Source organism: Novipirellula artificiosorum (genome assembly GCF_007860135.1).
GTDB classification, from domain to species: domain Bacteria; phylum Planctomycetota; class Planctomycetia; order Pirellulales; family Pirellulaceae; genus Novipirellula_A; species Novipirellula_A artificiosorum.
Genome location: NZ_SJPV01000004.1, coordinates 57,672 through 115,342, shown reverse-complemented (window position 1 = coordinate 115,342; position 57,671 = coordinate 57,672). Strand labels below are relative to the sequence as shown.

Below are 57,671 nucleotides of genomic sequence, written 5' to 3'. Positions count from 1 at the left end.
CACACTTCGGGCACACGACCCAATAGTCCCACTCCGGCGGCCTGTGTGGCTGACAACGATCTTGCATTGGGGCGTGTTGTGGAAGCGGTGAGCAACAGCAAATTCTGGCCAGAGACCTGCATCTTTGTGGTGCAGGATGATCCCCAAAATGGCTTTGACCATATCGACGGACATCGAACCGTGGCGATGGTCATCAGCCCCTATACGAAGCGAAAGGCAGTCGACAGCACCAACTACAATCAGACCAGCATGATCCGCACGATGGAGCTCATCCTTGGCCTGCCACCGATGAACCAATTCGACGCCTCCGCCACGTCGATGGCGAGTTGCTTCACCGACTCTGCCGATTTCACACCCTACCAATCTGTCCCCAATCTCATCCCACTCGACCAAATGAACCCTCAGCTTTCAGCTATCAACAACTCACAGCAACGGTACTGGGCCAATGTCTCGCTCAAACTGCCGCTCGATGACGTCGACGAAGCGGACGAGGACACACTCAACCGCATTCTATGGCACGCAGCTCGCGGTCGAGACGACACGTTCCCAGCTTGGGCCGTATTGGAAGATGATGACTAAGAAACGAGTGGTCACTCAGTGTCGGATTCGTAGCACAGGCTGCTAGCCTGTGTTGCAGCCTGTACTACGACATCGATTTTCCGTTCGTCTCTAAAGAACCGAGAAAGGCGGGTGGGAAGTCATCGGACATTCGGACCAAGTCAGTCGCCCTTGTTGCCAAAATCAATCACGGCGACTTCTTCCGCAGCGAGAGTTACCGTCGTTCTACGGTTCGTCCACTGGACATTCTCTCCACTGGACATTCTCTCCACTGACAAGCTCGGGCACGGGACCGGAAGGGGGACTCGGAAAGGAGGGGTCTAACTCGATCGCAACCCGTTGTTCCGTCGGACTGTCATTGAATACCGTCAAGAACCGATTTCCAAATCGCTCGACATAGACACTCGGGTCACTTGACCGTGCCAACGTGATGGGTTCCCATCCAGCCTCGGAAACCCCTTTGCACAACGGAATGTATTTCTTAAACAACTCCCGGTCTCGGTTGTACAGTTCAGGACGAGAGAAATAAGGCTCATCCGACGGAAGCACGCGGAACCCAGACTCGAGGTTTTTTGGAGGTATGGCTCCGGTGTCCAATGATCTCTTAGAAAAGAGTCCCCGGCATACCGTTCATGCTCCATACCGCGCCGTCGGACCAAGGTGTGTCAAGCAGTTTCGCGGCGGGTCTACCGGAAGCATCGAAGAAACCACTCGTTTGAAACGCTAATGCTCGCGGTGATTTTTCGACGCTCGCCAATCGATTTGCTTCCGCCACCGCCGTCTGGAAAGATCTTGTAAAACACATCGAGTGCGGATCGGAATTCCCAATTCGGATCGAACTCAAAACGGACGAATCTAAGACTCGCTTTTTGTTTTTCAGGGGTCAGGGCGACATCACCGCCGCAAACGGATACCGCGAGATGCGTGCATTGGCTCCTAGGTGAAATCTCTCGGCGCTGATGGATTCGCGTCCCGGTTGCACGCGTTCCTTGCTTCGGGGATTTTCAAGCCAGGATGCTGCGTCCCATTTGATTGGAATGGAATAGATCAGCGTGATCGCCTGGTCCGTCTTCACCACTCCCAAACGAGAAGACAAACTGCGAAGCTGTGCCGTTGCATGATGACCCTCAAACGTTGTGAACCACGAGAAATCCTATGGCGACGCAGGGTAGTTTATCAGATCCCTTCCAATCCATTGGCTTTGCAGAGCCACTCTATCAGGGTATATCCGTGAAAAAAAACAGGGTTGTCGCGTTTGCATCGCCTTGACAAGGCCTCAATAGCACAAATGCAACAGAGATTAGGTGCCTGAGATCACGACGGAAGATAGAGTTAACCACATATTTTCTTACGACTGCATCAAGTAGATTTACTCATGCCACGCCCAAAGCTCTTAGCAAGCTTGCTCCTTGCTTCCCTGGCTCTCTGCCCCTCGGCCAACGCGGAGCGGCTGTTTGTCTTGATCGCCGGAGACACGTCGAATGAGGTCGTCAGCGATGGTATCCAACGCAACATGGAGTGGATACGCGACACGTTTTACTCAGGGGTTCCAAACAGTCAGCTTGTCGTGCGATTCCTTGAAGGCCAAAAGATCAACCAAGCAGCGATCCTCGGATCGATCGCCGCTTGTCCCGTTGAGGAAGAAGATACGGTTGTTTTCTGGTGGCTTGGACGGTGCGACTTCGAGCAGGAAGAGCGTGTCCTCTTACTGCCCGATGAAACAAAGCTAAGAAGCACCGAGGTGCGAGATCAATTGTCCGCCAAGCCCGCACGTTTGGCCGTCATGGTCATCGACGGCTACCAGCGGACGCTGCCGGCAGCGGAACTTCCGGAACCAACCCTGTGTGCAGCCCCTGCTACCGAAATCAAACCCCTTTTTCGTTCATTGTTTTTTGAACCGACAGGAATGATAGAAATCGATTCAGCCCAGGTTGGACAAAGGCCTCTGCTGATCACGATGACCGGTGGACTGTTGACCTGTGGCTTGACGCTTCCACCCGGTGTTCTGGGTGACACCAATGACGAACCTGGATTTCTCGAACTGAGCACTCCGACTGACCAACGGGAGATCGTTTTGGAACGTGGTCTTCTTTGGCGTGACTTAGGTGACGAGGTTCGCTGGGACACCGTCTTGTCTCAATTGCGAGCAACGACCTCTGCCAACTATCGACGCGCATTGGGACGAAGCCACAGCGGATCAGGACAAACGCCTTCCTTCGGCGAAACGCGACTGAAATACGACGACGTCTTTATCGAATGGAACAAGTGGTCGAACCAGTTCCGTGCGCGGCCGCGACAGACCCGCGTGGTGCGAGAGGGTGATCGCGAAACGACCTACCAGGGCGAGCGAGAAATTCACAGCGAAATCAAAATGACCAACCCCATTGGCGACCTTGATCCAGATCCGACTTTCGAACCGGAACCCTTCGAGATGATGCCTGGCGATCATTTGATCGAAGTCAACGGCAAACCCATCCATACCGAACGCGAATTCCAAAACGCCATGCAAGACCTTCATCGAGGGCCAAGCGAGGTGCGATTTGCGGTAATCGATAATCTTTCAGGCCGCCGAGTTGAATACCAAACACAAATGAACCCACAAACGGATTCAAATTTCGGAATCAAACCTTGGTACTGGAAGGATTCCCTTGTGATCGTCCATGAAGTACGCCCTGGTTCACCTGCTGGGCGGGCAAAGACCCTTCGGATCACTCCCTCGGATCATCCAAAAGAAATTGGTCTTGGGATTCATGGCGAGCTTATTGAGATTGATGACCCATTTCGTGATGGCAAACGAATGCACGGAATCCTCGTGAAGTCCGTCGTCGATTCGCTGCGTAATGACTTGCAACCGGGCGACATCGTGCTGATGATCGACGGCTGTACTGTCAAGAGCAAAGAAGGCTATCGCTATGCCTTGACGAACGCCCGACAGTTAGCAGGAATATGGATTGTCAATGGCCGCACAAAAGAAGTCGAGCACCGTCACGTCTTCCTTCCGCATACACCACCCGACGTGATTGCTGAATCACCAGAGGGTGTGGAATCCATCAGTATCACTCCCGCCAATATGGAATCTTGTCCTATTTGGTAATCCTCTCTAACTCGAATGGTCAAACCATGTCTTTGTCAACCATGTCCATTCCCACCAACGCGATGAGTCGCACCCGATGAATAGAACACGAAACGAAAGGATTGCCTTGGTTGCGATTGCTATTTCTATCGTTGTAGCAATGGATGCTGCGGCGAAGGAGGAAAGCCGCAGTGTGACGGCGCGTGTCGTGAACGCATCGGGAAGTGGTGTTGGTATTCATGCAGAGCGTCAACCGGGGCATTTCACGATACCAGAAGGGCATGTGGCGACATCGTTCCAGTATCACTTCCACGATCCCAAATCCAATGCGACTTCTACGAGACTTGGACCATCCAGCATCTACTCCGAAGTGCATGGGCGGGCGATATCCGAGGCCGAGGGAAATCCAAGTCTACGACTGCCACCTGGCAAGTACCGGTTCGTCGTAGGCGGACAACCGGGGGCGTATGGATCTCTTGGTTTCAAAATCATCCCAACAACAAATGAACCAACTCTGAGCAGAACGACGTCTCGAAACCAGAACCAACCTCGGAATTTCGACGTGACTTACAACCCACTTCGAGATATCTATGTGATTGACCAAAACGGTCGAAAGGCCATTGGAGAATTTGAAGGCGTTGAAACGCAAAGATGGCCAAGTGAGATTGTCGTCCGATTTCGTGACGGGCAGGTTACCTCGGATTGGGAAAGCGAGATTTTCGGCGACGAGCATCTATCCTATCGGTTAAACAACACACTCCGTGGCACCTTGATCAACGGTCGATTCACTGGAACGGAAATCAGCAAAGCAAATATCAGGGCAATTTATCCGGATGACCCGCCCATGAGTTGGGAGCAAGCAACCGTTTGGAGCCTCGACGGACAAGTCGATCCTCAAGGTTTGCTTATTCTGCGAGGGAAGTGGAAAAGCCAAAGCGGACAAGAATTGGCAGTCCGCCCCAACGGCCAAGGTGGCTACACTCGCTACCTAAAACCTCACGAATCGCATTCCGAAACCAAAGCAATTGATACCGAATTGCATCTGCGGCTATCCATTGGTTTAGGTCAAAGAACGACTCCCAATGCTCAGGATGAGACCACACCATCCGACGATATCTGGTCGACAACAAGCAACGAAACGCCTTCTCAGGCCAAAGAGCCGCGGATCAAATTAATCGATCGTCCGAGAACGGATGATCTTTGGGAGCCGGACACAGAATCCGAAATCGAGCAAATTGCCACCGACGACTCGATGGAGGAAGATCGAGCAGATGAGTCGGACGACGATCAGTCCGACGACGATGATTCCGGTGAAGTGAGAGTTGGTGACCGACTCAAAGATGGCAAAATCTGGTACAAGCCACCTTGGGACGAAGGTGGGGCCTACGCAATGGATAAAAAGGACGTTCAATTCATTCAGCAAAGGGAAGCACAAGGTTTTCGCTGGCACAAACGCCACGGCTGGGTGAACCAAAGCGACCAAGAGCGGATTGAAGACATTGCGGACATCCAACGTCGCAACGACGAGAAGGAAGATCGTCGTTCACGCGAAACGCTCGAGAAACTCTCCGACGCAAAACAACAAGCCGAACAGCACGAAGAGACTGCCAAGCGACAAGGCGATCTTGCGATCATGTACAAAGTGAAAGCACTTGGGCTGGAGTCTTTGACAGCGAAGGAACGTAAGCAACTCGGAAATGCAAGCGAAGACATCAAGAACCATCTGCGTGGCGATCCGACGAATATCCGTGGCTATCAACGAGGTGTTATTGACGAGAATTTTTCGCAACAGACGATTGACACGACTTATGAGGTTCTCAAAAAGACCAAGTTTGTCGTTGATGAGTCGGTGAACCTGTTAGAATCGAAAACGGGGCTTCCAGGCAAGGCCGTTGGCAAGATCTACACGATTACCTCGAGCGTAGCCGAAACGGTCTCTCGGGCGAATGCCGACTACAACTCCGGAATGACGAACACCGTCGACTACGACACGGCAGTCACCGACGGATTCAAAGAAGGAGTGACGAACGTGATTGTGGATGAACTTTCGGGAGCCGCAACAGGATCGTTGACCGATCGCGGACTTAACACGAAGGCTGGCAAGCAGGCCAGCGAATATGTTGAGAACAAGGCAAATCAAGCACGTAAGAAAGCGACACAAGATTTCCTGCGTGGAAAGACGAATTCGCTAAACGCTAAGATTCTGGACGACGTCGCCGATGCGGCGACCGATAAAGCCAAAGATACAATCAACTACGCTGTTGGCCGCACGACCAAACCCGTTTACGACCATACCATCAAACGACCTGTGGAAAACGCGGTCAACTGGTCCGTCGATACGGAAGTCAAGCCGACGCAGAAACCAAATCAAGATGACGAGGAGTCAGCAGAAGAGTAGCTTCAATGGAACAGGAGAATCGCCTCCACGGTCGCGCGGCGCGAATTGGCCGAGCAAACGCTGAGCTTGAGAAGATCGAGGTGAATTCGCTGATGTTCGCGAGCACCGCCGACGCGGTTCGTTTCATTTTGGGGCGTGGGACCGTTTCCGTCGACTCGCTCCTCCGTACTGACGCGACGGACCTCGCTATGGTTAAATTTCATCGGTGGATCATGACGAACTTGTTATCCCGTTGAGAGAAGATTAGTGAAAAACCATTGGAACGAGCGCTATTCCACGCCCGGCTTTGCTTATGGGACGGAGCCGAATGATTTCCTTACTTCGGTCGCCCACCGTTTGCCGCTGGGTCCGGTTTTGTCACTTGCCGAAGGCGAAGGTCGCAATGCGGTCTATCTCGCTAAACTTGGCTTCGATGTGACAGCGGTGGACCAAAGTGAGGTTGGTCTGGAAAAGGCACTTGAGTTTGCGTGCGATCAAGATGTCTCGATCAAAACGGTTCAAGCAGACCTTCGTGACTATGTGATTCAGCCTAACTCATGGTCCGCAATTATCTCGATCTTCTGCCACTTACCGGAGAGCATCCGGGTTTCGTTGCACTCCAGCGTGGCAACGGGACTTCGCTCTGGCGGTATGTTTGTTCTTGAGGCATACACCCCTGAACAATGCGGTCGCGGAACCGGCGGGCCACCCACGCCAGACCTGATGATGTCGCTATCCGGCCTGCACAAAGAACTGGCGGGACTTGAGTTTCTGCATGGCTGCGAGCTAAAGCGTGAGGTCGTCGAAGGACGGTATCACACCGGCGTTGGTTCAGTTGTTCAGATTCTAGCGAGTCGTACTCGGTAGTTCGTTAAGGAGAACCTGCGGTTGTTCAAACTGGCACCATCCCGTTAGACTTCGCCCCAGTAGAAATCGGTACATCCTTTTTGAATAGCGAAAATCAACATTGACTTCCGTTCAAGCTGATCCAATATCATCCGTGCCCAATCGGTTCCTTCCGTTGCTGTTCTTAGTACTCATTGGAAATCGGTGTCCCGCCGAGGATTGGCGTCAATTTCGTGGTCCGCAAGGAAGCGGGGTGGCATCAAGCAATCATGTCGCTTTCGATTTTGATCCGACTGAAAATGGGGTTTGGCGAACCGAGACGCCCGAAACAGGGTGGTCCTCGCCAATCACCGATGGCAACCTGACGATCAATCCAGCTTTCGGCAATAGACGTAGTAGGCGCCCGCGAGAAGGTCCTCGTCGCGGTCCAGTAGCTCTGCTGTCACTTCGTACTGCTTCTGTTTCAGTGGTACATCGAATGTCACATGGGTGTCCTGGTCACTGACGGATTTCACCCACTCGTTGTCAGCGACTTGAAGTCTCGCCGCAGCCACCTGGATGGCCTTGAACGGTGCCGCCTGCTGTTGGCTATAAAGGAGCGTTGGCTTCCCGCCTGCGGAGTCCCAGGCGTCGACTGTTTTCGAGACCTGCGGAATGCCGATGATGGGCGCGTCGACCTCCTTCGGCCAGCGACGGATCTCGAAACGGTAAGTTCCCTCCACGGCGGCTTCGATCTGCCAGGATCCCGTGATCTTCGCGCCGCGCGAAGTGGAGGCATGGTTCCAGGGTACGGCGGGTGCATACCAGTCTGAGGAATGGAGGTAGGTCTCACGATCGTCCTCCGTCCCAACGATCGAGACGGCACGGTCCCGGTCGCCTGGAGAAACACGCTGCCAATAGGCATCAAAATCCTGCTTGAGTTTGGCAACGACTTCAGGATGCTCGGAGCCGATGTTTTGCGTCTGGCCAGGGTCGACGTTCATGTCATAAAGTTCTTTGGCGTTGACCAGTCGCCAGCGCCGGGTCATCGCGGTCGCCTGCTGCCACTTCTGCGGCTCAAACGTCCGTTGAACCTCGACGCACAGGGTTCGTTCAGGCAAGAGAAGCTCGGGCCGATAAAGCTGCTGTCGAAAGCTTCGCCCATCAAAGTTTGCTTGTTTGGGTTGTTCCAGGCCCAGCAAATCGATCAACGTCGGCAGGACATCGAAATGTGCGGTCAAGTCCGTCACATCATGACCGTGGCTGAGCTTTCCTGCCGGCCAATGAACAAAAAAAGGCACGCGGTGTCCGCCGTCATAAGCCGACCCCTTGTTGCCACGCATCCCCGCATTGTAGAAACGAACCCCGGCGGTGCCACCGTTATCCGTCATGAAAATCAGGACCGTATTCTTGGCAAGGCCTTCCTCCTCTAATGCCTTTCGCAACCGCCCAAGATTTTGGTCGACACGTTCGATGGCTGCGAAGAAGTAAGCCACTTTCGAATCGACCGCTGGCGTGTACTTACTGGCCCATTCCCGATCCGCAAGCGTATGCGGGGAATGAGGAATATAGGTACTCAGGTAGATAAAGAACGGTTGTTTGTCGTGATCCTTGTTCCTGATGTAATCAATCGCTGCATCATAGAAAACGTCGGGAGCATAACCTGGGCGAAATTCCATCTCTCCGTTGTGCAGGTAGTGATCGTTGACTCGGTCGTTCGTAAAGTAGTCGTCGGTCGTGCCTGTGCCCCCGTCTCCGTGTCCCAACCACTCATCGAATCCGCGGTCCATCGGTCGATAGGGATAATTCGCTCCCAAGTGCCACTTGCCAAACATGCCTGTCCGATATCCCGATGCGCTAAACACATCCGCCATCGTGATTTCGCTTGCCCGCAAGTGGTTCCCACCAGCAATGGTGTGCCACACTTTGGCGTGATGAGCATACTTCCCGGACATCAAGGCGCCACGGGTTGGTGAGCAAGTGGGATCCACGTGAAAGTTGGTGAAACGAACCGACTCCGCATGCAATTGGTCCATGTTTGGCGTCTGGATCAACTCGTTCCCGTGAGCGCCGATGTCGCCATAGCCTTGATCATCGGTGATCACCAAGATGACGTTGGGGTGGTCATTTGCAGCAGCACGAAGCGTTCCACACAGCAACACGGTGGCGAAACCCATCGCCAGGACGGCAGCCCTCGATGGAAGGTAAGGTGAAACCTTCACGTTACCCTGCGGAGGGTGGTGACAATGGGTGCGTGACATCTTGGCCTTAACCTGCGTCTGGTGATTCGGCGTCCTTGTCGGCGACCATCGATATGGATCGACGACGATCTGTTTTAGAACGCCGCGACTTCGTTGATTCGGTCCGCGACCCATTCGTTGATGGTCTCAGGTACCAAACGCTCTTGAATGTAGGCGAGCGTTTCTTCAAATTGTCCCCAACCGGACAGACAAATGTGCAATACAGACCGGGAAGGGTGCTGCCCCAGCCAACGGAGGAATCCCAATGTTGCTAAGTTACAATGAGTGAATGGCCTCGTCAAAGGACCAACCATCCGAGCGAGCTCGACGGCTGCGGCCAGGTACGTTGACGAATGTTCGTTGAATCAAACGATTCACGCGAAATTCAAGTTTTTTAGTCTTTCAAGAGATTCTTGTTAACGAATCGAGGCGTGTAGCGGCATACAACCGAAATCGCGACTTTTCAGTGCTGGACGAAGAATGGAAGAAAACCTTAAGCGAGAAGAATTTGCGCGGGCGTGGCTGAAGGCCGAACCCTCGGTCTCTGCATACATCTTCGCGTCAATTACAGGTTTCCACGACGCGGAGGATGTGGTCCAGCAAGTGGCCCAAACCCTGGCCCGGCGATTCGATGAATACGACCCCGAGCGACCCTTTGTGGGTTGGGCACTGTGGATTGCCAAGTCGAGGGTGATTGATTACTACCGAAAACAGGGACGGAATCGGATGGTGTTTTCAGACCGGTTGCTGAAGCGACTTGCCGAGACCATCGCTGAGCAGGCGGAGGGTCGCAGCCGTCGTCGAGAAGCACTGGAAGCCTGCTTGGAAGATCTCCCCAATAAGTCTCGACGACTGTTAGACCTACGTTATGTCGAGGGGCTATCCTCAGCAGACGTCGCTCACACAGTGGATTCGACAAGCGGGTCGGTTCGAGTCCTCCTGATGCGCATTCGAACTGCGCTCGCAGATTGCGTGGAGCGACGAATTTCATCGGAAACCGCATCATGACCGTTGACGACAAACGAATCGATCGACTTCTGGATGGAGAGCTCTCCGACGACGAGGTTGGCATTGTTTCGCAATGGTTAGAAGTGCCCGCCAACCTCGAACGATTCGCGAGGCGTGCTGAGTTGCATGCCGATCTACGGAGCACACTTCGTCGCAAGCGTATTCAATCAACCGCATTACAAAGGAACAGAGACTCTCGTTTCGACCGTGCGCTCACGATGTCCGCGGAGCCTGGTACCTCGAACTGGCGAGTGTCGCGGACGACGCTTGGGCTTGGAACGCTTGCCCTTGTCACGGCCGCATGTCTGTTGATCGCTTTCATGATGCCAAGCGGAAATACGCGACCCAGGTCATCACGGCAGTACCATGCGAGTGTCATCAGTAGAATTGATGCGGTCTTAACCCGGGGTGGCTCGAACTGGGATGCGACGGGACTGGTGGCGGGACCATATCACCTCAAGAAAGGGCTGTTGCATGTAAGCTTCGACGGCGGAGTGATGGTTTACGTTGAAGCTCCTGCTCGTTTTGATGCAATAAGTGGTCAACGTATCGTCCTGCACTGCGGTCGACTGTCTGCGAACGTGCCCGCCGAAGGCATCGGTTTTACGGTGGAAACGCCAGAGGCGAAAGTCATTGACTTCGGCACTGAATTCTCCGTCGATGTCGAATCCGGGGCCAGTGAGGTGCATGTGTTCGAGGGGCTTGTTCGCGTCCAGCCGAGATCGCGACAAGGCGGTGAGGCGGGGGACGCTGTTGACCTGCGAACCTCCCAAGCGATCAAGATCGAAGACACAACCGTCGCTCCCGTGGGGATTGAAATTGCCCGCGACAGATTCATTCGCAATTTTGACGAGCCAAAACGAAACTACGCTCGTTCGGTAAAGCAACTGTCCCCCACTGCCTTCTACCGAATGGCGATCCGTGACAAAGGGCTCGTCTCCGAGCCGCCTTCCTACTCAGGCGTCGTCCTGATGGGAGACGGAATTCGTCCACCGCATGCCAGTGGCGTATTTGCTGGCGGTTCAATGAGGGTGAGGGCTGATTCATCGGGACGAGGCGGGCGAGTTCCTACTCCGCCGATGCTGATTGCCGGACAGTTCACGCTAGCGGTGTTCGTCTACCTCGAAACGCCAACGCATGGTGGAACGGTTGCGACGAACATTCGCGGTGATGATGGCAATTTTTCATTGGCTCTCGACAAGAACCGCCGGATGCAAGCAACGATCCGCACAACCAACGATGACTTGCAATCCGTAGCCAGCGATGTTTTGGTACCTCTTCAAACGTGGAGCCACGTGGTCGTCACAGCGAATGGCAAAAGCCTTCAAATTTACGAGAACGGCCAACTCGTCGCATCGACGCGATGTTCGCAGATGGCCAACAGCGTTTCGACACCTCTCTGGTTCGGAACCAACGGCGACGGACTTGCTTTGTGGGATGGTCGCATCGATGAACTGGCATTGTTCGACACAGCACTCAGCGCGAACGACATCGCATACCTTTATCAATCGGCACTCGAAGAAATGGCAAGAATAGAATGAAATCACATTCCGATGTAGCGAAAGTCGACAAAGCTTCCGGCGTAGCCAAGACACCCAAGTTTCTGGTGAGTCTGGCTATGCTGCTCGTGATTTTGAGTTTTGTTTCAACATCCGTGGCCGCAGAGTGCCCAAACATCGTGATCATTCTTGCCGATGACCTCGGATATGGGAGTTTGAACAGTTACGGTGCGAACGAGTCACATCTTCGCACGCCGAACATCGATCGCTTGGCGAAGGAGGGAAGACGCTTCACCGATGCCAACACGCCTTCGTCCGTCTGCTCACCAACACGTTATGGCTTGCTGACCGGACGATATGATTGGCGCACGGATCAAAAGCACGGGGTCATCAACACAACCGATCCGCTGCATATCGACACCTCACGTGCGACCCTTGCTTCATTATTGAAATCGGTTGGCTATCGGACAGCGGCGATTGGCAAATGGCATCTCGGTTACGGAACGACGACACATGACTTCACGAAACCACTTAGCCCCGGGCCTTTGGACCTTGGTTTCGACTATCACTTCGCTGTACCTCAGAATCATGGCGATGCATCGGGCGTCTACGTTCGCAATCGAGAGGTTGTCGGGTTGCGCAGCGATCGAACGGTACCAGCGGGTCAATCCCCGTACGGACGCGACTACATGGGAATCGACGCTCCACAACGCGTTGATGAAAACGTCATGGACGAACTGACGACCGACGCAATTGGCTGGCTCCAGCAGCAGCAAGAGGACACGCCCTTCTTCTTGTACTTTGCTCCGGTAGCCATCCATTTTCCGTACACCCCCTCCGAAAAGACGAAAGGCCAAAGTGGCAGCGGGCTGTACGGTGATTGGATTCACGAGTTGGACCTATCGGTGGGTCGAATTCTAGACACGCTTGATCGCATGAAGGTGTCAGACGATACGCTCGTTATTTTCACCAGCGATAATGGCGGCGTGCTAATCAATGAGGGTGAGCGTCCTGAAGCGGTCGCGTATCGAGCTGGGTTGCGTTGCAACGGAGCATTACGCGGCCGCAAGCACAGCATTTATCAGGGTGGCTTTCGTGTACCCTTCCTTGCCCGCTGGCCTGAACACGTTCCAGCGGCAACGACTTGTGACGAGACGATCAGTCTCGTCGACATGTACGCGACGATTGTCGCATTGACCGAACCGCCGATCCCGACGGATGCAAAAAACGCTGAGGACAGTTTTAATGTGCTGCCAGCCATGCTTGGAACATCGATGCCGAAACCCCTTCGATCCTCGATGATTGTTCACAGCCCCAATGGCAACTTTGCGATCCGCCGTGGTCCGTGGAAGTTCATCGAGGGCAAACCAAGCCCCAGCTTGAAAAAGACGCCACAGCGAGACGAACTCGTGGCCCAACTCTATAACCTTGAAGATGACCCCGGTGAAACAAACAACGTTCTCAACGAACACCCCGAGATCGCACAGCAGTTGGCCGCTTTGCTCGACAAGCAGCGAGATAGTGGTCGGTCGCGATAACCGGTTCAAACACGTAGAAAAGACCTAACCGTAGAAAACAAAATGAATGCAAGATGGTTTCCGAATCCTCGCCGACTCGCCTGCGCGGCGTTTTGCCTCATGGCGATTTTTTCAGTTTGCGAAGCTGCCGACAAGCAGCCTCCCAATATCGTCCTGCTGTTCATCGACGACTGGGCGTGGAACGGTTCGCCGGTGCCAATGGACGACGCGATGGAAAACTCGCGAATGCCCGTGCTGCAGATGCCGAATGTGGAACGTCTGGCAAGGGAAGGGATGAAGTTCCGCAACGCTTATGCATCACCACAATGTTCGCCATCCCGCGTTTGCATCCAAACGGGAATGTCCTCGCCGCGCAGCGGCTACACCGTCTTCATGAACGATCATGGACAGGAGTACTACGACGAAAAGGGATACAAGGGCTTTCCCGTTGTCCCTTGTATCTCGGACATGACGATCGACGAGAACGCCGTGACCATCCCCGAAGCTTTGAAGCCGCTTGGCTACGTCAGTGCTCATATTGGCAAGTGGCATATGCGTGGTGACCCAGGCGATGAGGGCTACGTGCTGCACGACGGTGACACGAGTAACACTCCGGGCAACACGTTGCCGGACAATGCCAAACAACGACTACCCGATGATCTGACCGATCCCAAGCTAATGTTCAGCGTCACGGAGAAGGCCATTGGCTTCATGGAGGATCAGGTGAAGGCCCGCCAACCCTTTTACCTGCAAATCTCACACTATGCGATGCACGAAGGCCGTGAGTGCCTACCCGCGACTCGTGAAAAGTACGTTCGCCATCCGGCGGTCCAGGCCTATTACGAGAAGCTCGGCACGACGGCGGAAGAAGTCACTCGCAAGTCCGACCCAGCAATCTGGCTGGGCATGGGAGAAGATCTCGATGGACGAATTGGCGTGGTGCTCGACCGAATCGAAGCGTTGGGCATCGAAGGCAATACCTATGTGATCATGGTTTCCGACAACGGCTATCGGCATTCGTTCCTACCGGGCCTCACGCAGCCACATCACGGGGCGAAATGGTGGGTTTGGCAGGGCGGCATTCGTGTACCAATGATCGTGAAAGGCCCTGGCATCGAAGCGGGATCTGCATTTGATGGCAACGTCATCAATTACGACTTGCTGCCGACGTTCGTCGACTGGGCGGGTGGCGATCCGGAATCCCTGAAGCAAATCGACGGTGTCAGCCTCGCAAGCTACATGGCGGGTACAGTACCAAACAAGGACTTTCTCCATCGCAATCTCTACTTCCACTATCCTCACTATCGGTCGGGCATGCCGCATTCTGCCGTGGTCTCTGGCGATCGAAAATTGTTGCATTTTTATGATCGCCCCGACGTCCCGATGCTGTTCGACTTGTCAATTGACATGGGTGAAGTCCATAACATTGCAGAGACGCACGCTGACCAGCACCAGCAGGTTTACGACCAGATGATGAGCTACTTTGAACAGGTCGGTGCACGCATTCCCAAGCCAAATCCCGACTACGATGCTGAAGTCTACAAGCAAGCCAAAGAGTACGACGAACGCGTCCAGTGGGGAGCCTTCGAAGGTAGCAGACATCTGGAAGAGGACGAGAAATAGTGCGTCAACTCATCACGCTGATGAAACAACTGCATCATCGATCTTTAGAACAAGAGAAGCGTCAGATGACAAGTGATCGGTACGACTTCCCGTGTCGATCCCTCGTGGTGTTGGCCGCCCTGCTTCTGCAGTGCGTTTGCAGCCTAGAAGGAATCGCTCAGCCACCTGAAATCGCTCCACAGTCCCTGGACTTTCGTCGTCAGGCCACGCGGAGAATGATTTTTGATCGGTCGCAGCATATTCCGCTGGCCTCTTTGCAGCCAAGCCAGATCGTAGGTCTAGATTTGATGCATCCGGAGGTCGGGGATCAAACCAGCGAGTCCCAACACTCGATCGATGGGGGTAAACTCCGAATCTCGACCAGCGACGTCAGCGCATCTTCGCAGCGCTGGGTCGGAGGCTTCAATCCCTTTGCAACTTATGAACTCGTCCTCAACCAATTCGAAGGAACAGGTCGAATCGGGCTGCGTTTTCACGACACCAAGCACACGACTTTTCTTTCCGCGTCCATTGTGGCCAAAGACAGCAGCTACCAAACAATTGAGTGGGTGGTGACAAATGAAGGCAAAGTAGTCAACCGCCAAGAATTTGCTTGGCCGGCCGAAGTTCCGACAGAGGGGCCCTTGCGGTTGCGTGTGCAGATGTTGGCCGTTGGCGCAAATCTCTACCTCGAGTCACGAGGCAGGTCGCATCTCATCGGGTACCCAGATTTCAATGAGTATCTCGAATTGCGCAGCAAGGATCGGATCGCTCGCTATGAGTTCCGGTTGTTCAGTGACCTTGAATCGAACTCCTTTGCTCAAATTGACGAGGTCCTATCGGCCCTTACACCCGGCTGCGGCCAAGCCGACATTCGTGCCATCACGAATCAGAGCGGAGAACCACTTTTAGATCAGGGCCGTGTGTGGCTGACAATGACGGTCCGAGGTCGCGCTTTGCCACATCCGCTGCAAGGCGTGTTCTCGATGAACCCCTCAGTTTTCGATCTTCGATTTGAGGGAATCATCGTCTTCGACATGGGCGATGGGCTTTGGCGCAATGAACTCGCGTCGCATCTGTTCTACGACGAAACCGCGAAACAATGGCGAGGCTGGACAACCGGCTTCAGCGCTTTGGGCACGAAATCAAAGCAAGAAGAAAAGGCAATCCTTGCGGTATGGAGCGATCGCGATCCGCGGCGAGGATTTTCAATCATGCGGGCCCGCCCCGTCGGGCTGACCGGTCAACACGAAGACCCGCATGGCGTCTTCGATTCACAAACCGGGAAATGGAGGTTGCTGCTGTCGGAGAAAGCGGGCAAGTATCGAGCGGGAATGTGGGAATCAGACACCTGGGATCGTGACTATCAACGTCTGGCGGGTCCAGTGGAGATGGATAGCACGGGGACCTTGATCCAGAGAATTGGCACATCACGCTACGTCTTCTTCGGTAGTGCCGATCGCAAGGTCTACATCCGCACCTATCCGGACCTGAAACCGGTTGGCGAGTTGCAGATGCACCTTCCCCCGTGGAACGAGAACACCGGGACGCGGATTTGGCCAAACATCATTCCGCTTCCCGATGGCTATCCAGCGCCGTACATCGCGCTGATGATGGATCGCCAAAACTATCCTGGGATGCCATCACGCAACTGGACGTACGGTGCGATGTATCTGTTTCATGCCAACCCAAGTCCTTCACCTTAACCTCTTTTACGATCGTTGGCACACGTTTCGCGAAGCATCCTTGAGTCAACCCCACCGAAAGCATCGAATGCATCAAGAATTGTTCGCCCAAGCCATCAAAGCCGAATCGCAAATCGTTTCATGCAAGCCACCGGTTAAGTTCGGATTGGCTTGCTTGCCTTTTGTGCATCTATTCGCAGCCGTTCTCCTCACGTTTTGTTCCGCATCAACCACAGCGGCCGCTGCCCAACCACCCAACATCGTTTTCATTTTTGTCGATGATCAAGGATACTACGATCTTGGCTGCTATGGTGCAAGCGAAGTCAAGACACCGCGCATCGACGCGCTGGCGCAGGCGGGAACTCGGTTCACGGACTATTACGCCGCGGCTCCGATTTGCAGCCCGTCGCGAGCGGGGCTGTTGACTGGATGTTATCCACGCCGGGTGGGCAACGAAACTTGGGTCCATCGCGCCGATTCGCGAGCAGGGATCAAAGTCCCCGAAGGCCGTGTTATCGACGGTCGAGACATCAGTCCGCTGTTGAAGGGTGAAACGACGATCGTCCCTCCGCCTGGAATGAAGAAGTCGTTGAACGCGGCGGTTCCGCTGCGGCGACGTTGGGATCCACCCGGCGAATGGGGGCCGATCATCAATCGGAACGAATACAACGACGCGTTCTTCTATCACGGCAGCCAAGGTGCACTTGCCGCGGTGCGTTGGCAGAATTGGAAACTCGTCTTGAATCCGAGTCTGCAACTCTACAACCTGGCAAACGATCCAGGCGAATCGAATGGGGCGCGTAACCCGGAGATCACTCGCAAGTTGCGAGGCATGGCAATTTTGTTCCAGGAAGAGATGCGGCTCGATGCGCGTCCCGCTGGCTTGGTTCCGCCGCAACCCCACGCGGACGGTCGAACGGAGATTCCGATGTCGACGCTGGCCAGTCTGGATTCGAAGCTCGACGTGACCTACGCCCGTTACGGCGACCGCACTCTCAGCCGGAGGGCACTTAACGGCCCTGCTGGCGACGTCCGCCGGCGTGAACGATCTGGAAGGCGAAGGAGGCAAAGCGGAATTCAGCAGTGCCATTCAAGCAGCCGTGCCGATGGGAGCTCAAACCGACTTCCTTTCTGCCCGCACACGCGAGATTTCTGCGATCGAGGCTCGCGGAACGATCTGGAGGCAGTTTCTCGGCGGTTCCTTCGACGACCAGCCCGAGACGTATCGCCTCGCCTCGCCGCTTGCTCATCTCGATAATGCAGACCCACCGTGTTGGTTCATCAGCGGCGAAACCGACGACCCCAGCACGCGCGCTGATGCCTTCCGACGACGTCTGAACGAGCTGGGCATCGAGTCAGGACTCACCATTATCGAGGACGCCCCGCATCCATTCCTCGGCAAGCAAATTTGGTTTGACGAGATGCTCAACGCCGCCGACGCCTTCTTTCAATCGACACTAAAATCCCCCATTCATCTCAAATCAGAGAACGAATAATATGACGCTACGTCTCTTTGCTTTACTACTGTTGGTCGCACTATGCCCCTTGCGGATCGATGCCGCTGATCGCCCCAACGTTCTGTTCCTTGTTTGCGATGACTTGAACACGCACGTTTCGACATCCGGTTATCCACACATCATCACACCCGCCTTCGATGGACTGGCCGCAGATGGCATGACCTTTCGCCGAGCGTATTGCCAATACCCGGTATGCGGTCCCTCCAGAGCTTCGTTCCTGCACGGACTGTATCCGCAATCGACTGGCATTCTTGACAATTCATCCGATATTCTGCAGGTGCGTCCGGGCACCGTCTCGATGCCACAGCGGTTCAAGGAATCAGGCTATTGGACAGGAGCCGTTGGCAAAGTCTTTCACAACGAAAAGATTGATCCCGGCGAAGTGGCATGGGATCAGATGCTGCGTTTCGAGAATGACGAGATGCCGATGGTGACTCCGATTCGCGAAAAGTTTGAAGCGGAACACGGATCGATTGAAGCGGGCAAGTCGCGGAAATTGTGGCGAGAGTTCTACCCAACCATCGCGCCGCAAACGCGTGGACAACAACCTGGCTATGGACCGACTGGCCTCAAAGACGAACAACACAAGGATGGAAAGAACGCTCGGCAGATCAGCGAATGGCTTGCAAACAAAGCGAACGGCGATAAACCGTTCTTCATGGCCTGCGGAATCCAAAAACCGCATGTTCCCTTCCTCGCACCGGACAAGTATTTCGCCCTCTACCCGAAGGCGGACTTGCAGTTCACCCCCGCGTCGCTGGAGTTTTGGAAAACGGTGCCGAAGATTGCACAGACGAATCGATACCAAGGCTTTGGATTTGAGTTCGGCATCGAAAACGATGCCCTCCGTCGCGAATACATGCAAGCTTACCACGCCTGCATCTCATTCATCGACGCGCAGATCGGTGTCGTCCTTCACGCACTCAAGCAGAGTGGTCATTGGGACGATACGATCGTCGTACTGACCTCGGACCATGGCTATTTGCTGGGCGAAAAGTTCATGTGGGGCAAAGTCATGTTGTTTGAACAATGTGACCGAGTGCCATTAGTGATTCGTGTTCCAAAGTCGGTCGAGCATTTTGCTACAACACCCGGTTCCACAAGCGAAGGTTTGGTCGAACTCGTCGACCTGTTTCCCACCCTCGCGGAACTCTGCGACGTGACTCCGCCATCGGAACTACAAGGTCGAAGCCTAACCGCGATGCTCCGTGATCCGTCAGCGAGCGGAAAGGAAGTGGTCTATACCGTCGTCACTCGAGGAAAATCTCTGGGGAAAGCGATTCGCACACAACGCTATCGGTACACGCTGTGGCCGACCGGAGAAGAGCTCTATGACTTAAGTGAAGACCCACACGAACAAACCAATCTCGCGGTCCTACCGGAGCATGCAACGACGCTCGGGGCGATGCGAATCAACCTCGCCAACGCAGAAGCGAGAGCTGTCGCGAGAAAACGATCGTAGTGTTCATGTCCGATCACTCACCGAGACAAATCAGCCTTCCATCCTGAGTAGTCAAGTAGACGCACTTCCCAGCGATCGCTAAACCGTCCCATGCAGGTGGCGGAACGAGTGTCTCTTTCTCCACATAACCGGTTTCCGTGGAGACGACCTTCAAACGACCATCGCGATGGACCACGTACAACCTTCCATCACCGGCAAGCGCCATGGCGTGTATATCGTTATGAAGTTGGGTTCCGATCGCAGGCTCTTTCCGAACTTCATCGGGCGCGGTGAACGGATCTTTGATCCACAGCGAATCAACGGCAATGCGATGGTTGCGATAAGGCTTCCCACCTGCCCTGGCCGTCTTGCCCGCTTCCCAACCGGTGATCCATTTGCTGTCAAACTGATCGCCTTTTTCGAGATTAAAGTCGCGCCGAAAAATCTCGGTGCTGCCGTCAAGCGAACTGTAAACATTGTCGTCTCGAAACACGACCAGCGGCCGGCGCGGCGCTTCACCAGGAAAACGATCTTGATGTCTCGCCCCATAAGTCCAACTTCCACGCGGCACCCACGCGTCGCCGTCGCCTGTGTTCATTTTCGCAAATGCGTTCCATTTATCGACGTCGATGTTCTTGCCGTCTAGAGACAAGATCCAACGCGACATCGCCAACTGATCTCCCTCGGCATGCAGAATATCAAACGGATCGAATTCCAATCCTGAGTTCTCGTAGAAGCCTTTTTGCGGAACGCTATCGACACGTTTGACCCAATGCCGTTTGCCTGTCATCGGATCGACCGCAAAGACAAAAATGCCGCCATCGGCAAGCGGTTGTCGGCCAGCGGCAAAGTAGGCGATCTCGTCCATCACAAGGACCGCGCCAGGCACCGGCCAAGGTGATTCCACTTGCCCACAAACGACGATTCGCTCGTCCGTGGGGGCCGCCCGCATTCGCCAAACCAATTCACCATTGTCAGCGCGAAGAGCGTAAACCCAACCGGCAGCCGAACCGAACAAACAGAGCCCGCGATGAATCGCTGGCGGTGTATCGAGACGCCCGTTGGCCGTGAATCGCCACCGAACCGATCCCGACGCCGTGTCAATCGCGATCAACTCGTGAGCATTCGGCCGAGTCACAAACGCAGTCCCATCGGCGATCGTGGGAGCACTCAGAGGGCCTTTGACGACGGGGTTGTCTTTCCAATCGTGCAAAATCGGCCCGGAAACCTTTGCCTCGGGCTGCAGTTCGTCCATCAAACGAGCTGTCCATTTCTGATCCAAAACGTTCGGGCCGGCCGACACGGTACTTGCACTCCGCCAACGGTCATGCCGATACAGCGGCCAATCGTCTGGCTCCGTTTCGGCGGCATACGGATCGGGTTCGGCAGGGCCCTTCTCCAACAGAAAATCAATTTGGTCCAACGGTCGGTTAGCCACCGTTTCTCCGGTCGTTTCGGATGCCATCGCGACAAAACCTCGCAGCATGGGCCAGCAGGTGCAATGCTTGGGTGTCGTATAAACCAAGCCGTTCGCCGGTATCCATCCGCTTTCTCGCGAACAGTTGGCTTTCGTGATCCGATTCGCAATCACTTCACCGGATTGAAGATCGGTCATGTCCAGTTCACCCGCAAACATATAGCGCGCGGTGGCGACCGGTGGAAAGCAGTGGGTCAACCCTGCGTTCAATGTTCGACGCACTTCACCGGTCAGCGGATCGAGTGCGGAAATCTGCGGTTGGATTCGAGCGAGCTTTTCTTTCTCATCGGTGTTGACCTTTCCGCCATGCAGAATCCATAAATCGTCCTTCAGAAACATGGCTCTCGCTTGCCGGGCATGATTCATCGCAGGCGCATATTCCTTAGACCATTCATGCTCGCCGTCGGCCGCCGAGACGACATGCAATGCGTTGCCGTCGTCATGATCGCTAAGCGTCGACACCTCGAACACCAATTGGCCACTGCCTAGCACGGTGCGTGTCGTCCGAATCAACCAAGGATAGTCATCGCGAGTCCATTTTCGTTCGCCCGTCTTGGCATCGAGGACAACGACGGTCGCCTTTTCACCTCGTTTCACTCGCCCATAAAGCAAGGCGATGACCTCGCCGTCAGCGATCACGTTTCGTGGTTCTGAAATTGGCACGCTCCAAAGCTGTTCGCCTGATTTTGCATCAAAAGCACGCACGGAATCGTCGTCGGCGGCAATAATACGAAACCCATCGAACAGAAACGCTCGCGGGATTTTTACCTTCGCAAACTTGTTCGACACATCGCCCGTCGCCGCATCGAGTGCAACCAGTTGGTTCTTCAACGACGCGAACAACCATTTGTCGGAAGCAATCGGCCGCGAGACGTTAGCGGATAATCGAGGCAACTCGAACTCGATAGGGTTGATTTCGTCTGCCTTGGTCAGATCGCGGTGCCAAAGACGTAATCCGTTGAAGCTGTCGCGAGCCATGACGCCGCCATAGAAGTTTCGACCACCTGCCGTCACCATTCCTTCGACTTCGGATGTCGCGGCGGCGATCCAACGGATGCGCTCGGGCGGACCCACCATTGTATCAAGCGATACCGCGTTACCATCCGCCGCGTGACGTGGATGGGACCAGTGATCCATCTCGGCGGGTCGGAGCTTGCGAACGATGATCCGATCACCGACGTGTTCCGGTGGCGAAAAACCCTTGATGCCAAATTCAGACCGATCAAGCAATGCCTGATTAGCGATCAGTACACAACCCCCTGGGGTCAAAACTCGTAGCAATTCCGTCGCTGGCACCGAGTAGTCGCAAAGGACAATCAGATTGACAAGGTTCTCGGAATAGGGCAGCCGTTGCAGATCGCGTGCCTGTTCTGCCCACGCCAATCCGTAACGTCCGTTCGCCCGTATACTTTGCTGCGCCGTTCCCGTCGTCGCCTCATCCGGATCCAGCAGATGAATCAAGTAACGCCCCGTTAAACTTAGCTCCGCCGCAGAGGTGGTGTCTTGACCGCCAAGCTGAACAATCAATCCACCCTGCAGCCCTACATCAGACATTGGGCGATACCTTGCTATCGGGTGCCCACTCGTTTCCGACCGGTAGCTCGATTCGCTGTGGCTTTGCCGCCCTGAGGTGTCCGCAGCGTTGGCAGTAGCGACAGTGTGTTTGACATTCGCGTCTTGGGCATGACAAAATGGCGACAAGACGAAGCCGATCAACAGGGTCATTGTCAACAAATCCCAATAGACTGCGAGTCGAGCTTTCATAGGTGATCCACTTGTGTGACAATGAGGTACTCTTGCCCGTTTGTTCCCTCACGACGGTTGCGAGGGTATGGTTTAACGCACGAACCAGTCTACCATCCGCAGTGTTGCGTGACGGTTACCGACCGGGCATTTCCGAAATACTTTTGTTTGCTTAACAATGCTGGCAGCCAAAATGAAGCGACTCTTTCAAGCCACTTTGGCGACGATACTCCTTGTAACGGCGACTTACGCGTGCCAAGTTCCAGTATTTCGATACGCTTTAGAGCAGTGGAGTTCAGACAACTACGAGATTCTGGTTTTGCATGATGAACCGCTCAGCCAGCAAGACCAAGCTCGAATCGATGCGATTTGGGCAAAGACAACCGATCCCAAGCGTATCGCGAATGTCAAACCCCGAACGCTGTCTGTTTCGGAATTGCGAGCCCCATCGTCGCTAACCCAAAATCAATCGTCAGGTGAAAACGTGTTCTCCAACGACGATCCTGTCGCCCATCGGCAGATCGCAAATTTGCGTCTCGCCGCCCTGTGGAAGCAACACGGCAAGTCGGGTGGTCCCATCGTCCTGTTATTGTATCCACCGCAAGCGGAAGAAGTCCCCGACCGTGTCGTGCAAGTTATCCCGCTGAACGCCTTCGTTGCAGAGTCGGTTGTCAACTCGCCCGCCCGAAAACAGGTCACCGAGCGTTTGCTTGCTGGCGATTCCGCTGTCTGGATTTTTGTTCCTTGTGGCGACGAGCAACAAGACCGTGCAGGTTTGGAAACACTAAGGAAGCAAGTCCAACTGGATCAGAGCCGGCTCTCACTACCCTCCGCAGAAGAAATGGAGTTGAGCAGTGTATTGATTGAAGCGGCAGACATCGAATTACGTCTTGGGTTTTCGATTGTAACGGTCAAGCGTGATGACGCTCGCGAACAATTCTTGCTGAATTCCTTGCTTCGTAGCGAGTCGGATTTGGAAACGATCCAACAACCGATGGCCTTTCCCGTGCTCGGTCGAGGACGCGTGCTGTATGCGTTGGTGGGAAAAGGTATTTCGCCTGATACGATTGCGATAGCATCAAGTTTCATTGTCGGCCCCTGTTCGTGCCAAGTCAAAGACTTGAATCCAGGATTTGATCTGCTACTCTCAGTCGATTGGGAAAAGGAGCTTCGCGGATCCAAGTTGAGCACGGCGCTGCCAGAACCGCCCCTCGATCCTGTCTTGCTGACGATCCCACCAGGTCGCCAAAAGCGTTGAACGTTGTTCGCATTTTGTATCACGAAGGCATTCATTCATGACGGATCGTCCATCGCTTACGGACCACGAACGTGCCGTCTATCAGTGGCAAATGTGGGTCCCCGATTTTGCTGAGTTGGGCCAACAGAAACTTAAAAACGCATCGGTGATGGTTTCACGAGTCGGCGGCGTTGGCAGCGTGGTGGCTTACGAACTTGCGGCAGCCGGTGTTGGCAAACTCGTTCTGGCTCACGCTGGAAATGTCAAGCCTAGCGACTTGAATCGACAACTGTTGATGACTCACGATTGGATTGGCAAACCTCGAATCGAGTCGGTCGAGCGACGTTTGCTGGAACTGAACCCTCGACTTGAAATCGTAGCTGTCGCTGAGAATGTGAAGGAGTCCAACGTGGCTCGGTTGGTTCAGCAGAGCGATGTTGTTGTGGACTGCGCGCCGCTGTTCCCCGAGCGGTTCCTGATGAACGAGCAGGCGGTGAAGCAAGGAAAACCACTTGTCGAATGTGCGATGTACGAGCTCGAGGCTCAATTGACGACGGTTTTGCCGGGGCAATCGGCCTGCCTGAAATGTATTTTCCCCGAAGCACCGCCATCCTGGAAACGACAGTTCCCCGTTTTTGGCGCCGTTTCGGGAACGGTCGCCTGCATGGGGGCGATGGAAGCCATAAAGGTCATCGCCGGGATCGGTGAATCGATGGCGGGCCGTTTGCTTACAATGGATTTGCGAGACATGACCTTTCGGACGCTAAAGGTCAATCGGCGTGGCGATTGTGAACACTGCAAACATCTTTCCTCGTTTTAAGGACGACCTGACTTTGAAGGTAAGGATTCCAACGGTACTTCGCAAACACACCGACAACCAACCCATGATTGAGCTCGCTGGCGCGAACGTTGCCCAGCTGCTAGTTCATTTGCAGCAACAGTATCCTGAACTCGCGACCCAGCTTTTCGATGACGGTGGTCGATTGGCGTCCTATGTCAATGTGTTTGTCAATGATAAAAACATACGTGATCTCCAGGACGTCGACACCGTGCTGAAACAGGGTGATGAAGTACTGCTTGTTCCCGCGATCGCGGGAGGATAAGGATGAACAATGAGCAGGCTCTTTCGCAGCAAGAGGCCATCCGATACGCCCGCCATTTGAGTTTACCGGATGTCGGCTTGGAGGGACAGAAAAAGCTGCGTGATGCTTCGGTGCTGATCGTCGGTGCAGGCGGGTTGGGATCGCCGGTTGCCCTCTACCTTGCCGCTGCGGGTGTGGGACGTTTAGGGATCGTTGACTTTGATAGGGTCGATCCTTCGAATTTGCAACGCCAGATCATTCACCGTACGCGTGATGTTGGTCGATCGAAAGTCGACTCCGCTGCTGAGGCGATTCATGAAATCAATCCGTTCGTTCATGTTGATCAGCACAAGCACGCATTGAATTCCGAGAACGCCAAGCAGATCGTTGTCGACTATTCCGTCGTGATTGACGGCACCGATAACTTTGCCACGCGCTATTTGGTCAATGATGTTTGTGTTCTGCTGAAGATCCCCAATTGCTACGGTTCGATTTTCCAGTTTGAAGGGCAAGCATCCTTATTCGGGCACATTCAAGGCCAACAACGCGGCCCCTGCTATCGGTGTCTGTATCCCGAACCTCCACCGCCGGGTGCTGTGCCAAACTGTGCCGAAGGAGGCGTTTTGGGAGTGTTGCCGGGCATCATCGGAACGATCCAAGCAACCGAGGCAATCAAGATCATTCTTGGTCGAGGAGAATCGCTTTCAGGGCGATTGTTGCTTCTGGATGCCCTTGAGATGAGGTTTCGTGAAATGCAAGTTCGCCGAGACCTGAATTGCCCCGTTTGCGGCGATCATCCCACGATAACCAGTTTGATTGACCACCATCGATTATGCGGTCCCGTCCACTGCGGAGCGGCCGAATCGCCCCGCTCTGCGCAAACACCGGAGATCGAAGTGAAAGAGTTGGAACAACGAATGAAGTCGGGCAATGCCTTTCAGTTGCTCGATGTCCGGGAACCACACGAGTACGAAATTTGCAACCTTGGCGGGATCCTGATTCCGTTAGGCCGGCTATCACAGCGGCATCATGAACTGGATCGTGACACGCCGATCATCGTCCATTGCAAGTCGGGCAGCCGAAGTGCCCAGGCGGTATCGATCTTGTTTGACTTGGGCTTCACCGATGTCAAGAATTTGGCTGGAGGGCTTGATGCCTGGAGCTTACAGATCGATCCGTTCATGCCAAAGGGCTAGAGTCGACGGAGGCTCGAGGTCCCTTGTCCCTTCAGGGTGCGGAGGGTACCCGACGCCGCGACGTGACAGGCAAATTCGTCAATCGCCGCGGCGGTCAGGAACCATGTGTATTCAAGCGGTTCCCTATCATCAGGTTATTAGCGTTGTTGAGCACTCGTTTGGATCATTTCACCCACTTGTTTCAGCGTCTTGACATCGATGTCTCGGATCTTGCCGGCGTCGTTGGGGCCGATATCGATCGAAAAGATGTTGCCGTATTCGATCGCCCCCTGGTAGTCCTGGAACAACTTGGTCGCTGGATGACAAAGGTTGTCGTGCTCGGGCAACGAGTAGAACCACATCGCCCCGCCCTTGTGCGGCGGAAGGATGGGATACGTGAACTCGGCGACAAGATAGCCCGGGTAGGCCGCCTCGGCGTCCTTGTTGTACTTGGTTGCGCTGGCGTCACCGAGTTCTCCAGGCCGCCCCATTTCGCGCAGGCAAAGGCGACCTGCGGGCTCCCCATGATTGAAGCCGACGAACGTGTTGGGCTGGAATTGATGCATCCACTCAACCGTTTCTTGATGTGACAGTCCCCCCGTGCCAACGGCATGATCCATCCACCAGAACTCGATGGGGCCGTAGCGGGTCAGCAGCTCTTCAAGCTGGGCCTTCTTCACCTCAGGATGACTGCCGCCACCGCGGCCTTTGCCATCAACCGCAGCGGGCCAGTTCCAATCACCCTCGGAGAAATACAGCGCGAGCTTGATCCCGTGCTTGTCGCAGGACTCCCGCAACTTCGCCAGCACATCGATGCCGAGCGGGCTGTTGGTGACCTTCTTGTCCGTGGTCTTCGTATCCCAAAGACAAAACCCGTCATGGTGCTTGGCAAGAAACAGAATGTATCCCATACCGGCCTCCTTCGCAGTTTGGCACCACTGGTCGGTGTCACACCCGGTCGCCTTGAAGTAGGACGCATCTTTGTCGCTCGTCAGCGTCCATTCTTGGCCCGAAAACGTACTGAACGACCAACAGATAAACATGCCCCACTTCATCTCACGCAGTTGTTCGGCGCGGACCGCGTCGGGGAGTTTAGCCTTATTGACTTCGGGCGGTGCGGCATGAGCCGATCCGATCATCCCCGATATCACACACAGTGCTGCTAACCCTAATTTCATTGTTCATCCTTCCTTTCCGACGAAGTCTCTCGTTACGCAATCTGGATCCATGCCGCTCTAACGCATCGTTTCGCACAACACATTCGTTCGATCATGGATTCACCTCGTTTACTTTGCAGATGGGATAAGTTGATTGGTCGATTCGGCCAAGGCGTTGTCGATTTGTGCCATGATATTAGCACTGCCCAGGTAGTGGTATCCGGCATTGGATGCGAAATCGGCGCGGCAATGGATCACTTGGAATCGGGCAAAGCGAGATACCGAGTTGTGCTGGAGGCGTGACGCAGGACGAATCGCACCTTTTTCATACTGCTCGCAGCAAGGGCGAGATGATGCCAACCGGCGTTGGGGTCGCTGAGCAACCGCGAAAGGTCGTGCCCATCGAGTTGCGGAGGCGTTTGCCCCCCAGCCGTGACGACCGCGTACGGCCAACGCCTTACCGTGACTGAAAGATGGAGCTTTCGATGACTGATTGGAGTGTGTCTCGGAAACGGTATTCGTTCTTCTTGGCCTCGCTGACCAAGCGGTCGATCTCAGGGCGATCCGTGGCTTCGATTTGACGTCCGGTACCGTAGACGAGCAGCTTTTCAATCTCGGTCCGCGTGAATTGATCCTCACGAGCCAACAACAGCTGCTTCAGTTCGACGATGTCTTCGAACTTGTCGCCGTTCACAAACTGCCCCGACGCATCAATCTTCTGGTTTTTGGCGTAGTGCGTTCGCCAACGGCCGATCGGGTCGTAGCTTTCGAGTGCAAATCCAGGCGGGTCGATGCGGCGATGGCACTCGTTGCACGCTGGAACGTTGCGATGTTTGGCGAGTTGTTCGCGAATGGTCTTTGTACCGCGTGTATCGGGATCAAGGGGTTCTACATTATCAGGCGGTGGCGACGGCGGTGTGCCGAAAAGGTTCTCCAACACCCAGACACCACGGGTTACCGGTGACGTTTCGATTCCGTTCGCGGTGACCGTCAGCACACTGGCATGGCCAAGCAGCCCGCCGCGATGTTTGTTATGAAGCGTTACTTTCCGAAACGTGTAGCCCTTCATATCGGGCATGCCGTAGAACCGTCCCAGCGTCCGATTGACGAAGGTGAAATCGGAATCAAGGCAATTCAATAGACTGAGGTTTTCTTCTACCAAGTGACGCAAGAACAACCTGGTTTCCTGCAACATCAACGGGCGCAGGTCTTTGCTGTAGTAGGGAGAAAACTCATTCCGGTCGGGTGGCATACCGCCGAGTTCTCGCAGACCTAACCAACTGTCGCAAAAGCCGGCATAGAATTCCGATGCTTTCGGATCTTGTAACATCCGATCGACTTCCGATCGCAAACGCTTCGGAGCACGAATCGAACCCTCGCTGGCAGCAACCACCAGTGCATCATCCGGCATGGACGACCACAAGAAATAGGAAAGTCGATTGGCCAACGCGACATCGGACAACTTCGTCGAATTCGGGGCGTCCGGTTTCTCGTCGAGATACAAGAACCCGGGCGCACAAAGTACCGCCGTGAGCGTGTCCTTGAGCGATTCGTAGGCTGTTCGTCCTGCGGCTTCGCTGCGACGAGCTACACTCAGCATTTGATCGACTTCGGCCGGCGCGACATCGCGACGATAGGCCTTCGCCATAAACCGCGTGACGATTTCCTCGATGCGATCACGCGTAAACGCTTGCTCGCCAAGAATCGTTTGGCGGCTGGGTGGCGGCCATGCATCATAGATCGGACCCTTGATTTTGATTTCATGGATGCGCAGATGCGGCAGCTTGCCCTCTTTGAGTGCTTGCACATAATGCTCCCCAAACCGCTCCATCTTTCGCCCCTGCTCTTTCAGCATTTTCAGGCCGATTCGGGACTGGAGGTTTCGGGCATTTGACGGGCCATTGAGATAGGTAAATCGAGGCGAGAACCCTTGGTCCAACCAAATGGTTCGTGTGAACCACTGTGGTTTGCCATCGGGAACCTCGATTACAGCCAACCGCGTTTCAAACGGTTGCGGATCAGAGAGCTTTCCCAAATTCGGATTGCCGGGAATGATCCCCATCAACATGGGCTCATCCTTGTCGATGTCGACTTGATGACTTGGGTGCGGATGATCACGGTTTTGGCCTTCCACGAGCACTTGGATTTCATAGCGACCATGGTGAGGTGCTCCATCACGGAACTTCAGGATCGGCGCGTACTCGCCCCAATGGTTTTCCGAATTGTTCGTCTCGTGAACGCACAAGTACTTTGAATCAAACGCTTCGCGGTGTGCGTATTCCAGTTCCTGCTGTTGGATGAAGGGCGCTTTGAAGTGCCAGTGCTGAATAACCGGTTTCGTTTCCGGTGCAAACGCTTTTTCAATCACTTGATCGGCAGCGATCAGATGCTGTTCGAGCAAGAAACCGGTGGTCGCTAAGCGATTGCCCACGTTGTCAAAATGATCGATCAGATCGTCTTGCGGAAAGTTTCGTGACGGATCAAACATCTGCGTGTTCAACTGAAACAAATCGCGAACGGTATTCAGATACTCACGTCGATTCAAGCGACGAAGCACCGTTTCACCGCCCGTAGTCGTCTGCGACTGGTGGTACTGCTCGGTTTGCGTGCGTAGATACTCAATCAACTTCTGCCGCGTGTTCTCGTCTGGTTGATCGGAATCATCAGGCGGCATGTCGCCGAGAACGAGTTGATCGATCGCGTCTTGAGTCTCGACCAATGTGTCGTTGTCCACGATCGGGAATCGCAACTGATCGAAGCGACGTTCGCCCTTTTGTTCCTCAGCTCCGTGACAACCCGTGCAATAGGTCGCGAAGGCTTGCTTTGAATCGAAGTCCACGGCAAGGATCTTGTCGGCAGGTAACGTTGCGACACTTAGAAGGATCGCTGCAAGGGACGTTCGGATCAAAGCTCGCACATCCTCAGACCACTTCCAGACCACGGAGCGTGCCGGTGCTCTTGCTGAACGAATCCGTTTCAACACCAAACCGCTGCAACATCGACAAGTACAGATTCGAAAGTGGGACATTGCGGCCTGCGGGGTAAATTTTGTGTTCTCCGTGCTGGAAACCGCCTCCAGCGAGCAAAATTGGCAAATTTGTGTTGGTGTGCGCGTTACCGTTGCCCATGCCGCTGCCGAAAAGAACCATCGTACTGTCAAACAACGCACCGGATGCGTCATCAGCGGTCACTGATTTCAGTTTGCTAAGAAAGCGAGCAAGTTGCTCCATTTGGTACTGCTCGATGGTCAACAATTGCTCAATGGTTTCAGGTTTCTTGCCGTGGTGCGAGATCGCATGGTATCCCGCTTTTAGCCCTAAAAAACCTGTATCAAAATGTTCGCTGGAAATTTCTAATGTGGCGACCCGAGTCGAATTGGTTTGCAGCGCCAGAACGATCAAGTCGAACAGCACCGGCAGGTCTTCGACGATGCCTTTCATTTCCGGTTCGGGGTACTCCACCGTTGGCTTGGCAACCGTCCGCCAGTTCTCGTCTTGTTGCAGTTTCTTTTCGACATCGCGAATGGAGCTGAAGTACTCGTCAAGTTTGGCTTTGTCGCGTCCATCCAGATGCTTCTGCATCGACTGCGCCTCGCCGCAAACCGCGTCGAGGATGGAGCCACGCAGTTGAAATTGCTGTTGAGCGTGCGCTCGATCTTTCGCGTCGCCGTCGACAAATAGTTTCTGGAACAGTGCTTTCGGGTTGGTGATCGGCGGGACGCGGGCACCGGATCGAGTCCAACACATCCGGCAACCGCCATGCAGCCCCGAATCAGAACCGAGGGTCAACGACGGAAACCGCGAACGGGAACCGACGTGCTCGGCGGCGCGCTGGTCGAGGCTCAGCATTCCATCGGGCATCGACCGTGCCTCGTCGGTCTTCACGCCACTCAAGAACGAATGGACGGCGAAATGCCCGCCTTTGATGCCGTGGTCGAGGTGCGAGAAAACCGTGAAGCCGCGACGATGAGGTTTGAGCGGTTCGAGCAACCGGGGTAACTCATAATCGGGACCGCCTGCTTTCGGAAAGAACTCTTCGGGGTACATTCCAAATGAGTTACCGATACAAACCATTTTCATGCTGGATGTTGGTTGCTGCTGAGAGTTACCAAGACACGAATCCAGCGATGCCATCGGAGGCAGTGTCACACTGACGCCCGCCGCACGAAGGAGACAGCGGCGATTGATACGAAGAAGACGTGCATCATTCATGTCGGAGACTTCTCAGGCGGGGCCAGCGAAGGTGGACGGTTTGGGCAGGGAGCATTTTTGAGTCTAACCTTTCCTTTCCATTGCGTCTACAAAGAACACGGGATGGAGGTGGGGTGAACCGGAAGCCTGAGAGGGTGCAACCATACCCTCGAGCCGCCTTTGCCCGAGTCATTCTGCGATCGTCGAAATGGGTGAGCCGACGTCCTCTCGTTTGCAAGGTTCCACGATGTAAGGAGAGTCGAAGCGATGAAGATAATAGGGTGTCGTCTGCGGTGACGCTTACGGTTCCAGCATACTTGGAGCCACGCGACACGATTTGTTTTGGTATGGTATCCATGGCGCCCCCACCCCGTATGCCGTGATCTCAACGAGTCGTGCGAACGCAAATCGATGACACCGATATTGTTGTCGCCCCCAACCCTTCGCATTTACCGACCGCGACAACATCGATTTCTTCCAGAGAAAGAACCAGGATGCCCAACCAAGAGATGTTCAGAATCCTGTCGGCTTTGGCCATCGCGTTGTGTTGCTCGTTCACAACATCGCTTGCAACCGCGCCGACCCCCACGCCAGCTCGCCTCAACGTTTTGTTTCTCATTTCGGACGACCTGACCTCAACGGCGTTGTCCTGTTATGGAAACACGGTCTGCCAAACACCAAACATTGACGCGCTCGCTGCCAGGGGGACACGATTCACTCGTGCCTATTGTCAGGGAACGTATTGCGGTCCTTCGCGAGCGTCGTTCATGTCCGGGTACTATCCCCATGCAACCGGCGTCCTGGGTTACACCAATCCGCGACCGCAGATCGGAGATTGCCCGATGTGGCCGGAACACTTCAAGAACCATGGCTACTACACGGCGAGAGTCAGCAAGATCTTTCACATGGGCGTACCGGGCGGCATCGAGACGGGTGGTGACGGAGCGGATGACGCGCGTTCGTGGACCGAGCGGTTCAACAGTCCGGGCCCCGAGTGGAAGGCGGCAGGCGATGGCGAGACGCTGGAAAACAATCCCGACGGGACCAAGCCAGTGGTCGGCGGGAACACGTTTGTTGTTGTGGAGGCAGATGAGGGAGACCTTGCACACTCCGATGGTAAAACCTCACAACAAGCGTCTGCGCTGATCCAATCGCACGCCGACGAACCCTTTTGGATTGGCGTTGGCTTCGTTCGACCCCACGTTCCATTCGTCGCGCCGCGGTCCTACTTCCAACCGTTCAAACCTTACGAGAATCTTACACTTCCGCCACGCGTTGTTGACGATTGGAACGATACGCCCCTGGCGGGCATCAACTATAAAACAAGTGTCAACATGAAAATGGACCTGCGACGTCAAAAGAAAGCACTCGGCGGGTACTACGCATCCGTTTCTTTCATCGATGCGCAGGTCGGCAAGGTACTTGCAGCACTACGGGACTCGGGACTGGAGGAAAAGACAATCGTCATTTTCACGAGCGATCACGGCTATCACCTTGGTGAACATGATTTCTGGGCCAAAGTTTCGCTGCGAGAGGAGTCTGCGTCGGTACCCTTGATCATCAGCGTCCCAGGTAAGCGGCCAGCGGTTTGCAACAGCTTCGTGGAATTACTCGACTTGTACCCGACCCTTTCCCATCTATGTGGTCTGGATGTGCCGCAAAACTTGCAGGGCAAGGATATTTCGCGGATGTTCGATGATCCCCGTCACGTGGTTCGTGATGCCGCGTTCAGTGTCGCGCCGATGCGTCAAGGTTTTCTGATTCGCGAAAACCGATGGGCGTATCTTCAATATGGTGAAGAGGGTTCCAAGGGAATTGAGTTGTTCGACATGGCCGCCGATCCGAATCAATTCACGAACCTGGCACAGTCCGAGGATCATACGGAAATCGTTGCACGTCTGCGAAGTAGGCTCGCAAAGAAGCTAACGGAAGTTCGCGATAACGACCTCGGGTCGCCCCCGCGATCGACCAGGGCCCGTTAGGATCGCCCTGTGGTTTTTGATGGGCTTTGCAATGACAATTGCATCGAGGCTGGTCAGATCCTGCGAGAAAACGGTATCACGAACGATTGCCCCAACTCCAAACAAATGAGGAATCCCATGTCATTGAGACTTAATCTTCTCGGCGCTCTCTCACTCACAATCGGCCTTGTCAGCTTTGCTCAGGACGATATCAAACCTGATCCCAATCGCTTGGCTGCAGAACGCACGACACAAATTTTGCAATCCGCCACCTGGACCAACCTGTTCAACGGGCAAGATCTAACCGGATGGAGCGGTGACACCAAAGGCTACATCGTCGAGAACGGTACCCTCGTTTGCAAGAAGGGTGGCAAGAACCTTCGCACCGACAAAGCTTACAGCGACTTTGCTTTGGAGTTTGAATTCAAACTGGACGAAAGCGGCAACAATGGGATCGGCATCCGAGTTCCCAACGGCGGGCATCCAGCTAGCGACGGCATGGAGATTCAGATCTTGGATCACAACGGCAGCCGCTACAGTGGTGAAGCCGAAATGGCTGGCGGCACATCACGCAAACTCAGTTGGCTAAAACCGTGGCAATACCACGGATCGATTTACGGAATCACCCCAGCGAAAACGGGCTACTTAAGACCGGTCGGGCAATGGAACCGAGAAACCATCATCGCGATTGACGATCACATTATGGTGATTCTCAATGGAGCCGTGATTGTCGACACGTTTCTGGATCAAACTACTGCCGTGGACGGCGGGGTTCACAAGGGGATGAAGAACAAATCGGGGCACATTTTTTTGGCAGGCCACAACGACCGTGTTGAATTTCGCAGCCTTCGAATCGCTGACTACTCCCCCTCACCCGCACTCCCTCGGACGAAGGGCGACAACACGCCGCCCGATGGTTTCCGCATGCTGTTCAACGGCAAGGACTTGACGGGATGGAAAGGACTGGCGCACAAGGACGCGAACGAGCGCCGCAAGTTGTCCGGCGATGCATTGCAGGCTGCACAGGCAACGGCCGATCAATCCATGGCCGAGCATTGGAGCGTCGTCGACGGTATCTTGACCTACGATGGCAAAGGCCAGAGCCTTTGTACGGCGAGAGACTTTGGCGACTTTGAACTCTATCTGGACTGGAAAATCCCAGCCGGTGCCGACTCCGGTATTTACTTGCGTGGAACGCCTCAAATTCAAATCTGGGACCCGTGGGATGCCCGTGTGAAAGCGGGCTCGGAGTTACCGAGCACGCCGCAGCAATGGGTGGCGGCTTACCGAAATGGCCGCAATTTGGGATCGGGCGGACTTTGGAACAACAAACGCTGGCGAAATGCTCCCACGGTTCTGGCCGATAATCCACCGGGCCAGTGGAACACCTTCCTGATCCGCATGGTAGGTGAAAAGGTCACGATCTGGCTCAACAAGAAGCAGATCGTCGATCGTGTTGTGTTAGAAAACTACTGGGACAAAACTGGCCTGACCTCCATCCCCCGGTCCGACCAAATCGAACTCCAACACCACGGTAGCGAACTCTACTTCAAGAACCTCTACCTTCGAGAGTTGCCCTATTAGAGGATTTATACGAAGGACGTAGGTTCTCGCGCACAAGGAAACGGGGTCAGGTACCAATCGTGCGAAGCACCCTTCGGGCCACTTGGCTATTGGTACCTGACCCCGTTTCCAATTAGCTCCCCCATCATTTACAAAAATGCTCTAGCTCGGATGCTCCCACTCGAGGGAGTACCGTGGGCGAGCAGGAACGCGCGGTGATTCCTTCGAGGTCCGGTGGAACAGGCAATCAACACGACGTCGATCCGTGCGCCCCCGTGCGAGCCACCGGATTCAGAATAACGGCGGACTCATTTCGCCATTCATTCGCTCCCACAACTCCACTAATTCGGCGAGACGCTCGCGGTGTGATTCGGCTAGGTTCGTCTGTTCAGAGAGATCCTTAGTGAGGTCATAGAGTTCCCACCTCGCGTCGCCGGGTGCCTTCCGTTCGCCCATACGAACCAATTTCCAATTGCCGTGGCGTAGCGCCGCCTTGTCACCTTGGCGCCAAAACAGAGTCTCGTGGGGAATGCCGTCGTCCTTGCCGGTCAGAAACGGAATCAGATCGACGCCCTCGATCTGATTCGGCGCCGCGACACCGACACTGTTGGCAGCGGCGGTCGCATAGATATCGAATGAGCTGACCGGTTTTGCATACACTTGCCCGGGGGGAATGGTTGCCTTCCATTGCACCATGAAGGGCACTCGCAGCCCACCCTCATACATCGTCCCCTTGGATCCTCGCAGCGGCAAGTTGCTTGAGGTCAGTTCGCGTGTTGGACCGCCATTGTCGCTGAGGAAAAAAACGATCGTATTCTCTTCCAGTCCCGACTGCCGCAACTGCTTCATCACCGCGCCGACGCTGTCGTCGAGGTTGGCCAGCATGGCGGCAAAAATCCGGCGGTGGAGGTCTTCGATGTGCGAGAACTTTTCCATGTAGGCCTTGGCACCTTGCAGCGGGCTGTGAACCGCATTGTAGGCCAGGTAGAGAAAGAAAGGCTTGTCGTCGTGCCGGTCGATGAAGTCAACGGCTTCGCGCGTGAGCGCATCGGTCAGGTATTCGGTTTCGACAACGGGCTGACCGCCGCGCGTGATGGGATTGTCGGCATCGTAGTCCGGCTCGTTCCCACCCATGTGATCGGTATAGATCAGTCCCTTCTTTCCGACCCACCGGCCCGTCATCCCGCCGGGAAGAGTCTTGCGGCGAAGCATGGTCGTCACCCCTTGGTAGGGAGGCGGCACAAAGTAGTGCCCCTCGTGCATGAATCCGAAGAACTCGTCGAAGCCGTGCCGAAAAGGATGGAAATCCGCGGTGCCACCTTGATGCCATTTCCCGATCAGCCCAGTTGTGTATCCGGCATTCTGCAACGTTTCGGCTATCGTGACTTCCGCAGCTGGCAGTCCGATGCCTGGTTGTTCATTGACCGCGCCGATCGGGTTGAACTCGTAGCCGAAACGCGTCGGAATTCGTCCCGTCAGCAAGCCCGCCCGTGAAGGACTGCAATTGGGCCCCGCGACATAGCCGGCGGTAAAACGGACGCCATGGTTGGCGATCGAGTCGATATGGGGCGTCGGGATTTCTGGATTGCCCTGACAGCTGAGCTCCCCATAGCCAAGGTCATCCGCAAACAAAATGATCAGATTGGGTTGTTCGGCAGCCGAGGCCATCGCGGCCATCGCAGCCGTAAGCAGCAAGGCAATTCGCGGTGTTGATCGAGTCATGTTCATTGTGGCCTTCTATCAAGAGATCGCAGACTGATTACGACGCAAAGTCATTGCCCATGGATTCTCACGACGATCTTTCGAAACAGGGACAATACTTTCATGCTTCGAAAAAGCGACGACGGTGCCAGCACGGACGAATCATCTAACCCATGGAAAGAATACACAAAGCGGCTCCGCAATTCAGCAGTGCGACGTCTCATGACCCGCCACCGCCCTGCGTTGCCCCCCCCAGGAAGGAGGAATTGACCAGTTCGTTCTGCGTTTCGCGCGATGCGAGATGGAAACGGGAAAAAAAGACTCGATGTTAGCCAGCGAGCGGATCAGGCACGTTATCATGGTTGGAATAGATTTGGCCTACGTCATTGAGAACCTATCCGAAAAGGGGTCTGACCCTCTCTTGGTCTGAGCGTATCGGTAGCAAACCCATTGGAAAACAACGAGTTTTTGAGCAATCGAAACGTCGGTCGACAAAGGGTCAGACCCCTTTTCGGATAGGTCCCTAGCCATCCCGTATATTCAAAAGGAACAAAAGATGAAAGCGAAGAGCCGACGTGAATTCTTAAAGTCCACGGCCTCCGCCACCAGCGCCGCGATCGTGGCTCCCTTGATCGTTTCCTCCTCCGCTCTGGGACTCGGCGGTGCTGTAGCTCCGAGCGACCGGATTGTGGTGGGCGGCCTGGGCATCGGACCACGCGGGACTACCGATTTGAAGTGTTTTCTCGCGAATCCCGACGTGCAGTTTGTCGCGGTGGCCGATCTGCAAAAGTCACGGCGTGAGGCGGTCAAGACGCTCGTCGATGGCACGTACGGGAACAAAGACTGTGACCTGTATCCCGACATGTATGACATCCTTGCCCGTGACGACATCGATTCGCTGCTGATCGCGACCGGGGATCGCTGGCACACGATGGCCTCCATTCTGGCAGCCAAAGCCGGAAAGGACGTCTACTGCGAAAAACCGTGCTCGCTGACCATCGCCGAAAGCCGCGCACTGGCCGACGCGTATCGAAAATACAACCGCGTTTACCAGGCAGGGACTCAACGACGCACGATCGGCAACTTTGAGTTCGCAAAGAACTTGGTGCGTGACGGTGCACTCGGCAAGCTACATACCATTCACGCCAATACCCGTCCGCCGGGCACCAGTCATCATTGGCTGCCGGCCGAACCGGAACCTTCGAAAGAGGTTTGCGATTGGGACCGTTGGCTCGGTGCCTGTCCGTGGCGACCCTACAATTCGCAGTATGTCGCAGGTCGCTGGCGCGGCCACTTCGACTTTCATGGCGGCGGAATTCTCGAATGGGGTTCGCACACGGTCGACCTCTGCCAGTGGGCAGCCGGCCGTGACGACACCGCTCCGGTTCGATACGTCCCCAATGCAGATGGAGTGGAGTGCTATTACGCCGACGGTCTGAAACTGGTCATGCGCAGCGAGGGCTGGATGGGCATGGGCACGTGCAGCGTGCGCTATGAAGGCGACGAAGGCTGGATCGAAACGGGGGATTCCGGAAACTTCATTCTCGAGCCGGAATCGCTGCGCACCCAGCAATCGGTGTTCCACCGCGCGGGGACGGATCCGACGACCCACATCCGCAACTTCCTGGACTGCGTGAAGACGCGTGCTTTGACCAACGCGAACGCCGCGGTCGTGGCGCAGTCGCACGTCGTCTGTCACGCCGCCTACATCGCCTGGCAACTAGGTCGCGAACTGAGCTTTGACCCCGTCAAGGAAGAATTCGCCGATGACGAAGAGGCCAATCGCATGTGTTCACGCGCCATGCGCGAACCTTGGCACGTTTGATGGCGAATCTTCCTCGACGCCTTTCAATCAACTCACCCCCACAAACTCAACCCCGCCCCAACCGATACCAGGTTTGACTTCCCTGGGAGGACACCTCTGATGACTATCCTTCGCTCCCCTTTCTCCGTCGCCACGCTGCTGATGTCTCTGGTGTTGCCGTATGCAGCACCGGTTTTTCCAAATCAAGCGTTGTCACAGCAGCCGCTTCCCGCCGAGGGTGACGAGTCGCAGTTAATTGCCGTTCTGAATTCCGACGCTGAATTATTCGATAAGGCCAAAGCATGCCAGCGGCTAGCGATCATCGGAACCTCCGAGTCGGTGCCTGTGGTGGCAAAGTTGCTGGCCGACCCGGACTTATCGCACTACGCGCGTTTTGCTTTAGAAGCGAATCCAAGTTCCGACGTCGACAAGGCGTTTCGTAGTGCGTTGGAGAAACTGAAGGGCAGGCAGCTTGTGGGTGTGATCAATTCCGTCGCGGCTCGCAAGGACACCCTGGCCGTCGACGCCTTGCTCAGCGCGGCTGATAGCGACGACGACGAGGTCGCGGCGGCGGCACTTTCCGCATTGGGTGCGTTAGGGTCCCCCGAATCCATCGCCGCAGTCCAGCAGGCGTTAAGTGGCAAGGCTTCGCTGCGTGTGGCCGCTGCAGACGCCTGTCTGACAGCTGCGGACAATTTGCTGCTGGAAGGAAACAATGCAGATGCACTGAAGGTTTTGGCGGCTCTTCGCTCCGCTGAATTGCCAAAACACATCAACGTAGCGTCTCGTTTTGGCGAAATCCGAGCAGGCTCGGAGAACGTGAACGAGCTGATGATTTCCTATCTTGGCGACGACGATCTCGACTTGTTCCGCATCGGATTGGAGCTTGCGCACAGTTTGACGAACACGAGCACGACCGAACAACTGGTGAATCAACTCGATTCGCTGCAGCCAGACCGCCAAATCCTGCTTTTGCACGTGCTCGGAGAACGAGGGGATGCTTCGGCATTGCCAACCGTGATTGAAGCATTGGGCTCCGGCGATGCCGACATGAAGAACGCTGCCGTGCGTGTTCTCGGCGCATTGGGCAATGGCTCCGTTGTGCCTGTTCTGCTGAAGGCGGCCGTGTCCGACGACGAAGTTCTGGCCACAAACGCGCGCGACAGTTTGACGGTGCTCGGTGGCGATGATGTGGATGCTCAATTGGCTCAGACGCTGGAAGGGAGCGACGGACAACAGCGGCTCGTGCTGGTGGACGTCGCCGGTCGACGCGGGATTCCCCAGGTGATCCCTTTGCTGCTGCAATACGTCTCAGCCGACGATGCCGAACTGCGGAACTCTGCCATCGATGGTCTGGGGATGACGGTGGGACTCGAAAACTTTCCGCCGCTCGTTGACAAGATGTTGGCGATGGGCGATTCGGAGTCTGCCAAACCGATGAAGGAAGCCTTACGCAAGGCATGTCAGCGGATGGGCGACCGCGATGCAGCGTCGAAAGTCCTGCTGGATCGAATGGCGGGCGAATCAGCTGCTGCGAAAATCGAATTGATGGATCTGCTCATTTACGTGGGGGGCGAACAAGCACTCTCTGGCGTGCAAAGGGCTGCAGAGGGCGACGAGGATTCCGCAGCGGACGCCGCCACACAAGCGCTCGGAAAATGGCTAACACCGGATGCCGCTCCCGTACTGCTGGAATTGGCACAGTCGGGAAATGAGAAATTCCGTGTCCGTTGCCTGCGTGGCTACATCCGAATCATTCGACAGTTCGGGTTAAAGCCGGGTCAGCGTCTGCAAATGAGCAAGCAGGCGTTTGCCGCGGCGACTCGAGATGAGGAACGCAAACTGGTGCTCGACACGCTTACGCGATTCCCTTCCCCACAGGGTCTGAAGATGGTCATGCTGCACCTGACGACTCCATCGCTGAGTGAAGACGCCAGCAAGGCGGCAGTGACGATCGGGGAAAAAATTGTCGACAACGACCCGAAATCGGTGGCAGGTGCTATGCCGATCGTCGTCGCCACGACGAAGAACGAGGAACTCGCCAACCGTGCAAAAGTGCTCATCACGCGTTCGACGTCGGAGTAAGCAGGGACTCACCGGTCTTTGCCTACTCAGAGCATTTTGAACAATGATGTACGCTGCAAACTCGCCACGTTCGCCGGAACGTGGTCCACCGATTGGCGACGGTGGCTACGTTGAAGATCAAAAAATGCTCTCGGTGGACAGCGTCACTTTGTGAGCGGCAAGGCGTTAGCCGCCGGTTATGCCCACGAAATACCGGCGGCTAGAGCATTTTTGTAAATGATGGGGGAGCTAATCGGAAACGGGGTCAGGTACCGATAGCCAAATGGCCAGCAAGGGTGCTTCGCACGATTGGTACCTGACCCCGTTTCCTTGTGCGCGAGAACCGACGTCCTTCGTAAAAAGGCTCTAGCGTCTTGCCGCTCAGCCCGAGATTGATTCAGAAAATTACGGTAAATCGCCCACAAAGTGGCGCTGTCCCGTTAGGACCTCTGCGGTTGCCCAACCATGTGCTGAAGAAGTCAATTCATGTCTGCGTCATGATGTTGCCAACAGGTCTTTCACGACGTGTGCAGGTTCCACTCCGGTCAGTCGTTGGTCGAGCCCTTGGAATCGGTAGCTGAACCGTTGGTGGTCGATTCCCAGGCAATGCAGCATGGTCGCATTGAGATCTCGGATGTGCACTGGATTTTCGGCAATGTTGTAAGCAAACTCATCCGTCACCCCATACGAAAGCCCACCGCGGACACCACCACCCGCCATCCACATACTGAAGCAGCGCCCATGATGGTCGCGTCCGCTTCCTAATGCACCTTGACTGTATGCGGTCCGGCCAAATTCCCCCCCCCAGATCACTAACGTGTCGTCCAGAAGCTTGCGATTTTTTAAATCCGTCACCAGTGCGGCGGAAGGCTGGTCGGTGTCTTTGCATTGAGCGCGGAGATGGGGCTGAAGGTTGACATGTTGATCCCAGCCGCGATGAAAGAGCTGGATGAACCGCACATCACGCTCTGCCATGCGCCGTGCCATCAGGCAGTTGAATGCATAAGTTCCCGGCTGGCGTGCGTCCTCGCCGTAAAGATCAAACGTGCTGTCGGGTTCGTCCGAGAGATCGGCGATCTCGGGAGCAGCGGCCTGCATGCGGAATGCCATTTCATATTGTGCAATGCGTGTTTCGATTTCCGGATCGCCGCTGGCTTGGAACTTCAGACGATTAAGTGCGGCGAGGTCATCGAGCTGTCCGCGACGGTTCTTTCGCGTGATGCCAGGTGGGTCATTCAAGTACAGCACCGGATCGCCACTGCTGCGGAGCATCACGCCTTGGTGACTGGACGGCAAATAGCCGCTGCCCCAGAGCCGCGAGAAGATCGGTTGGCCAGGATTCTTGCCGTTGCCTTGCGAGAGCAACACAACATAGGACGGCATGTTCTGATTCGCGCTGCCAAGCCCATAGCTAGCCCACGCGCCGGCGCTCGGGTGACCCGGAACCTGAGACCCTGTATTGATGAACGTGATGCCCGGATCGTGGTTAATCGCCTCGGTGTGCATCGAGTGAATCACTGCGATGTCGTCCGCGATTTTGGAGGTGTGAGGCAGCAGATCGCTGATCCATGTACCGCACTCACCGTGGCGTTCAAATTTTCCGATTCCACCGCAAACGGGGAAGCTGGTTTGGCCCGATGTCATCCCTGTGAGTCGTTGGTCGCCGCGCACGCTCGGGGGAAGCTCCTCGCCGTGCTTTTGCTCAAGCACCGGTTTATAGTCGAAAAGGTCGATATGCGAGGGGCCACCGGACATGAAGAGGTAGATGACTCGCCGAGCGGATGGCTTGAAGTGCGGCAGACCCGACCGGTTTGCGTCTTCGTTTGCATTGCTATCGAGCATCGCCCCGAGCGCAAGCGCCCCCACGCCTCCGCAGGCTTGGCTGACGAAGGCACGGCGCGAGGTGAAGAGGTTCGTATTCATTGGCGTGTAATCGTTTCGTCGAGGTTGAGGATCAGCGAGGCGACGGAACAGATCGCGGCGGCACTCGGTTCGTCATCTGTCCCCAGTTCGCTGCCGACCAAGTAACGGGCCGTCCGTTTGGGCGAGGCACCAAAATAGTCCAATTGACGCTGGTAAGCGGCATTTAAAATGGCCAATTCCTGGGCACTCGGATGCCGCGCTGTCGCGAGTCGAAAGCCATGGCGAATTTGCCCATGAACAGATGCGTCGGCGCTCAACATCTGTTCCGCCAGTCCCCGAGACGCTTCGACAAACTGTGGAGCGTTCATCATCACGAGCGCCTGGAGCGGCGTGTTCGTCAGCGACCGCCGCACGACGCAGGTTTCGCGATTGGGCGCATCGAATGTGGTCATGAACGGTGGCGGCGAGGTCCGTTTCCAAAACGTGTAGAGACTGCGGCGATAGACACGCTCGCCGCGATCCGGGAAATAGTGTTGTGCTGAGAAAAAACCGGGGTAACCAAAATGGCTGACCTCTTTCCACAGCCCCAGCGGTTGCGGCGGGAAGACGCTCGGACCTCCCACTTCGCGGTCCAACAGCCCGGCGATCGCCAACGCGCTGTCGCGAATCCCCTCCGCCGACAGGCGATACCGTGGCGCCCGAGCGTACAACCGGTTGTAGGGATCGTGCTTCAGCAATTCCTCGCTGACGTCGGAGACTTGACGATAGGTTCTCGACAGGAGCATCGTCTTGAGCAACGCACGCACATCCCAGCCCGAGGCAACGAACTCTGAGGCCAACCAATCAAGTAACTCGGGATGCGATGGCCACTCGCCTTGGGAACCAAAGTCTTCGGACGTTTTGACGAGCCCCGTTCCGAACAGCAACTGCCAGTAGCGATTCACCGCGACCCGAGCCGTCAGTGGGTGGATTGGATCGGTGAGCCAATCCGCCAGCGCCAAGCGGTTGGGGCGAGTGGACTCGGGCAAGTTTCCAAAAACTGCGGGAATCCCAGCCTCGACGATTTCGCCATGCTGATCGTATTGTCCACGCCTCAGGATCGGCGTCTTCCGATCTGCGGCGCCTTCGTTCATCACCATCACCGACGTCTGACCGCTCGCGAGCGACGTTTGCAGCACGCCAATCTCGCCGTCGATGCTCCTAAGCAACTTGTCCATGTCAGAATTCGCCTTGCCAAACTCCACTGCGACCAAGTTGTGTTCCTCCGTGCTCCGCTGTTGATTGGGTTTTCGAAGCGCGGCGATGAGAGCGGGTTGATCGCGGGCGATCCTTGCCAAGCCGATCCTTGCGAACACCTTGCCCCACGGTGTGGCGCCATGCGGAACGACAACCAAGGCAGACGTGAAACCGCCGACGTGGCCTGACCGCTTCCAACCCACCTCCGCTTTCGAGCTCTCCATCCAGTTCGCGTCGGTACCGAAAGAACGGCCATCACCCGATGCCACCAACGCAAGGAACGCCGCTTTCGCTGCTTGGGCAAGCGTTTCCTTCTCCCATTTTTGTTTCGCATCGCCCAGCGGCCCTTGCGGATAGGCCTTGGCGTGCTGGAGCGCAGCGATCCGAGATTCAAGGGATGCGCAAAACGTCGCCTTGTCTTGAAGAATCGGAGTGACCGAGAGGACCGGATTTGTGTTCCCGTTGGTTCCTCCCACGCCTGATTCGGTGGAGGTGTTGAAGAACGCGAAAAACCGGTAATAGTCGCGTTGTGAAATCGGGTCGTATTTGTGATCGTGACACTGAGCGCATCGCATCGTCAGCCCCATGAACGTTGTCGACACCGTATCGACCTTGTCGATGATCGCAGCGACGCGGTATTCCTCGGCGATCGTCCCACCTTCGTGCGTATTCATGCTGTTGCGAAGAAAACCGGTGGCAGTTTTTTGTCCCTCAGTGGCGTTCTCCATCAAGTCCCCTGCCAGCTGTTGGCGGAGAAATTCGTCATAGGGCATGTGGGTTTGAAACGCATGGATGACCCAATCGCGCCAGGCCCACATGTCGCGGTGGTCGTCAATTGAATAGCCATTGGTGTCAGCGAAACGTGCCACGTCGAGCCAGTCCATTGCGAGCCGTTCGGCAAACTGCGGACTCTCCATCAGCCGATCGATCGTCATCTCAAATTCAGCCTTGGGATCTTTGAGATAAGCATCCAGCTCGGCCGTTGACGGCGGCAAGCCCATCAGATCCAGATGCAGCCGACGAACAAGTGTTTCCGGCGCGGCCTCGGGCGAGAATGCCAGGCCTTCTCGCTTCAGTCGTGCCGCGATGAACAGGTCGATTGCACCCACGGTTGCCACATCAACCACCGGTGGCTTCGGCCGCCCCACTGCCTCAAATGCCCAATGCCCCGAATACGGCGCGCCATCGACAATCCAATCAGTCAACAGGTCGATTTCTCCAGTCGTGAGCGGATTCTGGTGCTCCGGTGGAGGCATCCGCATGTCCAAATCATCGCTGGTGATACGAAGCACGAGTTCGCTGGAATCTGGTTCTCCAGGGACGATCCCAGCATAGCCACCAAGGTCAGCAAACGCACCTTCCCTGGTGTCCAAGCGGTAGTCGGCGTCACGATCCTGCGAGTCCGGCCCATGGCATGCGAAGCATTTCGAAGACAGAATCGGACGGATATCGCGATTGAAATTCAGCGTCTCTGGCTCTCTACCCCATGCGGAGGAGGCCAGCAGACAGAGAAGCAAAACGAGGAATAGCTTTGTCATGTTGAATCAATCGGTGTCGCTTGAACAGCTTCGCCTTGTGAGGGTGTATCGCCCCGCACGCATCGAGGACCAGGAGATGACAAATTGTCGCACGATTCTGCTCGGGCGGCAATTGCTGCAAAAAATCGCTTCCGATCGCAGATTGTCGATCTTCAGATCACCGACTCACAGGGGTTTTCGCTATAACAACTGCGATCGATTGTGCCTCGCGTGCCGTGTGAACTGTGGGATTCCAAAATGGAATGGATGGACCGAACTCCGCTGCTCATTTTTGTCGCAGCGGCTTTGACGCTGGGGTTGGCTCCGTTTGTGCCGGAACCACACATCTGGGAAAAGCTCAAAATGCTATTCACGGGGACCTTGGCGAAGCCGATCGACATCTTCGATTTGGTCCTGCATGCCACGCCGTGGGTGCTGCTGGTGGTGAAAGTTGCACGCATTTTGTGGCCGCATCGCTAACGGGAAAGAGACAATGACAATTCGATGGGGACTCATCGGGGCAGGTGACATTGCCAACAAACGGGTGGCGGCGGCGATCCAAATGGATCCAAACTCTAAATTGGTAGCCGTTTGCCGCCGCAGCGAACCGCAATTGCAGCAGTTTGCGGATCATTTTGCGGTGTCCCACCGATTCACGGATGCCGATGATCTGATCGCATCGCCTGATTTGGATGCCGTTTACGTCGCCACACCGGTCGATTGCCATCTTCCGCAAACGCTTGCGGCTGCCCGCGCTGGAAAGCACGTCCTCGTTGAAAAACCGATGGCGGTCGACCCTGTCCAGTGCGATCAAATGATCACGGCTTGCGATCGGGCCGGAGTCTATCTTGGCGTCGCCTACTATCGGCGTTTCTACCCCGTCGTTGCGCGGATCCAACAATTGGTTCGGTCGGGGCAATTGGGACGCATCTTGTCGATCGCTTGCGTCACGGGAAACCCTAACTCATTCCCCGCCGATGATTGGCGTGTGATCCGAGCACGTGGGGGTGGAGGACCGCTGATGGATGTCGGAAGCCATCGCCTCGATTTATTCTTGCAACTGCTGGGGGAAGTCCATAGCGTTAAGGCGATGCTGGTCGACTCGCCCGACTACGAAGCTGAGCAAGTGGCGACGTTGGTGATGCAATTCACCGCAGGCGCCCATGGAGTGTTGCAATCCTATTTTGGTACCGTGGACACACCAGACCGATTGGAGATGATCGGAACCGACGGTCGCATCACCGTCGAAGATTTGAATCAAGGCGACTTAGGGCTTTACACGGCCGCGGGGCAAAAACAGGAATCGCACCCACCGGCGAGTAACCTACACGCACCGTTGATCGAGGATTTTTCAGCGGCGATTCTACAGCACCGAACGCCTACAATCAGCGGTCGGATCGGGAAACAAACCAACGATCTCATTCAGATGGCTTATGAGAACGCAATCTCATAGAGCATTTTTCAAAAAGACGTAGGGTCTCGCGCACAAGGAAAAGCGGCAACCGCTACCGAGGGTACCAAGCCAACTGATAAACCCAGGCAATCCCCAATAGCGTCAGCCAAAGGGGTAGGTAGAGGTTTGGCAACCGAAATGGGTGCGGTGGACGCAGGCGACACACGACAAGATGGATGATTGAAATAACGGCCAAGGCCGTTATCGGAATCGCAAACGGGTTGAAGTGGAGTGCGAGAGCCAAATCGCCTTGCAACAACGCCAACATGCTGCGTGTGCCACCCGTGGTGGGACATGGCATCCCGGTGGCGGCAAAAAAAATCGACCGTGGGACGCGATGTCCCACCATGATTTCCCACAAGTTCCAGCCGAGATAAAACGCAAGCGAGACGTAAGCAAGCCAACGGAGCAAATCATTTGCTCGAGTACTCATCAGTTACTTTTTGGATTGCCTTTCATGGAATCCACCAAGAACGGAATCCAACACAGTGGAAAGCAGACCAAGATCAAAATGATAAATACGATCAATCCCGTTTGATTCAAACCTAACGCAACGGCTTCACCTTGAGGCATCTAAATTCTCCCATGCGAGCTGTGGTCAAAAAAAAGAACGTTTGCAGTTCAATTGGCAGTCATTCTTACCCGACGGGGCGCGCAAAGTAAAGAAACAAGCCAAAAGCTCAGTAATCAATCGCAATTCGGCGACTTCGCCAGTCTGCAATGTCCAGGTAACATCGATTGGCCATCCCGTATAAAAAGTGCTGTTCACTTCCACCTTTCCAAACTCGTCGATCACGGAAACCTGGAGATTCATCCGGTTTAGAGCATTTTTCTAAATGATGGGGGAGCGAATCGGAAACGGGGGTCATGGAATCGTCTAGGTCAAAGAAGTCGTGTTGCTAACTTCCTGAGTTTTTCGGAATAATCCCCTGCTCGGCCATCCACTTCAGAGAGTCCACTTTCCACTTCTCCCACATCGGCCCTTCATAACCGAATAGGCCGTGACCACCTTCGGGAAGTTCCAGATACTCGACGGGCACGCCGTGCGTCTTCAGCGCGTCGCGCAGTGCCTGGCTGTTCTGCGGGGGCACCGGTTGGTCGTCTTTGGCGTGGGCCAGAAACGATGGCGGCGTCTGATCGGTGACTTGTTCTTCGTTTGAAAAGAGACGCACCAGTTCTTGCGGCGGATCGGGACCAAGCAGATTCTTCTTCGAGCCACCGTGTGTCTTCTCGCCCATCGTCACCACCGGGTAAACCAACACCATGAAATCAGGGCGGCAGTTTTCGCGGTCGATGGGGTCGGTCGCTTCGGGGTCGCCAGCGTCAAAGTGAGTGCCCGCGGTGGAAGCGACATGCCCGCCAGCGGAGAAGCCCATGATGCCGATGCGCTGTGGGTCGAGCCCCCAGGTCTCTGCCTTAGATCGGACGACACGAATCGCTCGCTGAGCATCCAGCAACGGAACATAGGGGCGACCGTTTGGCAAGCGGTACTGGAGCACGATTCCGGCAATGCCGTGATCGTTGAGCCATCGAGCGACAATGGACCCCTCGTTGTCGAGCACGTGTCGCGCGTAGCCACCGCCGGGGCAGATTACGATCGCCGCTCCGGTCGCTTTGTCACGCGGTGGAAGAAAAACGGTCATCACCGTTTCGGCTGACTCGCGCGTGCCATCGCCGACCGGGGCCGTATCGGGCCAAAGCTGCATCCGCGCGGCAGGAAGCGAGAACTCGCGGGCACCCTCCGCCTCGACCAAGGGCCAGGACGCGCGCAGATCACCCTGGTAAGGCCCGATCTTCTCGAATGGTATGGGTTGGAAGCCAAGCTTGAGCGCCGGTGAGTCTGGATGCAACCGATAGTCGCGGTTGGCTGCATCGACGAAAAGTGGATCCGCGACAACCGAGTGCTTGTCCATGCCATCTGCCTGCCACGCTTCAAACGGGTCCAAGGGAAACGCTTCGTGCAAGGTCACGTCGTCCACCCAGATCGTGCCCATTCCCTGTCTGATGTCAAAGCGGATGCGGGCTGTCTTCATCTCCTCTCGATAACTGCGGTCACCTGGACCGGGGAACGTGAAGAGGACCTCGTAAGGTTTCCACTCGGTGCCCACCCTGCCGGATGTTCCTTCGGCCCAGAAGTAGGCTCCGGCCTCATAGGATTGCGGCATCATCGAAAACTCCGTGTCTGCAGCGGCGGCCTTGATGCGTGCGGTGAGCCGATACGTCCGGCCGGGTTCGAGAGGAATCTCGGAACTGACAAAGTTCGGCACCAGGACTTGCCCGTCCGGCTTATTGACGGTGCCGCCACCTTCGATGCGCACGGATTGTTCCCCCTCGAAATGCACGTCGCGGACGACGGCGGCTTTCGAGTCACCCGGTCGCACTTGCCATTGCCAATCCGACGGTATCGCACCGGGCTGGCCGGACTCGAAGCCTGAATTGGGCGCCAGATTGGGGCCAGTCGTTCCCTTCACTCCTGACGCGCCTGTCTCGATGGGCAAACCGGCGTGCCAATAGACGTTGTAGTCAAATTCGTTGTGGTCCAGCGGCATGTATCGCAGATTCAGCAGTCGGCTTCCGGGGTCCGTGAAATAGCAGATGTTGCGTCGGAAGACGTTGCCGGTCATGGTCATGTCATTGGGCAAGACGGCTTTGTCAGGGTAAATGTGCATGTTGCGCATCTTCTTCCACGCCGGCTGATCCATGACCGACTCGTAGCCCTTGCGCATCGTGTCGAGATGTTCGTTCCACCGCTTTCCCGATCCAGTCCAGCCACTGCACTGAATCTGCTGCTGTTTGCCGTCGATGAAAACATTATTTTCGACGAGATTGTCGCGGCCATTGTGTAGGTGGATCAGTCCGCGGTCGCAGCGAGAGACGATGTTGCCGATCACGTCCACGCCGCCGGTGTTGTCGTCCAGGTAGACGCCCCATGCGTAGTGAGGCGAGACCCATTCGCCGTGTTCCTGGCCGTAGCCAAGGATGTCGTGGAAGTAGTTGTGACGAATGACCGTGCCTCGCGAACCCAACCAGTCCCGGCCGCCGGTGTAGACCGCACCGGTGTCCGCGGTTTCCAGATTCACGTGCCGGATATGGTTGTACTCGATGACAAGGTTGTTGCCTCGAAACCCGATACCCCAGCGCGGGCCGTCGTGGATAAGGTTATGCGACGCACGGTTGCCACAGCCGGACAACGACACGCCAACGCCTTGTTTGTAGAAGACACCGACGTGGTGGATGTAGTTGTTGTCCGCGTAGTTTCCCGCAGGCGTCAACGTCTTACGGTCGCCGCCGCTGATGATGATTCCGTTGCTTCCGACCTGGTAGATGTCGTTGCCCATGACGCCGTTGTTTACCCCACCGCTTACCGTCACACCGCTGCCGCCGTAGTCGCCCACGTTTCGGATCGTGCAACCAGCGACAAGGCAGTTCGTCGTGTCTCTGAGTACCATGGCGGTGCTCTGGCTGCACTCCAGCGTCAACCCTCGAAACGTGATGTTCGTGGCACCGGTTTCAAGCTCAATGATCGTCGGCAGGTGGGGCGCGCGAACTTCCATGGTAGCCGGATCGGTGTCGGCTGGCGGAACGAAGTAGAGCGTCCACGTGCGCTTATCCAGATACCATTCGCCCGGCGCGTCCAGCTCCTCTTGCATGCCACGCACGTAATACCGGTCCGTTGGGCGGATGGCGTAAGAACAGTCGTGGGTCAGTTTGACGAGCCGCTTGTCGCGGTCGATACTCTCAATGCGCACGATGTTGTTCCACCAATTGTAGCGCGGGAACACGAATACTTCGCCCTCTTCTGGGCGTGCCCAAGTGCGCGCGTCGGCGGACTTGTAGTGCAGCGCGCGACGGTCTTCGCCGGGCACATCGGCATACATGGGAACAGGCTTGCCATCGGCATACGCCCAGCCGCCGCCATACGGATTCTGGGGGTCGTAATTCGGGTAGCGGGCCAAGTGCATGCGTCGGCCGTTGCAAACCAATTGACGAAACTCCACGCCCTGCAGCCCCTGAGTCGTGACGTCCGCCTTAAGTATCCTGCCCCGGTAGGGCTCGAAGCCGTTGATCCGTTTGCCGCCGGTCAACACAGGCGTCTCGTCTTTGTACGCCTGGTAGGTGATTGGGCTTGCTGGCGTACCGGAATCCTGGGCCTGGAGCTTCAGCGTCTGAGGAAGCGAGTAGGTGCCGCCACGGACGAAGACGGTCGCGCCGCCCTCCCGAAGCCCTCTGCGTTTTTTCAGCTCGCGAATGGCGTCACGTGCTTTCTGGAGCGAGGCGAAGGGACCGTCTGTTCTTTCCGCGTTGGGCTTGACCAGTTGGCCCGACCAAGAATCGTTCCCATTGGTTGCAACGAAAAAGTTTGACTTTGCGGGTGTTTGTGTGTCCAAAACCGTTTGGTGAGCGGTTTCCTGAAGGTATCTTGCGTAGGAGCGATCCAATCCGGAAGGCACGAAGGGGTTGCCCACGACACTGTCAGCAAACAGAACCTCGTAGAAGACGCATGCCCCCAAGTACTCGCCTGCCATGTTCGCGTGGTGCCCGTCCATTCGCAGCTCCAACGGGCCGTCGTTCTGTTTCGACCACCGCCAGCCGACATGCAACGAATGGGTCTGATTGGGCAAGCCTGGGGGCTCGGCGGTCTGAAAATCGAACGCGGTATCCGCGCGGTATCCAAAGATCGAATCGGTGTCGGCTCGATAGAAGGCATCCCCTACGGGAATTCGCCTCGCGCCCAGTTCCGCCGCAATGGTCCGGTAGGCGCTGCTGAGTCCTTGATACATTTCCTGCTGTGTGGACGGCTCACCGGGCTTGGCCGAGCTGACGGAGAATCGCGGATCGTCTCGGCGGTATGCCCATGTCTGATGGACCAGCAGTTTTGCATTGGGGACGCAATCTCGAATGCAACGAGCCAACTCGCCCGCGTAGGGACGATAGGTCGCGATATCGTGGCTTTTTATGCTGACCTGCTGGATGGTCACGAAATCCCAAGACTCCGCAGTCAACTCTTGTTTCAGACTTTGCCCGTTGGTGTACAACCCGGCCTCATCGCTGGGATCTTTCTCGTTCTTGTGCATCTTCTCCGCATGCAACTGCAGAGACGAACCGCCAACGATGACGGCCCGATGAATCAACTCATGCTCTCCGGATTTGGCCAACTCTGGCAAGTACCGCGTGGCGTTCCGAGTGAAACTGTTGCCGATTGTGAGAAGACGCACTGCGTCGCCCGACTTCAGTTCCGTGTCCTCGGCGCGTCCATGGGTCGCAAGAGAAAAAAGACTCACAACGATGGATAGAATAAAGCGGTTTTTCACAGTGACCCCTGGTTCTGGCAGAACATCAAGCTCGATAGAAATGACGTGCTCATCTTAACGGAATCTTGTCTCGAAGGGTTGCAGCAGCCCCCCAGAACCATCGACGAAACGCAAGATGGAAAAGCAGTGTCAGGCACGAAATGCCTGAATGACCCTCGGTGGGGATGTACGATGGGTACCGGCGCACTGTTGCGATCGTTCGACGATCGAAACACGCCCCCGTGTTGGCAAGTAAAGAGTTTCGTCAGCATGCTGGATCGATCGGTGCGAGCACTTCACCCAACCGAGTCCTTCGACGAAGCGAGGATGCAGTTCAATGCGGTCAAAACCGACGGCGTCCGCGGCCAGCTCGATCCCACCGAGCCAGTTGGAGAACCTCTGGCTGACGGAGCCGAACATTGGATGGTTATGACTGAAGGTGTTGTCGCTGAACGGCCAGTGTTCCCATAGGGTGGTGGCGTCATTTTCGAGCATGTGTCCCCAACCAGGAAAGTCGCGTTTGTTGACCAACATATTGACGGTTTCAACCTTGCTTTCTCGGCTCATAATGCAAAACGCGAACAGATGCGAAGAGACCACCACGCGCTAGACGCGGAGGGGGGCAGCCGTTACAACGAACATGAAATTGTACCAAGAGCGGTTTCCGGCTGCACGATCCGAGGAATTCCGGTCAGCACAACTCGCTCTCAAGTCCGCGCCGTCCCTATTGGACTACCCTGCAAACAGGACCGAATAATTCAATGATGAAGTCTGCAGCGATTTGTTTTTCAGTGGTGGTCACACTGCCTGCGTTGATCTCAGTGTTTCCGCTTCACGCTCATGATGTGCCACGCGAGGACTGGCGACCGGTCGCAACCGAACGTTTAAAAGCCATTTACGATCGTAACGAATTTCGTGTTCCCGAAGTTGAGGCCGAGTGGCTAGACGATTCGTCCGCTTTCCGAATTCGCGAGAAAGATCCGCAAACGGGAAAAACCGTCACGGCACAATACGACGTTGTTTCGGGTGTTCGGCAAGTCATGAAAGCCGAACCCGATCCGAATCAACTCCAATCACCCGACGGAGTGTTCACGTTGAAGGTGCGAGACGGAAACCTCTTTCTGAAAGAGCAAGGTGACAACGAGACTCCGTTGACAGCGATCGAGGTAGGACGCGATGTTGCCTTTCGGGACTTTCGCTGGAGCTCGTCGGGGAAAGCGGCTTCGTTCGTCAAAGTGGATCGTACCGACGTACGTTTGCGATCCGTGCTGGTACCGACGGAACCCAGCTATCCCGGCGTCGCCGAGCACCGTTTTGCACGTGTGGGAGGAACCATCGAAGGGCGGGAAGTCGGGATCGTCGATTGCGATCGCAACGAAGTGCGATGGGTGTCGCTTGAAACTCACGTCGACGGATTTTATCTTGGGCAAGTCGATTGGGTTCCGAACTCCAATGAACTATTGATTGAAACACTTAGTCGGTTCCGTGACAAACGTGAGTTTTGGTTGACGACGATCGATGGCAATGCAAAACGCATTTACCAAGAGGTCAACGAGGCGTGGGCTGTCGGCAGCCACGGCATCAATTCCGGAGCACATTGGATTCGCGAAGGCGAAGCCTTCATTCTGATTAGCGAAAAGGAAGGGTGGCGACAAGCGTATGTCTGCTCACGAGACGGCAAGGTCGAGTCCAAACTGACGCCTGGAGAGTACGATATCATCGATCGGGCATTTGTCGATGAAGCGGGCGGTTGGTACTACTTCTACGCCTCGCCGGACAACGGAACGCAAAAGTACTTGCATCGAGTCCCGCTGGATGGATCCGGGAAGCTGGAACGGCTTTCGCCACAGGACCAGCCCGGTACACACGACTACGTTTTCTCGCCCAATGCGAAGTTGGCCATCCATACCTATTCGACGTTGAACGATCCTCCCGTGGTGGACCTTGTCAGGCTGCCAGGGCACAACGTTGTCCGTGTCATCAACGACCACGCCGAGTTGCGGAAGAAGTTTATTCAAGCTGTGCCACGCCGCACCGAATTCGTTCAGATCGACATTGGAGACGACGTCGTGATGGATGCTTGCATCACCAAGCCCAGTGACTTTGATGAGACAAAGAAGTATCCGGTTTTGGTTTATGTCTATGGCGAACCCTACCTGCAAACCGTACTCGATGATTGGGGAGCCGCCCAAACCGACTTTCATCGTGTTGTCGCAGACACGGGATACGTCGTCGTGTCGATCGACAATCGAGGAACCGCGTGCCCGAAAGGCGCCGCGTGGCGGCGCAGTATCTTCGGCAGTCTCGGCCCGCTTTCGACCGAAGACCAAGCCGCCGCATTGAAAAAGCTTGCGAAACTGGAGCCATATGTTGATCTGTCGCGGGTGGCAATTTGGGGCTGGAGCGGTGGTGGTTCCAACACATTGAACGCCATGTTTCGCAAGCCCGATGTGTATCACGTTGGCATCGCGGTTGTTCCGAAACCACAACCTTGGTTGTACAACGCGTGGTTTCAAGAGATCTACATGCGGACACGCGAAGTGAATGCGGACGGCTATCAGCGTTCGGCGCCAATCAATTTCGCCGAAGGCCTAAAAGGCAAGCTGTTGATCATCACTGGGTCCGGTGAAACCAACACGCACATTCAAATCATTGAAGGGCTTGTTGATCGCCTGATCGAACTCGGCAAACCGTTTGACTATATGGTTTATCCAAATCGAGACCACGGTCTGCGTGAAGGTCAGGGAACCGTGGTTCATGTTCGAATGAAAATACTACGCTATCTCATTGAGAATCTACCGCGTGGCCCGCGGTAGCCTGCTCGCACCCGGTCGTGTGTTGGTGACGAGCGCCGACGGATGCTTGCCGAGTTGGGTGAGATCCTGTCGATGGACGTGGTGCTGCCGATCGACGATGCGGCGGCTGGTTCAGCAAAGCAGGAGACTCAGTACATCAGGTGGGGCGCGGCCAGGTAGATCTCACCTTCCATCGACTTGCGGGCCGGGCTATCAAGCAAGAAGATCGTGTCCCAACGCAAAGGCGGATCGAGTTGGCGGTTCTCGTCGCCTCCCCAGCACCCGGCTGAACCGTTCAACGGAATCTCGACATATCGCCATCCGGTCCAACTGATTTGTGGGCCAGACGGCTGCCACGTTTCGCCGGAAACGTCTCTTATTCGTAGCCGCGGACTGCCAAGCCGGCCGTCGCCGTAAATCCATAGACCCAGCGTCTTCGGAATGCCCTCAATCTCCGTCTGGCCATCGATGGCCAGACGCAGGAACTTCCAACCCTCGGCGAACCGATACGTCAACTTCGCAACGGGGCCGTTGAAACCTGGGAGCGGTTCGGGCGGGGGCGCCTCGATCCGCGAATACTCGCACGCGACGTCGTGATCACCATCTTCGATGACTTTTGTATCGAGCAGCATTCGCATGGGCAGTGGTGCCACGCGCTGCGGTGGCGAGTTCAAGATCACACGTCCCTCGGCGTCCGCGATATGAAGCCCCACTTGATACAGACCGCTTGGCTCTTGCGAGATTGGGAACGTCAATGTGGTTTCCATCTGATCAGTGTCGAATCGTAACAACCTCGTCGTTTCAACTGGATTGACGCCCTCAACATGAGTAAGTTTCGCCTTACCACGAAACGCTTTGCCCGATGTATTCTCAACGCGAACGGTCAGCGTTGAATCGAGGGCGGGCTCCATCTTGACGTACATCGGATAGGCTACCGGTGCCGACACCAACTTCGGATTCGGAAGATCGACGGCCAAGTAGTGCGGCGCATCGTCGATCATGATCTCTAACTTACCGTCAGTGACATGAATGTCGGCTTCGCGCTCGCCCGTATGCGTGACGACTTGGAACACAGTCGCGTCGGATGGTAGAGTGATCCGCCGCGGCTGGTCGTCCGTTGTCCAAACGGCCACTCGCAGTTGTTGGTCTTTGCCGAACAGCATTGCATAGTCGTTAGGCGAGCCGACACCGATGCGTTTGATAAAGTGAAATCCGGCCAAAGATGAAGTCAGTGTTTTTGCTGCGTGGTATGCCGGCTTGGGGTCGTAGACCGGCTGTCGATCGGTATGATACGCGAAGGCGACGGTCCCGAAGTTGTGCTCGGCCTCGTCGGGATTGCCTCCGTCGTCGTGCCAGTCATACCAAATCGAGATCGGCACGCCGGCGGCCATGTTCGTCAACCACTGGCGAGGAAGGAGCTTGCCCTGTTGCACTTCATCGCAGCTGTGCCAGGCAGCCGAATAGCCCCACTCCGCCGCGAGAATCGGGATGCGTTTGCCTTCCGGAGTATAGCGTGAAATCAGCTGTCGCAACTTGCGGTATTCGGCGGCGACCGTCTCCGGTGCGTTTTGGCGGTACGGGTGCACGGACACGGCGGCCCAATGTTCCAGCAAGCCTGCTCTAAAACAACCTTCCAGAAACTCTAGATCGATCTGCGAAGTCGCCGGCCCTACAATCGCCTCATTGGGGGCAACGTCATGAATCGCTTCACACGCCGCGATCGCCATCGCCGTGTAGTCATCAAGGTTGGGCTCCGGCCTCCAGAATCCGCGGATGTTCGGCTCGTTCCAAATTTCCCAGATGATGCCGCGTCCCTTGAAGTGATTGGTGGCAGCCGCAGCCCAACGCGCGTACGCCAAGCGGCCTTCCTCCGTGGCGACGGATCGATCTTTCTCGTAAAGCGTGTTGCTGTAGTCGAGAATCAACAAAGTGCCGATGCCATGCTGGTCGAGGTCGTCGAGCAGTCGATCGTAAGCGGAGAAGTCATAGCGTCCTCGTTCACGCTCGGTGCGGCCCCAAGTCACGTCCATGCGAATCCATCGAAACCCGGCTTCGGCCAACATCTCCATCTCGCCGGGCTGCGCATTGGTGAAGTGAATGTTCACGCCGAGTCCATCCGTTACCCCGGGCGACGGCAAAGACGGATGGGGGCCTACCGCGAAGAGCGTCGATTCGACTGCACGCAGGCTCAGAAGAATGATCAGGGCGATGGACAAGAGAATGCGACCCATGGGTGACAATCCACTCGGGTAAGGTGGTTTCCGTAGACCTCTAAATAGATGCCGCGGCATTGATCAAGTCCATGGGAGATGCGAAAAACAAAATGCGTGCGCCAGTCTGATACAATTGCGAGGGCGGACATTCCGCGATCAATCACTTGTCTTCGGTCCTCGAGGAAATCATGCCACGAGTTATTCGTCTGCTCACGTTTGTCACACTTTTGCTCGCGGCGTTGTCGACTCTGGCACCCAAGGCCGTGGCACAGTCGCCCAACGTCTTGTTCGTTTGCGACTTTGAATCTGACACTTGGTGGACCGAGTGGTCCGCTCAACGGCGCGACCCGCATACCAAGACGGTCGAGTCAGACACAACGCGAAAGTTCGAAGCGCATCACGGCAAGGCGCTCCGCATTCGAGTAGACGAAGGGGGACACTATGGCACGAGTCTCGAATATCATTTCAAGAAGCGAACCGGCTCAGAGCCGGAAGAGATCTTCTTCCGCTACTATGTGAGGTTCGCCAACGACTGGAAGCCGGAACGCGGCGGTAAACTGCCGGGGATCGGCGGCACCTATGGCCGAGCAGGTTGGGGCGGGCGACCGGTCAACGGCCGAGATGGTTGGTCGGCACGGGGGTTGTTCAATGGTCAGAAGGACGGTCATACGCCTGTTGGCTTCTATTGTTATCATGCGGACATGAGGGGGAAATACGGCGACAACTGGGTGTGGGATCGAAGCGGCTTTAAAGGACTGGAAAACAACCGCTGGTACTGCATCGAGCAACAAGCGCGACTGAATACGC

The 57,671-nt window shown here is 55.6% G+C and carries 40 protein-coding genes and 1 pseudogene (2 of these 41 cut by a window edge); 24 read left to right on the top strand and 17 right to left on the bottom strand.

Features of this window, described 5'->3' with window-relative positions:
• Positions 1 to 579, top strand: partial view of an alkaline phosphatase family protein gene (locus Poly41_RS12980; protein ID WP_146526618.1) — the final stretch only. The gene continues 2,079 nt to the left of window position 1, outside the view; only the last 579 of its 2,658 coding nucleotides appear in the window; the start codon falls outside the window, past its left edge; its stop codon occupies positions 577 to 579.
• 204 nt (positions 580 to 783) lie between these two features.
• On the opposite strand, the gene Poly41_RS12975 is transcribed toward Poly41_RS12980, so the two are convergent.
• Both Poly41_RS12975 and Poly41_RS12970 read right to left on the bottom strand, forming a co-directional pair.
• Entirely contained in the window at positions 784 to 1,047 is a 264-nt protein-coding gene (locus Poly41_RS12975; RefSeq protein WP_146526617.1) for a hypothetical protein, read from the bottom strand.
• Positions 1,048 to 1,441: 394 nt separating this feature from the next.
• Positions 1,442 to 1,633: a hypothetical protein gene (locus tag Poly41_RS12970; RefSeq protein ID WP_146526616.1), complete on the bottom strand. Its 192-nt coding sequence runs from the start codon at positions 1,631 to 1,633 to the stop codon at positions 1,442 to 1,444.
• 300 nt (positions 1,634 to 1,933) lie between these two features.
• Here Poly41_RS12970 and Poly41_RS12965 point away from each other — a divergent pair, with 300 nt between their 5' ends.
• Together Poly41_RS12965 and Poly41_RS12960 are read left to right on the top strand one after the other, a co-directional pair.
• Positions 1,934 to 3,652 carry a PDZ domain-containing protein gene (locus Poly41_RS12965; RefSeq protein ID WP_146526615.1) on the top strand — a complete coding sequence of 573 codons (1,719 nt, stop codon included), beginning with the start codon at positions 1,934 to 1,936 and terminating at the stop codon, positions 3,650 to 3,652.
• 76 nt (positions 3,653 to 3,728) lie between these two features.
• On the top strand, positions 3,729 to 6,029 hold the full coding sequence (locus tag Poly41_RS12960; RefSeq protein ID WP_146526614.1) for a hypothetical protein: 2,301 nt from the start codon (positions 3,729 to 3,731) through the stop codon (positions 6,027 to 6,029).
• Between the two features lie 2 nt (positions 6,030 to 6,031).
• Here the strand turns inward: Poly41_RS12960 and Poly41_RS12955 are convergent, their stop codons facing one another.
• A complete protein-coding gene (locus Poly41_RS12955) occupies positions 6,032 to 6,232 on the bottom strand; it encodes a hypothetical protein (RefSeq protein ID WP_146526613.1) in 201 nt (66 codons plus the stop codon).
• A 43-nt stretch (positions 6,233 to 6,275) separates the two neighbouring features.
• On the opposite strand from Poly41_RS12955, the gene Poly41_RS12950 reads away from it, so the two are divergent.
• Positions 6,276 to 6,875 (top strand): SAM-dependent methyltransferase, encoded by a 600-nt coding sequence (locus Poly41_RS12950; RefSeq protein WP_146526612.1) that lies wholly within the window; start codon positions 6,276 to 6,278, stop codon positions 6,873 to 6,875.
• 347 nt (positions 6,876 to 7,222) lie between these two features.
• Here Poly41_RS12950 and Poly41_RS12945 read toward each other — a convergent pair whose 3' ends face one another.
• Both Poly41_RS12945 and Poly41_RS35420 read right to left on the bottom strand, forming a co-directional pair.
• Positions 7,223 to 9,094, bottom strand: coding sequence for an arylsulfatase (locus Poly41_RS12945; RefSeq protein ID WP_197231295.1), 1,872 nt, complete (start codon positions 9,092 to 9,094; stop codon positions 7,223 to 7,225).
• Positions 9,095 to 9,168: 74 nt separating this feature from the next.
• Entirely contained in the window at positions 9,169 to 9,294 is a 126-nt protein-coding gene (locus Poly41_RS35420; RefSeq protein WP_261344898.1) for a hypothetical protein, read from the bottom strand.
• Between the two features lie 259 nt (positions 9,295 to 9,553).
• Here Poly41_RS35420 and Poly41_RS12940 point away from each other — a divergent pair, with 259 nt between their 5' ends.
• The 8 genes and pseudogenes from Poly41_RS12940 to Poly41_RS12905 all read left to right on the top strand — a co-directional run bounded on the left by Poly41_RS12940 (position 9,554) and on the right by Poly41_RS12905 (position 19,363).
• The gene (locus Poly41_RS12940; protein WP_146526611.1) at positions 9,554 to 10,081 is read left to right on the top strand and encodes a sigma-70 family RNA polymerase sigma factor; all 528 of its coding nucleotides are present in this window, start codon (positions 9,554 to 9,556) and stop codon (positions 10,079 to 10,081) included.
• The gene (locus Poly41_RS12935) at positions 10,078 to 11,622 is read left to right on the top strand and encodes a LamG-like jellyroll fold domain-containing protein (RefSeq protein WP_197231294.1); all 1,545 of its coding nucleotides are present in this window, start codon (positions 10,078 to 10,080) and stop codon (positions 11,620 to 11,622) included. Before Poly41_RS12940 ends, Poly41_RS12935 begins: the two co-directional genes overlap by 4 nt.
• A complete protein-coding gene (locus Poly41_RS12930; RefSeq protein ID WP_146526610.1) occupies positions 11,619 to 13,118 on the top strand; it encodes a sulfatase family protein in 1,500 nt (499 codons plus the stop codon). The genes Poly41_RS12935 and Poly41_RS12930 overlap by 4 nt, the downstream gene beginning before the upstream one ends.
• Before the next feature lie 99 nt (positions 13,119 to 13,217).
• Positions 13,218 to 14,720, top strand: a complete 1,503-nt coding sequence (locus tag Poly41_RS12925; protein ID WP_146526609.1) for a sulfatase-like hydrolase/transferase — start codon at positions 13,218 to 13,220, stop codon at positions 14,718 to 14,720.
• A complete protein-coding gene (locus tag Poly41_RS12920) occupies positions 14,720 to 16,405 on the top strand; it encodes a hypothetical protein (protein WP_146526608.1) in 1,686 nt (561 codons plus the stop codon). The genes Poly41_RS12925 and Poly41_RS12920 overlap by 1 nt, the downstream gene beginning before the upstream one ends.
• A pseudogene (locus Poly41_RS34895) lies at positions 16,380 to 16,775 on the top strand (sulfatase-like hydrolase/transferase); the annotation flags it as partial. The gene Poly41_RS12920 and the pseudogene Poly41_RS34895, both read left to right, overlap by 26 nt.
• Positions 16,776 to 17,424: 649 nt before the next feature.
• On the top strand, positions 17,425 to 17,880 hold the full coding sequence (locus tag Poly41_RS34890; RefSeq protein ID WP_231615633.1) for an alpha/beta hydrolase: 456 nt from the start codon (positions 17,425 to 17,427) through the stop codon (positions 17,878 to 17,880).
• 1 nt (position 17,881) lies between these two features.
• Positions 17,882 to 19,363 carry a sulfatase gene (locus Poly41_RS12905; RefSeq protein WP_146526606.1) on the top strand — a complete coding sequence of 494 codons (1,482 nt, stop codon included), beginning with the start codon at positions 17,882 to 17,884 and terminating at the stop codon, positions 19,361 to 19,363.
• A 13-nt stretch (positions 19,364 to 19,376) separates the two neighbouring features.
• On the opposite strand, the gene Poly41_RS12900 is transcribed toward Poly41_RS12905, so the two are convergent.
• Entirely contained in the window at positions 19,377 to 22,583 is a 3,207-nt protein-coding gene (locus Poly41_RS12900; protein WP_146526605.1) for an outer membrane protein assembly factor BamB family protein, read from the bottom strand.
• 172 nt (positions 22,584 to 22,755) lie between these two features.
• Between Poly41_RS12900 and Poly41_RS12895 the strand changes: the two genes are divergently transcribed.
• Genes Poly41_RS12895 through moeB form a run of 4 tightly spaced genes read left to right on the top strand, consistent with a single transcriptional unit; the run spans position 22,756 to position 26,077 of the window.
• Complete coding sequence (locus tag Poly41_RS12895) at positions 22,756 to 23,820, top strand: hypothetical protein (RefSeq protein ID WP_146526604.1); 1,065 nt, start codon at positions 22,756 to 22,758, stop codon at positions 23,818 to 23,820.
• Between the two features lie 37 nt (positions 23,821 to 23,857).
• On the top strand, positions 23,858 to 24,619 hold the full coding sequence (locus Poly41_RS12890; RefSeq protein ID WP_146526603.1) for a HesA/MoeB/ThiF family protein: 762 nt from the start codon (positions 23,858 to 23,860) through the stop codon (positions 24,617 to 24,619).
• On the top strand, positions 24,588 to 24,902 hold the full coding sequence (locus tag Poly41_RS12885; RefSeq protein ID WP_197231293.1) for a MoaD family protein: 315 nt from the start codon (positions 24,588 to 24,590) through the stop codon (positions 24,900 to 24,902). The genes Poly41_RS12890 and Poly41_RS12885 overlap by 32 nt, the downstream gene beginning before the upstream one ends.
• A 2-nt stretch (positions 24,903 to 24,904) precedes the next feature.
• Positions 24,905 to 26,077: a molybdopterin-synthase adenylyltransferase MoeB gene (moeB, locus tag Poly41_RS12880; RefSeq protein WP_146526602.1), complete on the top strand. Its 1,173-nt coding sequence runs from the start codon at positions 24,905 to 24,907 to the stop codon at positions 26,075 to 26,077.
• Between the two features lie 137 nt (positions 26,078 to 26,214).
• Here the strand turns inward: moeB and Poly41_RS12875 are convergent, their stop codons facing one another.
• The 3 genes from Poly41_RS12875 to Poly41_RS12860 form a co-directional block, all read right to left on the bottom strand.
• Positions 26,215 to 27,234 carry an alpha-L-fucosidase gene (locus Poly41_RS12875; RefSeq protein WP_146526601.1) on the bottom strand — a complete coding sequence of 340 codons (1,020 nt, stop codon included), beginning with the start codon at positions 27,232 to 27,234 and terminating at the stop codon, positions 26,215 to 26,217.
• Positions 27,235 to 27,670: 436 nt separating this feature from the next.
• Complete coding sequence (locus Poly41_RS12865) at positions 27,671 to 30,121, bottom strand: DUF1592 domain-containing protein (protein WP_197231292.1); 2,451 nt, start codon at positions 30,119 to 30,121, stop codon at positions 27,671 to 27,673.
• 13 nt (positions 30,122 to 30,134) lie between these two features.
• A complete protein-coding gene (locus Poly41_RS12860) occupies positions 30,135 to 31,424 on the bottom strand; it encodes a DUF1552 domain-containing protein (protein ID WP_146526598.1) in 1,290 nt (429 codons plus the stop codon).
• A 473-nt stretch (positions 31,425 to 31,897) separates the two neighbouring features.
• On the opposite strand from Poly41_RS12860, the gene Poly41_RS12855 reads away from it, so the two are divergent.
• Both Poly41_RS12855 and Poly41_RS12850 read left to right on the top strand, forming a co-directional pair.
• Positions 31,898 to 33,385 (top strand): sulfatase, encoded by a 1,488-nt coding sequence (locus Poly41_RS12855; RefSeq protein WP_231615632.1) that lies wholly within the window; start codon positions 31,898 to 31,900, stop codon positions 33,383 to 33,385.
• 117 nt (positions 33,386 to 33,502) lie between these two features.
• Complete coding sequence (locus tag Poly41_RS12850; protein WP_197231291.1) at positions 33,503 to 34,948, top strand: 3-keto-disaccharide hydrolase; 1,446 nt, start codon at positions 33,503 to 33,505, stop codon at positions 34,946 to 34,948.
• A 270-nt stretch (positions 34,949 to 35,218) separates the two neighbouring features.
• On the opposite strand, the gene Poly41_RS12845 is transcribed toward Poly41_RS12850, so the two are convergent.
• The gene (locus Poly41_RS12845; protein WP_146526596.1) at positions 35,219 to 36,655 is read right to left on the bottom strand and encodes a sulfatase-like hydrolase/transferase; all 1,437 of its coding nucleotides are present in this window, start codon (positions 36,653 to 36,655) and stop codon (positions 35,219 to 35,221) included.
• Between the two features lie 529 nt (positions 36,656 to 37,184).
• Between Poly41_RS12845 and Poly41_RS12840 the strand changes: the two genes are divergently transcribed.
• Entirely contained in the window at positions 37,185 to 38,453 is a 1,269-nt protein-coding gene (locus tag Poly41_RS12840) for a Gfo/Idh/MocA family protein (RefSeq protein ID WP_146526595.1), read from the top strand.
• Between the two features lie 99 nt (positions 38,454 to 38,552).
• A complete protein-coding gene (locus Poly41_RS12835; RefSeq protein WP_146526594.1) occupies positions 38,553 to 40,517 on the top strand; it encodes a HEAT repeat domain-containing protein in 1,965 nt (654 codons plus the stop codon).
• A gap of 474 nt (positions 40,518 to 40,991) precedes the next feature.
• Here Poly41_RS12835 and Poly41_RS12830 read toward each other — a convergent pair whose 3' ends face one another.
• Complete coding sequence (locus Poly41_RS12830; protein WP_146526593.1) at positions 40,992 to 42,419, bottom strand: DUF1501 domain-containing protein; 1,428 nt, start codon at positions 42,417 to 42,419, stop codon at positions 40,992 to 40,994.
• On the bottom strand, positions 42,416 to 45,133 hold the full coding sequence (locus Poly41_RS12825; RefSeq protein WP_146526592.1) for a PSD1 and planctomycete cytochrome C domain-containing protein: 2,718 nt from the start codon (positions 45,131 to 45,133) through the stop codon (positions 42,416 to 42,418). The genes Poly41_RS12830 and Poly41_RS12825 overlap by 4 nt, the downstream gene beginning before the upstream one ends.
• Positions 45,134 to 45,370: 237 nt before the next feature.
• On the opposite strand from Poly41_RS12825, the gene Poly41_RS12820 reads away from it, so the two are divergent.
• Together Poly41_RS12820 and Poly41_RS12815 are read left to right on the top strand one after the other, a co-directional pair.
• Complete coding sequence (locus Poly41_RS12820; protein WP_146526591.1) at positions 45,371 to 45,592, top strand: RND transporter; 222 nt, start codon at positions 45,371 to 45,373, stop codon at positions 45,590 to 45,592.
• Positions 45,593 to 45,605: 13 nt separating this feature from the next.
• Positions 45,606 to 46,565 (top strand): Gfo/Idh/MocA family protein, encoded by a 960-nt coding sequence (locus Poly41_RS12815; protein WP_146526590.1) that lies wholly within the window; start codon positions 45,606 to 45,608, stop codon positions 46,563 to 46,565.
• A 52-nt stretch (positions 46,566 to 46,617) separates the two neighbouring features.
• Here Poly41_RS12815 and Poly41_RS12810 read toward each other — a convergent pair whose 3' ends face one another.
• From Poly41_RS12810 to Poly41_RS12780, 4 genes are all read right to left on the bottom strand, one after another.
• Positions 46,618 to 46,998 carry a DUF2752 domain-containing protein gene (locus Poly41_RS12810; RefSeq protein ID WP_146526589.1) on the bottom strand — a complete coding sequence of 127 codons (381 nt, stop codon included), beginning with the start codon at positions 46,996 to 46,998 and terminating at the stop codon, positions 46,618 to 46,620.
• Positions 46,998 to 47,138: an LITAF-like zinc ribbon domain-containing protein gene (locus Poly41_RS12805; RefSeq protein ID WP_146526588.1), complete on the bottom strand. Its 141-nt coding sequence runs from the start codon at positions 47,136 to 47,138 to the stop codon at positions 46,998 to 47,000. Before Poly41_RS12805 ends, Poly41_RS12810 begins: the two co-directional genes overlap by 1 nt.
• A 326-nt stretch (positions 47,139 to 47,464) precedes the next feature.
• Entirely contained in the window at positions 47,465 to 51,847 is a 4,383-nt protein-coding gene (locus Poly41_RS34055) for a DUF4886 domain-containing protein (protein WP_231615631.1), read from the bottom strand.
• A 159-nt stretch (positions 51,848 to 52,006) separates the two neighbouring features.
• Entirely contained in the window at positions 52,007 to 52,423 is a 417-nt protein-coding gene (locus Poly41_RS12780; RefSeq protein ID WP_146526587.1) for an alpha-L-rhamnosidase-related protein, read from the bottom strand.
• Positions 52,424 to 52,617: 194 nt separating this feature from the next.
• Here Poly41_RS12780 and Poly41_RS12775 point away from each other — a divergent pair, with 194 nt between their 5' ends.
• Entirely contained in the window at positions 52,618 to 54,672 is a 2,055-nt protein-coding gene (locus Poly41_RS12775) for a S9 family peptidase (RefSeq protein WP_146526586.1), read from the top strand.
• A 128-nt stretch (positions 54,673 to 54,800) separates the two neighbouring features.
• Here the strand turns inward: Poly41_RS12775 and Poly41_RS12770 are convergent, their stop codons facing one another.
• Positions 54,801 to 56,882, bottom strand: a complete 2,082-nt coding sequence (locus Poly41_RS12770) for a cellulase family glycosylhydrolase (RefSeq protein WP_197231288.1) — start codon at positions 56,880 to 56,882, stop codon at positions 54,801 to 54,803.
• Between the two features lie 170 nt (positions 56,883 to 57,052).
• On the opposite strand from Poly41_RS12770, the gene Poly41_RS12765 reads away from it, so the two are divergent.
• On the top strand, positions 57,053 to 57,671 hold the 5' portion of the coding sequence (locus tag Poly41_RS12765; protein WP_146526584.1) for a polysaccharide lyase. 215 nt of this gene lie beyond the right edge of the window; only the first 619 of its 834 coding nucleotides appear in the window; the start codon lies at positions 57,053 to 57,055; its stop codon lies off the right edge, out of view.

Coding starts and splice junctions, on each gene's coding strand:
- Poly41_RS12965 (WP_146526615.1), top strand. CDS start 1,934: ATGCCACGCCCAAAGCTCTTAGCAAGCTTGCTCCTTGCTTCCCTGGCT.
- Poly41_RS12960 (WP_146526614.1), top strand. CDS start 3,729: ATGAATAGAACACGAAACGAAAGGATTGCCTTGGTTGCGATTGCTATT.
- Poly41_RS12955 (WP_146526613.1), bottom strand. CDS start 6,232: ATGAAATTTAACCATAGCGAGGTCCGTCGCGTCAGTACGGAGGAGCGA.
- Poly41_RS12945 (WP_197231295.1), bottom strand. CDS start 9,094: ATGTCACGCACCCATTGTCACCACCCTCCGCAGGGTAACGTGAAGGTT.
- Poly41_RS12940 (WP_146526611.1), top strand. CDS start 9,554: ATGGAAGAAAACCTTAAGCGAGAAGAATTTGCGCGGGCGTGGCTGAAG.
- Poly41_RS12935 (WP_197231294.1), top strand. CDS start 10,078: ATGACCGTTGACGACAAACGAATCGATCGACTTCTGGATGGAGAGCTC.
- Poly41_RS12930 (WP_146526610.1), top strand. CDS start 11,619: ATGAAATCACATTCCGATGTAGCGAAAGTCGACAAAGCTTCCGGCGTA.
- Poly41_RS12925 (WP_146526609.1), top strand. CDS start 13,218: ATGGCGATTTTTTCAGTTTGCGAAGCTGCCGACAAGCAGCCTCCCAAT.
- Poly41_RS12905 (WP_146526606.1), top strand. CDS start 17,882: ATGACGCTACGTCTCTTTGCTTTACTACTGTTGGTCGCACTATGCCCC.
- Poly41_RS12900 (WP_146526605.1), bottom strand. CDS start 22,583: ATGAAAGCTCGACTCGCAGTCTATTGGGATTTGTTGACAATGACCCTG.
- Poly41_RS12895 (WP_146526604.1), top strand. CDS start 22,756: ATGAAGCGACTCTTTCAAGCCACTTTGGCGACGATACTCCTTGTAACG.
- Poly41_RS12890 (WP_146526603.1), top strand. CDS start 23,858: ATGACGGATCGTCCATCGCTTACGGACCACGAACGTGCCGTCTATCAG.
- moeB (WP_146526602.1), top strand. CDS start 24,905: ATGAACAATGAGCAGGCTCTTTCGCAGCAAGAGGCCATCCGATACGCC.
- Poly41_RS12875 (WP_146526601.1), bottom strand. CDS start 27,234: ATGAAATTAGGGTTAGCAGCACTGTGTGTGATATCGGGGATGATCGGA.
- Poly41_RS12860 (WP_146526598.1), bottom strand. CDS start 31,424: ATGAATGATGCACGTCTTCTTCGTATCAATCGCCGCTGTCTCCTTCGT.
- Poly41_RS12855 (WP_231615632.1), top strand. CDS start 31,898: ATGCCCAACCAAGAGATGTTCAGAATCCTGTCGGCTTTGGCCATCGCG.
- Poly41_RS12850 (WP_197231291.1), top strand. CDS start 33,503: ATGTCATTGAGACTTAATCTTCTCGGCGCTCTCTCACTCACAATCGGC.
- Poly41_RS12845 (WP_146526596.1), bottom strand. CDS start 36,655: ATGAACATGACTCGATCAACACCGCGAATTGCCTTGCTGCTTACGGCT.
- Poly41_RS12840 (WP_146526595.1), top strand. CDS start 37,185: ATGAAAGCGAAGAGCCGACGTGAATTCTTAAAGTCCACGGCCTCCGCC.
- Poly41_RS12835 (WP_146526594.1), top strand. CDS start 38,553: ATGACTATCCTTCGCTCCCCTTTCTCCGTCGCCACGCTGCTGATGTCT.
- Poly41_RS12830 (WP_146526593.1), bottom strand. CDS start 42,419: ATGAATACGAACCTCTTCACCTCGCGCCGTGCCTTCGTCAGCCAAGCC.
- Poly41_RS12825 (WP_146526592.1), bottom strand. CDS start 45,133: ATGACAAAGCTATTCCTCGTTTTGCTTCTCTGTCTGCTGGCCTCCTCC.
- Poly41_RS12820 (WP_146526591.1), top strand. CDS start 45,371: ATGGAATGGATGGACCGAACTCCGCTGCTCATTTTTGTCGCAGCGGCT.
- Poly41_RS12815 (WP_146526590.1), top strand. CDS start 45,606: ATGACAATTCGATGGGGACTCATCGGGGCAGGTGACATTGCCAACAAA.
- Poly41_RS12810 (WP_146526589.1), bottom strand. CDS start 46,998: ATGAGTACTCGAGCAAATGATTTGCTCCGTTGGCTTGCTTACGTCTCG.
- Poly41_RS12805 (WP_146526588.1), bottom strand. CDS start 47,138: ATGCCTCAAGGTGAAGCCGTTGCGTTAGGTTTGAATCAAACGGGATTG.
- Poly41_RS12780 (WP_146526587.1), bottom strand. CDS start 52,423: ATGAGCCGAGAAAGCAAGGTTGAAACCGTCAATATGTTGGTCAACAAA.
- Poly41_RS12775 (WP_146526586.1), top strand. CDS start 52,618: ATGATGAAGTCTGCAGCGATTTGTTTTTCAGTGGTGGTCACACTGCCT.
- Poly41_RS12770 (WP_197231288.1), bottom strand. CDS start 56,882: ATGGGTCGCATTCTCTTGTCCATCGCCCTGATCATTCTTCTGAGCCTG.